This is a genomic window from Legionella sheltonii (assembly GCF_026191355.1).
GTDB classification, from domain to species: domain Bacteria; phylum Pseudomonadota; class Gammaproteobacteria; order Legionellales; family Legionellaceae; genus Legionella; species Legionella sheltonii.
In genome coordinates this window covers 230686-288356 of sequence record NZ_JAPHOQ010000003.1, presented here as the reverse complement: position 1 = coordinate 288356, position 57671 = coordinate 230686, and the positions used below count along the sequence as shown (strand labels likewise).

Here is a 57671-nt window from a genome sequence, read left to right as displayed (position 1 = left end):
TGAATGCGTGCAATTTACTCTTAATGACAAATAATTACCAGGAAAAATAAATTAAAAAACAATGAGTTGATACAAAAATGAATTGAAAGATCTTTTTTTAATCATAAACCAAAAATATTATCCAAATAGAGAAATGATATTATTCTACAATGCCAGGATTATTTGGTAATTCGATTGAATGTGGGTCAGGAGAGAACGATTCTCTATTATCCGCACTTCAGACTTCAGAAACAGGTATGCTTTATATAACAAATTCCTCCAACTTACGTGATTTTCAAGTAGTTTGCTTTTCCCTTTTATGATAAAATTGGCTTTATTTTTTTCAAGACAGTAAAATCGGGTATGCAAGACAACTACAGCCTATTTGAACAACGCAAACGAGGCATTATAAGAACTTGCGTTAATGCCGGCTATTCAAAGGAGAAAGCATGCCTTTAACTTCTAATACTGATGAGCTTTTTCGCGGATTTTCCAAACTTACACGAGAAGAACGTTTTAAACGCTTGTTAGCCTTAGGGGCAATAACATCTGAAGACATCGCATTTCTTAAAAATGGCGGCATCAAAGATTTGAATTTGGCAGATAAACTGATTGAAAACGTTATCGGTTATTTTCAACTTCCTCTAGGTGTAGCCACTAATTTCAATATCAATGGTCAAGACTATGTCATTCCTATGGCTGTTGAAGAAACATCAATCATCGCGGCTTTATCTAAATCCGCCAAATGGATTAGGCAATGTGGCGATATAAAAACCTGGGTTCATGGTGAATGCATTTTAGGCCAAATTCAATTGGCAAAAGTGAACGATTTTTCTAAATTCTCACAGATTTTTCATGAAAATCGCACGTACTTAATCAATAAAGCCAATAAAGATGTAGCAGAAAACATGGTGAAACGTGGCGGCGGTGTTATCGATCTTCAATTACGTCAGCTCAAAAGAGAAGATAATCAAGATATGGCGGTAATTCATTTAACTATGAATAGCTGTGACGCTATGGGAGCTAACATTATTAATCAAGTACTTGAGTACTTGAAAACACCTATAGAGCAGTTAACTGGTGAAGAAGTCACCATGTGTATTTTATCTAATTTGAATGATCAAAAGCTAACAACGGCTCAAGTAACTATCCACACCATCGAACCCATACTCGGTCAAAAACTGCAAGAAGCATCGCTTTTTGCTGAAATGGATCCTTATAGAGCAGCTACTCATAACAAAGGGGTAATGAATGGTATTGATCCCGTCTTAATTGCGACTGGTAATGACTGGCGCGCGGTTGAAGCCGGTGTTCACGCCTACGCAGCACGCGACGGACAATACCGAGCAATTACGCGTTGGCGCTATCACGATGGGATACTGACAGGTCAACTTACTGCACCAATTATTGTAGGGACCATTGGTGGTGTTACTTCGTTACATCCGACTGCAAAAATGTGTTTACGAATGATGAATATTTCTTCAGCAAATCAATTATCCCAAATCATTGCTGCAGTAGGTCTCGTACAAAATTTAGGGGCAATTAAAGCCTTATGCACCGAAGGGATTATTCAAGGCCACATGAAATTACATATTGATAACCTGCTCTTGGCTGCAGGAGCCAATGAAAATGAAATGCCCGTACTTAAAGAGCATTTGCAAAAATGGTTGGATTTACATAAAAGAATTAGCCTTAACAATGCTCATGATTTACTGGCTAAAATCAGACAAACACCAATTGCTGTATGAAATGGCTCATTCCTGCAAAAACCTTTTTATTAGGTGAATATGCTGCTTTAGCGGAAGCCTCTGCATTTCTTATAACGACTTCCCCTTGTTTTGAACTGATGCTTAGATCGCAAAAAGAGCTATCAGGAATCCACCCCGCATCTCCAGCTGGGCTTTGGTGGCAAAAACAAAATTTCAAGCCAGGTCTTTTATGGAATGATCCTTATGCAGGTCGAGGCGGTCTAGGTGCCTCCAGCGCCCAATTTTTGGCAAGCTATTTGGCGGGTTGTTTCTTGAATGAGTCAAAAGCTGATTTAAACCAGATGCTTCAAGCCTATTATGAATCCTCATGGGCCGGAAAAGGTTTAAAACCGAGTGGATATGATGTAATAGCACAATCACAACAAGGATGTGTTTACATTAATAAACAACGAAAAATATTGAAATCCTATGGTTGGCCCTTTCATGATCTGTCTTTTTTTCTCATTCACACCGGAGTGAAGCTGGCTACCCATCATCATTTGCAAGATACTACCCTGCCCGATCAGATTGATTATTTATCCTGTCTAGTAGATACAGCCCAGCAAGCATTCGAGCAAAAAAACTCCTCACAATTGATTAAGACTATAAATGATTACCATCAAAAATTAAGCGAATTAAATTTGGTAGCGGAACACAGCTTACAATTTATTAATGAATTTAAAAAATATCCTGAGATTCAAGCAATCAAAGGCTGCGGCGCCTTAGGTGCTGATGTTTTATTACTTGTAACCTCCATGGATAAGGCTTCGATTCTTGCTGAGAAGCTAAAATTACAGAACTGGACCATCCTGGCCACAGAAAAAAACATTTGTTTTCAAACCCCACAAATTAAAGATCCCTTTTTTTATTAAGCTATTTTTGCTTAAAAAATGTATTTGTGCCTCATAAAAACAACAAAATTATGAGAAACATCATAAAAAGACTTGAAATTCTGTGCTAATCCGGTATTATTCCAGCCTCTTTAGGGCCGTTAGCTCAGGTGGTAGAGCAGGAGGCTTTTAACCTCTGTGTCGTAGGTTCGAATCCTACACGGCCCACCAGTTTTAGAGTACAGTTTTAAAAAATATTTTGTTCTGCGGGCCGTTAGCTCAGGTGGTAGAGCAGGAGGCTTTTAACCTCTGTGTCGTAGGTTCGAATCCTACACGGCCCACCAATTCTGGTTACTAACCTTCACAATTAACCAGAAAGTAATATGACAAAATACATTAAATTCATGCCCGATTGCGCTCGTAGCTCAGCTGGATAGAGTACTTGGCTTCGAACCAAGGTGTCGGGGGTTCGAGTCCCTCCGAGCGCACCATTTAAAACCTTTAAAATCAGGTAGTTAACGGTTACCTGGATCGAAACGTGCCGTAAAAACCAAGTTACAGTGACGAAAACGTGCCAGAATTTTTTGTAATTCTTTCCGCTGCCACCTTTAAATGGTCACTTGAAAGATGCGCGTAACGTAACACCATTTCATATTCTGACCATCCACCTAATTGCTGTAATTCTTGCAATGAGGTACCATTTTGCACATGCCAACTTGCCCAAGTGTGACGCAAGTCATGCCAACGAAAATCTTTGATTCCTGCCCGAACCAACGCTTTTTGCCAAGCATGATTATTACATCGCGTAACAGGCTTACCAAAATAGGTAAATACAAATGAGGGGTGTAGGCCCTTTTGTTTTTCTATAATTGCAATTGCCTGAGAGTTTAAAGGAACAGGGATCGCCTTCTTTGTTTTAGATTGATCAGGGTGAATGAGTGCATGTTTTCTAATTAAATCGACTTCACTCCACTGCAACTTAGTAACATTAGATTGGCGTAAACCAGTTGCTAAAGTAAAAGCGGCCATATCTTTCAAATGATTTGGTAGCTCCTGAAGCAATTTACCAGCCTGTCCGCTGCTCAACCAACGTATACGCTTATTTTCAACTTTTCTCATTCTGAATAATGGCATGGTGTTTATCCACTGCCATTCCTTATGAGCTTTGTTTAAAATAGCACGTATAATTTCCAACATTCGGTTGACCGTCGTTGGAGTAACATTAGTCCGCTCTTTTTCTTGCGCAATAAATTCAATTAATTCGGCGTTAATTTCATCTAACGTTTTCTGGCCAAGATAAGGGTCCAGAAAGGCCAAATGAAATTTATCCGTAACTAAACTTCGTTTATGCGCTGATTCCTCTAACCATCGCACAACAGCATCTACCCACGATTTCTGTTGGGGTAATTTGGTATGCTTGTTACTCCATAGATCTTGTAGAAAATTATCATGGAATTGTTGCGCTTGTTGTTTTACTTTAGTCCTAGTGCTTCTGCGTATACGCTTGTCACCGAAGGTGACGTCGATCCACCAGAACCCATTTTTTTTCGTGAGTGCCATTTATTATCTCCTATATCGACACCCCACGATGCATCGCAAGTAGAGTACTTGTTTCGCATATACATCGCAAGATCTTGTTCTATAAAACGCCAACCTCGCCCTATCTTTACTCCAGGTAGTTCACCTGATGCAGCCATTCGTCGGATAGTTTCCCTGTGGGCGCCTAGAAACTTTGAAGCCTCTTCAATATTAAAAGTATTCATAAGCAACCCCATTTATAACCCTGGTGCACATATTGTTTATTAGTATTGAGTTCAAGAATTAAATGATAAAGCCTCACAAGATCCCGTTCGCAATATAGATTAGTTGGCATTAACTCATCGAAATAAATAGAACGTAATTGTCTTATTGAGCAATTTAGTAAAGCAGCAATGTCTTTTAGAGTATAGTTAGTTGACTCTAATAGATAATTAATGATGTTCTTACAGATTTGTAGCCTAAAGTTATTTTCCACAACGAATACTCCTTTTCAACTTATTCTGTAAATAGCTACAGAAAACGCCTAAGCATATTTTTTATCTAAATCGGTTTGTTTATTTGTTACTGTTCATTCAACTTATGTGTATAATAAACGCTAGGTAAACAATACACACAAATATAAACGATAACGTTTATAATAAACAATTATGTTTATTTTGCAAGGTTTTTATATGGATATAAAATTAAAAATAGGGTTAAGAATTAAAGAGTCGCGAAAAAACAAAAAATTCACTGCAGTGCAGTTGGCTGAAGTCACTGGTTTTTCAGCGCAACGAATTAGTAATTGGGAACGAGGAACAAGAACGCCCAGGTTTAAAGATGCAGAAATACTCGGTAGTGCATTGGGTGTTTCTCCAACATGGTTATTATTTTTAGATATTGACCACAAACCTATGAAGGATCATCCCTTCCAAACGATCCCTATAATCAATGCCTCATCTAAAATTGAAGGTTATCTCCCAATACCTTCATCAATTCAAGACAACATAACGCATGATGATTTTGCTTTTATTGTGCACGATAAAAGTATGTCTCCTATTTATAATGCAGGTGACCTAGTTACTTTCTGTAAAGAAAAACAGAACCACTGCGATTTAGTACTGATTCATATTAACGCTACAGAAGAGAACTTATTTAGAAAAATAAGCTCAGAAGACAATACGTTTATATGCTCACCTATCAATCCGGACTGGCCACAAATTCGATTTGAATCAGCATCAATGTTTCAAATAATAGGTTGGGTAAAGAATGGGGCTAAAGTATTTTATTAATTAATGAATAAAGAATTTCCTATCTTTACAATCATTAAGATCTCATCATTTGAAAACCCCTTTTTCAGAACAAGCTTATTTAAAGATATCCCAAATATATCGGATAATGTAACAAGATTGTGTTCTGTACTGCTTAAGATTGTATCAATAACCTGAGTCGCAATACGCTCTCCATTAATAACCTGTTCACTTACAATCTTCATGATTAAAATCCTTATTACGACAACAACAACGTACTTTACTTATTTGACAAGCTTGATTTGATTAGAGCATAATATGTTTGTCATTTATATCACTAAAATCTTTGGCAAATACGCATTTTAATTCAAAATAAAAAGCAACTTAATTAACAAAAAGACTAATATGGAATTTTGTAGGAATTTTACTAGAGTTTGTTGGGATGAAATTAGAGAGGAAGTAAAACGCTCTAATCCTGAGTTTTTTTTCTTAGTTGATGAAATTGCGCCAGGAAAAGATTTCCCACTATATGTTTTTAACTTTGGATATGGTGATTTAATTGGTGATTCTGAAACCTTTTATATTCCGCACCAAGGAAAGCTTCAAACTCTTAATAATTTTTCATCTCAAGAACCAATTACTAAAGACCTCTTTTATGGATTTCACAGTTGTCCATTAGGTCTTGTATTAGATAAGTGCTTTGAATGGTACTTAAGAGGTGATTCAGAAAATGAAACGCATCCTGTTTACATAGATAAGAAAGGGGATTTTTTTAACATTGGACATGTAACCCAGATAAAACCACTTAAACGATACTTGCCTAATGGCATACTGTCTGTAAAAGCTGGGGCACAAACCACTCTTGTAACACAAAACATTGGATGCAAAAGAAGCCATAATCGTCTTATTCGATCTGGAATTGATTGCACCATCCCCAATTCATACCATGATCACAGTGAATTCTTTAAACGAATTTACCAATCTTGCCCTTCTGAAAGTAAGTGGCGGGCCTCCATCGTTTACTTTTCTGAAAAATGGATAGAAAACATTGTTAATAATCCTGAGTGGATCAATATTAATAAATATTTCTTTAAATATTATCTACATTATTATGCTTACACCTACTATGGAGACTATTATCAACATATTTTTAGGGTTGCTTTTGATAAATCAAATTTAGAACGAGATTTTTTTATTCAAGATACCGCTAAATATATCTTTGAAATTCTCATAGGTGAAAAATATGGATTTTCGTTTACCAATACCGATGAGTTCTTGCCTGCATCATGGATAGCCTACGTTTTAAAAGACATTTATAAGCTAAAAACAGACCCCTCTATATTAATACCTAAAAAACATGTTGAAAAAAATCCGGTATATTTTTCCCTTCAACATCCTATTTTTAGACCATACCAAGGGTTGTCTAGAAAAAGAGCAACTCTAATTTCTGAGCTTGAAAATATAAAAATCGTTACAAATAAATATAAAGAATTATTTTCTTCTAGTCATGAAGAATGGGCTGATACAATTCTTGAAGAAAAGGCCAAAAAAGCTCAATTTCTTTATTACCATGGATTTGAGAATAAAAAAAATTGGCTTTCGGACATTGATAATTTATTCCAAAATGACTCTGGAGTGCATCATTTAAGTAATGACACTTTTTGTCAAGATGCGCCTTTTTTTAAAGGATGCATCTCAATAAACAGCTTCTAATCGCTGTGCTCTTTTAGAATTAAATACTAAGAAGGCACTCATGAAACACAGCAAAGAAGATATTGTCCAAGCACTTTGGGCATTGAAATAATACATTGCTACTCCTGATATGAGAGGGCCAATCATCATGCCTAATGCATATGCGCTGCGCCACGCCCCAATACCTAGGCCACTGTGGTTAGAGCTTCCATATTGATGACATAATGCAACGGAGTACGCCATAAACAACATTTCACCAAGAGTAAATACTAAAAGCGAACAAAACATTCCTAGTATTGTAGAAGACAGGCCCATAGCAAACGTTGACACCCCTAATAAAATACAGCCGATACAAGCAACTATATGTTTATTGAATCGCTCAATCCTTTTTGATAATTTTACTTGAAATAATGCGATTAAAATGGGATCAGTTGCGAAAAAAAATCCAATGATTAAAGAATTTCCTATTGTTTCGTTTAAGTGAATGCCTAGTACTGTTTTTTGTATCCCATAAGTTAAACCGATGCAAAATACTGAAAATAACATTGGAATAAGCGAGCTATAGACTGTCTCAATTTCTTCTTTATCACTGGGTTTTGCAGCCACATCCTGATTACTGATTTCTAATTTTAGAAAAATAACTATTGAAAACAATATCAAAGTAACGCCGACCAAAGTCATTGCTAATTTAAAATGATTTTGCGCTAAAAGCATTATCAAAACCATTGCCACAATACCACCAGTATTTTCCAGTGCATTTTTATAGGATTGGGCAATCGTTAAACTGTGATTGGTATTTTTTGAAATCTGCAAGAAAGATGAGTTACTGCAAGTGATGAACAAGTTGATCCCAAATCCCATTAACAATACAAAGACAACAGATAAATGAAAAGAACTTACTTTTGCTAGAATAACAAATGCAACGCCCATGAGTAAGAAACTTGCCCCAATTATACCCTTTGCTTGTGCTTTTCCCGTAACGTATCCACCACATATACTGCCCAAAATAGCTCCAATCCCCATTGAAAAGCCTAAGAAGCCTATATTTAATTTATTAAAATTGGTGCTTACACTAAAAAAATACGCAATATGGTAAGATAGGCCGCCTCCAATAGCCTCTATAAAAGAAAGAGCCAATAATAATTTACAAGTGACTGGTAAATCACTAAAAGAGAACCCTACTTTAGAAGAGCTGACTGTTGAGCTCATTGTAATCCCTCACATTAAATAAAAATTAGATACATCCACTAAACTATGCCACTTGATTTAATAACCTTAATGCATCAGAACTCGGCATTCGTTGTATTTTATCGGGAGGAATATACAAAGTAGACAGTGTTGTTAACTCTTGCCTATCAAGTTGCTCTAAATCAAATTCAGATATCTTTGGATGAGTACCAGGATAAAGAGCAGCTTCGTAAATAACCGCTTTTTTTTCTTTTTTATAGAGTTCGATTAATTTTTTTTTAATAAAATTAAGAGCCTCAAAATTGATTTTATTTGTTGGTAAACCCAGATTTCCAACCATACCAATCTGGTAAATTACTACATGAGAAGAAGGATCTACTACTTTATCATATAGAAGATATTCCGTAGCATCAAAGGATTGGATACCTCCAGATGCGGGATCAAACCTAAGATCGGCATATAAACAATCTTGAGTTGAAATACCAGGGCACACCACTGTTTTAATGCTATCACCAAGCATAGACAAAGCGAGCAAGCCAGGAGTAGCAAACACACATGGATGACCATATATAACAACACATAATGATCGTACATCTTCTATCGCGCTATGAATATATTGTGCAATATTATTATAAGCACTTTCTCTTGATTTAGAGTTAAAGTATATTTCATCCAGTGACTCTGATGATTTCGCTAATTTACGAATATAGCGCTCTAGCAAGGGTTCATTAACTAAGTAGATTACCTTATCACAAGTAGAAATATATCCTTTTGCTTCTTCTGTAATATGAGCTATTGTTTTAATTCCAGTACCAACTAACGCTACAACTTTCACTTAAATCCTTATTTGGTCACCGGAAAAACATGGCTCATATCCGGATACGGGATCACATGGCTCATATCCGAAAAATTCTTTTTATCAGTGATTAACTCCCTGATCTTATGTGTATCTGAGTTTTTATATGATTCAACCAAGCTTTTACTTAAAACCCAATCCTCTAAAACCACTGTATCAAGGAGTGGATTTTTCACCAATGCCTCAACTGCATCTAATAATTCCATAGTCCCTCCAAAATTTGGTAATCAAAATTTTGCACTATTTATTTTATAAAAATTTAAATCATTATCCTATCAAAAATCAACCATTATCAAGAAATCTTTTATTTCAAATAACATGTCAGTGCATACAATATCATTACGAATTGACTCACATTATTCCACAAATGTATGTTTTTTTGAACACAAATTATTTTGCGCTTGCCTCAATGTCTACGGTTTTTTTACTTCCTAAATTATTTAATGTTATCCTCTTCGATCATATGATAATAATCAATAAGGACTCTATTTGACGAGTTTACAGATAATATCCCATTTTTTTCCATTTTTTTGGCCGAAAAATAACTTTAAAAAAAAGTTTCGGGTCATATTTTCATTATTTTTGGTTTTCACAACACTCGCCTTAAATTTAATTGTACCCATTTTTTTTAAAGATATAGTAACTGCATTATCCGGTACGATAATGACATCGAACATGATGATTATCTCGCTGATCTGCTGTTATGGATTACTCTGGATGTTGGCAAGATGCAGTGAAAAAATTCGCGAGATGCTTTCTTTTGTAAACATAAGTACAACAATTGCGGATTATAGTACTCATGTCTTTGCACACCTTCATGCTTTAAATTACAAATTTCATCTGGATAAGGAAACCGGAAAAATAACCAGCGCTATCAGTCGCGCACAGCTTGCAATCGCGATGCTTATCTCGAACATATTGTTTCGGATTGTGCCTGTCTTTTTAGAAATTCTCTTCGCTTTTTTAATCATTTGGCACTTCTATGGCTTAAGCTATGGCCTCTATCTAATTATTATTTTGGGAATCTATCTTGTTTTTAATGGACTCACTCAAAAAAAATCCACAGTCCTGCAAAAAAATTGTAGCATTGCTGAATTAAATGTAAGTTCCGCAATTACCGACAGCCTACTCAACACAGAAACTGTAAAATACTACAACAGTCAAACCGTAGAACATAAAAAAATAGACCAATTTTTACAAGAAAGCGTTCATGCAAATACAGCATTATTTAGTGGAAACGGTACATTTTTGGTGATACAAACACTCATTATTGCGGGGGGTCTTGCCTTTTTGTCCTATAAAGTAGGGTACCAAATTTTAATTGGACAGTTAAAAATTGGTGACTTTGTCCTGATTAATGGCTATTTATTACAGTTATTTGAACCTTTAAGCGAAGCTAGTGTGCGTTGGCGAGATACCAAAAATGATTTATCCAAAATAGAATATTCAGCCTATTTATTAGATCAAACCGATGAAGTTGAACAAGACCATCCTGATGCAAAACCTTTATCCATTACCGGCCCGCATGTTCACTTTAAAAACGTCACTTTCGGTTACCAACCAGAACACCCCATTTTAAAAAATGTAAGCTTCGAAGTTCCACCCGCAAAGATGACAGCTATTGTGGGACCCAGCGGATCGGGTAAATCAACGATTGCACGATTATTGCTGGGATTATTTGAAGTCACTCAGGGACAAATACTCATAGATGACCAGGATATTACTGCTGTGAGCAAGCATTCATTACGCCAACAAATCGGAATTGTTCCACAAGAAGTTCTACTCTTCAACAATACGTTGAGGTTTAATCTCTGCTACGGTGCTCTAAATATCTCCGAGCGTGAAATCAATAACGTAATCCAACTGGCGCACTTGGAAGAGATGGTAAAAAACCTCCCCAAAGGAATTGAAACCAACATCGGTGAAGGGGGTTTTAAATTATCAGGAGGAGAACGCCAGAGGATTGGAATAGCAAGATGTTTATTACGCAACCCGAGTATTTTGTTATTTGATGAAGCAACCGCATCGCTCGACACGCAGACTGAAAAAAATATCCAGGAAAATATTGAGGAAGTTACAAAACATACCACCAGTATAGTCATTGCACATCGTTTGAGTACGATTATTCATGCTGACAACATTCTTGTTTTACAAGACGGAGAAATCGTAGAAGCTGGAACGCATCAAGAATTAATCGAGAAAAAGGGATTATATTACTCCATGTGGAATAGCCAGCAGCAAAAGAGTGCATCATGATGAATGAAAGTTTACCAAGCATTAAAGAAACTATCTACTATCTTTGGCCTTGCGTTTGGACAAAGAACAGCCTAAGAGGAAAAATTCACGTTGTCTTGGCTCTCTTATTTATATTGATTTCCATTGCACTAAATTTGTGTGTCCCCATTTTTTTAAAAGAAGCCATTAATGCACTCTCTGGACATGCCCTATTTTTAAACAGCACCCCTTTAGTCATCATTCTGACTTATGCATCGGTTTGGGGTGCATCCAAAGCTTGTATCACCCTCAGTCAAGTAATAGCTTTTCCTGTAGAATTAGAAGGGGCGAGAAAATTTTGTTTAGAACTTTTTGATCACGTACAAGCGCTTTCCACAAAATTTCATAGAGAACGTAAATCAGGCGAAATTCTTACAATCATAGAACGTTCACACTCGTCTGCTGTTGATCTTATTGGTCGACCTGTTGTGATGATATTGCCGGTTCTTATAGAAATAATTTTTGCTATGATTTTTTTGAGCTATTTTTATGATCTTTTTTTTGGATTGGTTCTATTGTTGATGCTGGTTTCTTATATCTTGCTAAGCTATTACACCGCTCAATGGATTGTAAAATGCAGAATGAAGCAAAACAATGAAGATGCATCTGCAAACGCCTATCTGGTGGAAAGCCTGTTGCATGCGGATACCGTGAAATATTTTAATACCCAACAGGATGAAATCAATACAGCTGCTCAAAAATTACAAGAAAAGGCCTGTGCAGATACTCGAGCATTAAATGCCGATGCAAAAATTCATCTTATGCAAAATGTCATTGTCGGTATGTGTGTTATTATTATGCTCTTACTTGCTGGCAGCCGAGTCATTGCAGGGAGCATGAATGTCGGAGATTTTGTACTGGTCCATGGCTATTTATTCATGTTCATGCTGCCATTATCCATGCTAGGCTATCGAATTCGTGTTACCCGAGATGATTTAGCTCGTTTTCAAACCGCGATTCAGTTGCTGAAAATTCCTATCGATATTCAAGACCAACCCAATGCCAGAATACTTAAGTACAAAGAAGGAAAAATCCAATTTGATCACGTCCATTTTACTTATAATGAACATCGAAAAATTCTTGATGACGTTAGCTTTATAGTTGAACCCGGTACCACTACTGCAATCGTTGGATCCTCAGGATCCGGCAAATCCACTCTCGCAAGATTAATCTTTCGGCTTTACGATTTGAATTCGGGGAGTATTCAGATTGATGGGCAAAATATTAGCAATATCCAACATGCATCACTCAGAGCAATACTCGGTATTGTTCCTCAGGAAACTGCTTTATTCAATGATACCTTAAGAAATAACCTGATATATGGAAATCCGCATGTCACTCATGATGAATTGGCGGATGCAATACAAGCAGTACATCTTGACAGGTTCGTGGCAAAACTGCCTGATGGGTTAGAAACCAGAGTTGGTGAGCGCGGATTAAAATTGTCTGGTGGCGAAAAACAGCGAGTGGCCATCGCTAGAATGCTGCTTAAAAAACCTAAAATTTTTATTTTTGATGAAGCAACATCTTCACTGGATATGAAAACAGAGAAAGACATTCAGACCTGTCTCAAACAGATATCGATCAACACAACAACACTTATTATTGCACATAGACTTTCTACAGTAACGCATGCAGATAATATTCTGGTACTCGCTAAAGGTGTGATTATTGAGCAAGGTACCCACAATGAACTACTAAATCAAAATGGTGCCTATGCTCAATTGTGGAAAGCTCAAAGTCAAAATAAAATTGACACAGGGTCTATTAATGGCTTTGTTCCTTAGCTCATTATCCTCCGAAAAATACCTCTATATTTTGAGGAGGATAATGCTTGGTTATGCTGTGACACCAATGGAGGCGGCATTATGAATATAAAAAAAAACGACACATCAACCACTCCCCCTATTTTATATGGTACAGCATGGAAAGAAGATGACACAAAACGTTTGGTGCTCCAGGCACTCAACTCAGGATTTCGAGGGATTGATACTGCCAATCAACGTAGGCATTATTTTGAAGAAGCCGTGGGTGATGCAATTGATCAATTTTTAACAACTAGTCAAAAAACACGCAGTGATTTATTTCTACAAACAAAATTTACCTCTGTACATGGCCAAGATCATAGAAAACCTTATGATGAATTTGATTCATTGACCAACCAGGTCAAGCAATCCTTTGCAAGCTCACTAGAACATTTACAGACAGACTACATTGACGCCTATATACTTCATGGCCCTTCACTATCTCATGGAATAATCGATGCAGATTTAGAAATTTGGCAGGCCATGGAAGAGCTGGTGTGTAGTAGAAAGGTACAGTTTCTCGGCATTTCTAACGTTAATATGGCACAAGTTGAAGAACTATATAGAAAAGTCTCTATAAAGCCGTCGTTTATACAAAATAGATGTTTCGCCATAACACAATGGGATCAAGACGTTAGGACATTTAGTCAAAAAAACAAGATTATCTATCAAGGATTTTCTTTGCTCACTGCGAATCAGCGGTATTTATTAAACCCTCACATGCAATCACTTGCTGTAAAATATGATAAAACCATCCCGCAAATTATATTTCGCTTTGCAAACCAAGTGGGGATATTGCCTTTAACCGGCACTACAAATCAACAACACATGGATAATGATTTAAACATATATGACTTTGAGCTTACACAAGAAGAAATTCAATATATAGAAAATATAGGATTATAAGTGAACCAATATGACCATTAAAATTGAAACACCAAGGATGCTTTTGCGTTTAATTAATGATGAGGACTTAGATCAAGTTGCTCAGCTTCATGCAGACCGAGAAGTTAGAAAATTCTTTCCTGATGGAACACAAGATCGCGAGCAGACTAAGCGAAGAATAAAACAGATTATGAACCTTTATGGAGATAAAGGATTGCCTGGTTTTGTTATATTCAATAAGGTGACTCATGAATTCATTGGACGATGTGGATTTGGGCCAATTGAAACAGGGGAAATTGAAGTTGGATACCTTATTGTAAGAAAATTTTGGGGTATGGGTTATGCATCTGAAGCACTAGAGGCACTTCTTGAATGGAGTAAAATAAATATCAATTCTGATTATATTATTGCTTTTGCGCCACTCAAACATAGTGCATCACATCGAGTAATGGAGAAGTGTGGTATGGAATATTATAAAGATGAACTTGGTCATGGTGTTGAGTGTAAATTTTATCGTTCCAAAAATAAATAATTTATAAAACAGGTCAATTAGCATGACAAAAATTACAACAGATGAAGCCGCGTTAAAATTAGCTGTACTTATTGATGCTGATAATGCTCGAGCAGTTATTATTGATGGTCTTTTAACTGAGATTGCTGGTTATGGAGATGCTATCGTAAGGAGAATTTATGGCGATTTCACCTTACCATCTAGCGCACAATGGAAAAAGGTATTGCATAAATACGCTATAAAACCAGTACAGCAGTTTGCTTTTACTTCTGGAAAAAATGCAACAGATAGTGCACTTATTATTGATGCTATGGATCTACTTTATACGCATCGTTTTGGTGGTTTTTGTATCGTGTCAAGTGATAGTGATTTTACAAGTCTTGCTAACCGTATTCGTGAAGAAGGGTTGCAAGTTTTTGGATTTGGAGAAAAAAAAACACCAGAGGCATTTCGTAATGCCTGCAATAAATTTATTTTCACTGAAGTACTACGCCCTGTAGCACCACCTGATCAATTAATTAGCCAGTCAAAAAAGAGAAAGCAGCCTGTTAAACAAGCAAAAGCTAATGAACCCTCAGCACAAGAATTTCCAAAAGAATTTATTCTAGAAGCATTAAATAACTCATACGATGATACTGGTTGGGCATACATAGGAACATTTGGTGGCTATTTAACTAAGTTAAAACCAGACTTTGATTCCAGGCTTTATGGTTTCAAAAAGCTGAGTGATTTGGTTAAGGGAAAACCGGAGATTTTTGAAACGGAAGAACGAGTCAATCCTGGATCGAACACAAAAGTTTTATATTTACGTGGTAGACAAGAATAACGTGGAAATAATTAATGAATCTATTAGAAAAAATTGCAGCATTAGAAAATGAAGCTACTGAATTTGGTTTTCAGTGGGAAACGACCGATCAGATTATGACTCAAATCCAAAGTGAGTGTATTGAAGTCGATGAGCATTTAAAAGCAGGAATTAATGATAACTCATCTGCTTTGCAGGAAGAAATAGGTGACCTATTGCATGCCGTGTTTTCACTGTGTGTATTTTGTAAATTAGATCCCAAAGATACACTACAACAAACCTTAGAAAAATTTGAGCGGCGGCTTCGCGCTGTCAAAATGATTGCTCATGAAAAGAAACTCATTAATTTGGAAGGACACACTTTTGATGAGTTGATGTCTATCTGGAAACAAGCAAAGAATAGAGTGGGTTAAACCGGGAGATCATGGTGTAAATTGATAGCTAAAATTTAGATTCGGCATTAAATCACAAACACGCAATTGATCCGCGCTTAATAAAAAATAGTCAGATTCACATAAAACTTGATCTGAGAATTAATGAACAAGACAACTCTAAAAAAGAAAACAGCACACCTTTCGCAACTGGTTGCAGTATGTGTAACTCATTGTATTTATTCAAGATAAAGTAATATTTGCAAGAATCTAATGCGAAATTCTAAATATTTGCTAATTAGCAATCAAAAACCAGTATGCAAATGTGCATCACTTTTAAATATTTTGTAAGTTGTATCTGATGCAGATCCGCATACTGGTACTCGTAACCAGTTGAAATATATAGCCTAATATGATCTAATTGTGATTAGGGGTGGCGTGCATGGATGCATCAGCCAGACAACCAACACAATCGCAAAAGAGGTTATATTATGGCTAGAATCACCGTGACCTTACCTGACAATCTTCATAAACAAATAATTAAAATAGCCGGTAAGGAGAATGATTCACTCTCTTATACGACAACACGGCTTGTTGAAATTGGACTGATGGTGATGAACAGTAAGTCTGATAATAAAGATGAGCAGAAGACTACAAACATTGAAGAGTATTGCCAAAAACTCATTATTCAAATTAATGGCATCATCAAAGAAATTGCCGTTGATAAATTTAATTTTGATGATGATAAAATCGTTCAAATAACTAAAGATACCTTAAACAAATTTAATAAATTAAAAGGTATTCAACAGGAATCACTATAGCCTTTATCTTGCCCTTAGACTTTTAACATATTCCTCATAATCCGTTGGTCCTAGGTTCAAATCCTAGTGGGCCCACCAACAAAATCAAGTAGTTACATGTAATTTGCCAAATTGAATACCTCTGAGGGGCACTGATGGGGCACTCAGAAATAACAAATCCCAACGCATAGCAACAAAAGATAGTGTTTTCAACAAATCATTAGCGCTCAATTTAATACATTTACCTTCCCCCTACTCATTAAAGAATTCTCCCAATTGTCCGATAGATTTAGTTACAGCTATTCCTTCAAGCTATTCAATATCATAAGGACGGGCATTGGAATGTATCTTGCAAAGCTTAGTATTAAAAATTTTCGTTCTATGTCCTCTTGCGAAATAAATTTTCGAATGGGTTTGAATATCATTGTAGGTGAAAATAATATCGGAAAAAGCACTGTAATAGATGCGTTACGTGCTCTATTACCCAGTATTGATCAGCAAAATCTAAATCTTACTGATCTAGATATCTGTACAGGCAATCCAGATAGTCCTATTGAGTTGGAATATATATTTGATGGACTAACCAGAGACGAAGAGGCTATTTTCATTGAAGCATTAATTCCATATGAAGAAAGATTTCAAGCACATTTCTTTGTGCGACTTTCACCGGGTAAATATGGAAGGCGTTTAATTTCCAAAAAATGGTGCGGAGCACATGAAAATCAAACTCTATCAAGCGAAATACTTGAAGAACTTGTTAGTGTATATCTTCCTCCTCTTCGAAATCCAACAGAAGGGTTAAAACCTGGCTACACAAGCCAGATTGCTAGACTCATTAAATGTTTTTCATCTAAAGATGATGAAGAAAGATTAATCAGCCTTGTAGAAAATGTTGATGAGGAACTAAAGGTACAACCCCCTGTTTCAAAAGCATCAGAAGCTATTAACCAAAAAATAAAGGATATAACCGGTGAGGATTTATATCGACAAATTGAATTGTCCTTCTCTGGAACAGAGTTTAATAAAATTCTTGGGCGACTTGCTCTTTTCATCGAGGGCATGGATGTTGAGCAAAATGGGCTTGGATATAATAATGTTATTTTTACAGCTGCGGTACTTGGCCAACTAACACGCGAACATAAAGCAACCTATCGAGCCCTTCTTATTGAAGAACCAGAAGCCCATCTCCACCCACAATTACAGGTTCTTTTATTGCAACATTTAAAAGAACAAGCAAACCCAATTAATGCACATAAATCTGATAATATAAATTCGGATGAACTACAGCCTGAATCTTTAGCTGTCCAAGTAATTGTTACATCTCATTCACCCATATTTGCTAGCCAAGCTCCGTTGGATAGTATTGTGAGCCTTTGTGGAATTGGAAAATGTTTTAGTATTGCGTCACTAAAAAATAATCAGTATAAGAAAAAATTAGAGCGCTATTTAGACGCAACTCGTGCTGAACTATTTTTTGCTAAAAAAATAATCATGGTTGAAGGAATTGCCGAGGCGATGCTTATATCTCTTTTTGCTAAAACCATGGATATTGAACTTAAAGAAAAATCGGTCTCAATAGTAAATGTGCAAGGGTTGAATTTTGATGCCTTCCTTTCTATTCTCTCCGAGAAAGGTATTCAAATACCATGCGCTGTTATTACAGACTCAGATCCGTCAAAAGATAACTATCCTACCGCTCAAGAGATAGTTATTTCTTCACCAACAGCAATAGCACTGAAAGCTAAAGAAACAGATTTAATAAAGGTTTTTTTGTCTCAGAAAACATTTGAGTATGATCTTGCACTTTACCCTGAAAATTTACCAGTACTCATAAAAGCTTTTAAAACCTGCCATCCTAGAGTTGGGGAGGATCTAGAGGCAAGATTACAGAGTGCTCCAAACAACTTGGAAAAAACTAAAATGTTTTTTTCTAGTTTTATACATTCGTGCAGATCAAAAGGCGAATTTGCGCAAGAGCTATCTAACTTACTGGAAGAAAATACAAGTTTTATTGTTCCAGATTATATTCTTAATGCAATAAATTTTATAACGGCTGAAAATATTATATCCCATTCGAGTGAAAATGATGGATTTTAATAATGTACTTTCAGGGGCAACCCTCGAACAACAAGATATTATTAAAAACGCATCAAGCTCTGCAGCGATTATATCTTGTCCCGGCAGTGGCAAAACATTTACGGTATCTCTACGAATGGCTGATCGTATTAGAAATTGGAAATCTCAATATTCAGGCATTGCTCTCCTATCACATACCAATATAGCCATTAAGAGCTTTGAAAAACAGTTCAAAGAATTAGGATATTCATCCTTGCCGCAATCTCCCCATTTCGTTGGTACTTTAGACGGGTTTATAACAAGATTTTTAATTTCTAATTTTGGCCATATCGTCATGGGATCTGAATGTCCGCCAACGTTAGTTAGTGGACACGAAAACTTTCTCAATAATCAGGATCAATTGAATGTATCTTTTCCAAAGAAACCTTACGGACATATCCCTATTAGTATAGCTAAGCTTAAAATAGGGATAAGTGAAGGAGACGCACCATTATTTTATTTTCACCAAAATGGTATTTCTTACCCTATAAATCAATCTCAAGCTCTACAAAAACTAATAATTTTGGGCAAACAAGGTTTATACACGCATGATCATGCGCGATATTGGGGTACCAAGGTCTTAGATGAGATCCCTAATCTAAGTAAGATTCTAGCTAGACGCTTCCCCGAGATCATTGTAGATGAGGCGCAAGATACTAATATATGGCAACAACGAATTTTATGTCACTTGGAGCAATTAGGCTCTAAGCTTATGTTGATAGGAGACCCAGACCAAGCTATTTTTAAATTTGATATTGGTAATGCCGATCATTTGAATCAGCACGCAAAACGGCATAACGTAGATAACAAGAAAATTTCTAAGAATATTCGATCAAATCAAGACATAGTTGCTGCAACCAAAATTTTTGGCAGTTCAGCTGATATGTTTTCCGAAAATGTATGTTCTGAAGCGTGGCAAGGAGTATTTTTAATTAAATATGATATAAATGAAGTTAACTCTGCCGTTCAAAAGTTTAATGAACACATAATTAGTTATAAATTAAACATAAATAATTGTGCAGTTGTAGCCAGATCTAGAGAAATGGTCAGAAAATTGCTTGGAGATAATAGTACTTATAAGGCTACGATTACTCATAGGTTTGCTAAAGCAGCCTTGCAAAGAGACTGTCATAAAGATTTACTCGGTGCTTATGAACAGTGTACAGAGCTTGTTTTATATTTGTGTAAAGCTAGTCAAAAGTGGAAAGAAATAGATAGGAATAACAGTCAAAGTGAATTCCGTAAGAAGTTCAGGAAAAAGTTATGGAATTTTGTAAAAGATCCTGAGAACGGCCTTCCCCACACCGCTTTAAAAGCTAAAAGTGAATGGCACCCTAAACTAAAAAATGCTCTTCAAATCCTATGTCAAGAATTGTCCTCCATTGAAGGATTCAATTGCCCTGAAAGACTGGGTAATTCTATAAACAATGCCGGTCTTACTGACGTCCCTATTTCCAATAATATAGTTCCAAGTAACCAGACTGGAATACATATAGACACTGTTCATGGGGTGAAGGGCGATACCTTTGACGCAATTCTTTATATAATGACAGAAAAACACTTAGCCCCTCTGTTAAATAAACTGAAAGGAAAGGATTACAACAGTGAACTTTTAAAAATTGGATATGTCGCTATGACCCGTCCTCGTCACCTACTCTGGCTAGCTATACCTGAAAAATCTTTTAGTAAACATCATCAAGTGCTTATTAATGCTGGCTTCAAACAGCTGCTAGATTAATAAACTAACCTCAAACTATTTTAAATTAACCGATCAATTATTTAACATAATCGTCTAATTTTTTTTTACTGCCACTATAGTGCTCCATATTGAATAAAGTAAAAATAAATACCCTATTTTTCATAATGTTACTTTATGTAATCATAGGATTATATATCAATGGCAGATATTTTCAGTGTGAGCATACGCTATGCTATGGTTGGAGTATCTAAAGCTCCATTTCTATTTCACTCCTTGTTTTTGTGGGCAGTGTTTTTTCAGGAGTGAAGGAGCCAGATTTTTCTAATGCTTGTTGACTTTTGTTGTAAGCTGCGACTAATTGATTTAAGTCTCTTTTATTGTCAATGTTTGCAGCATTGTCTCTAATTGAAATGATTTGGCTGCCGCTTAACTTCATGGACTTTATTTGTACAAAATCGGCAATTGTTTTTTGTAGTTCAATTGACTTATCAACGGTTGATGAAATGGCTCCTATATCCTTTTTCATTAGTTGTTTTTGGATTTCAGCAATCCCTTTACTTAAATGAATATCGTTCCAGTCCGTTTTTGCTTTCCCCTGCAATCCATCCGGAAATACTGTTCTGGCACTTAAATTATCTTGTTTAAAGGCACCGATTGTTTTTTCGATGGCTTGTTGTGATTTAGCGAACTCTCCATCATTATCTCCTGCAATAACGACTTCCTTTGGATTGAATTTCTTGATGATTGGGATTAAGTTCTTCATATTTGACACACCAAGGGAACATAATACTGTGGCTTTGCTGTCCGCAAGGGCTATAGATGCTCCCGTTTCAAAGCCTTCGGCAATATAAAGACTGGCTCCTTGCATTCCTTTTTGAATAATCCCGCAACTGCCTTCGATGATTCCTTTAGATAGCTTTGGATTGTCCATGAATTTATTTTTACTGGCGGTGTGCTTGTCGAGGTAAATTCGTTGAACACCTGTTAGCTCATTTTTTTCATTTCTTGCTGCAATGATTAATGCTGGGATTTTATTAACTTTATCTTCCAATAATCCTTGTTCATTACAGTTTTTCCATTGAGTTCCAGTTGGCCAGAAACGTATATCCATTTTATCAATTGTCTCTATGCCTCGGTGTTTTTTGAGATATTTTTCGGCCAGTGTTCCCTTTGCAGGAATAGAACCACCCCAAATACTTTTGGCTGAAATTACTTTGTTCTTCTTTTCAAGGTCACTTAATGTTTGTAATTCATTTTTACTAGGAATGGGTGCTTTTAGAAATTTGGAAAGTTCTTCTAATTGATTAATACCTGCCATAGACGCAGCTTGAGCAAGTGCTTCTTTAAAAGACAGCCTATCTCTTGCCATAATCGCTTGAATCGGCGCGCCTCCTATTCCGTCACTGAAATCATGCCATAAGCCTTTGTCCTTGCCTTTCAAGCTTACAATTAAGCCACCAGAATAACGTAACTCTCTGGAGTTTTGTGTTTTTGGCTCACCCCAGATTGTTTTATAGGTAGTTTCTGGGTCGGCCATCAGAGCTTCATTAATAATTCTGGCATCCAAAAATTGTGCAGATTTTTGGATTTTTTGTAAGACCGGATTGGTTGATTGCAATGATTTTTGGGTGATCGTTTCTGGCTTAAAATCGTAGTTATTTTCTAATTCCTTATTAATTGTATTTACAGATGACACATTCAATGGATATTCTTGCAAAGCTAATTGATAACCGATGCCCTTTTCAATTTGCTTCATATGACTGGAAAGAGATAACCAGTTCTTTTTCCAGGCTGATATTTCTTTTGCAGAATGAGAGTTTGTGACGCTAGGGAACTGCATTGATAGTGTGTGTACGACTTCATTTAGCTCCTTAATTTCACGCAATTTTATTTGGTGGTTGCTAGCCTGGGCTAACAGCTTTTCTTTGTTGCCTTTTTCATAGGATAAAATTGAATCAAGGTACTTTGAGCCTTTTAATTGATGAGCCAATGCATCACGTTTTGATGACTGACTGATTGCTGCTGATATCAGCTTGTTATTTTGTACATTGCCATCAGCTTTATTAAGGTGCGCCTGCTGCCAAAGCCTGTAAGTTTGCATACTGGCTTTTTTGTAAGTCAGGAAACATTGATAGTCTTTTTTCTCAGGTGAAGAAATATTAGATAATCGTTCCTTTCTGTCGGTAACTCGTAGATATTTACTAAGGGTTTTAGATTCAATATTTGCTTCTTTAATAAAGGGATAATGGCCAGTGATATCATTTTTAATCTCATTAATTACTGCAAGACGTGTTTTGAAATTAGACTTACTTGCCGTAAATTGCTTGATGTTTTCCCGATACTGCTGTTTTTCTGTTTGTACTGCTAATTTTGCCAAATCCAGCTTGAAATAAGAGGCTATTTCAGGCATGGCTTTGTTTTGCATCAATTCGTGAGCTAACTCATTGCGGCGGGTGAGTAACTCAATAGATTTTGGATTACTACTCTTCCCTTCACTGTTTCCCGCTTCTTTTAAATTTGCTGACCAATTTTCTCTAAGCTCAAGCTGTAATGCTTTATAGACTTTGATGTTATCGAACGCCAATCTTCCCTCAGCACTTAATCCATTTCGAAACAATTTATCGCTATGCAAACGCGCATCTTTATGTATGGATTGCCATAATGATTCAGGCTTTTGATTCAATTCTTTTGCATGGGTTAAAACAAAAGAATGTGATAACTTGGATTCTCTTTTAATTTGGACTGCAAGCCTTTCTTTCTCTTCGCCTTGTGCGTTTAAATAAAGCGAAATATTGGTACGTATTAAGTCCCTTGTTGCCTGCTTGCCAAGTGATTCCAGGCGCATTTGTGCTTTTTTAAATTCCTTGCCATATTCATGCTGTGGCAATCCAATTCGATTTAGTTCTCCGATGGAAAAATGCTGCAAATAAGGTTTATAACGCTCCAGATCCCTACTAATTACAAAAGCTACTGCATTGCGTTTAGCGGACTGTTGTTGCAGAGCTTGTTTATTCTGATTTGAAATTCCATTATCCAACGATTGGGCATTGATATGCTGACTTCGTTTAAGGATTTGTTGGTTTAAAAACACGTACTGCCTGACAGTAGAAAAATCCTGCCTTTCTGATTTGGGTAGTGAATGTAATAACTTCGAGGTTTGGAAACGCAGAGCTTCACGCCGATAGGTACTAACACCAAAACCCAAGCGTTCTTTGGCAAGGCGATACAATTTGGGATCATTCACAATGGCAAATGCTAATTTTGCCGCTTTTCGATCTTCCCCTTGTTGTTTGCATTGAACATAGGTTTCTACTGTCTGTTCCAAGCCCTTCCAGTCCTGTTCTTTCGATAATTTTTTTTCAATGGCATTTTGTAAGACTATGCTGTTTTTGTGCTCTTTAAAACGTGCTTCATGAGCTTTCAGAGTATCTGAATCAACCATATCCATTGAGGAGTACTTGTCACTGTTATTGGTGGTAATGGCTTTAACCAGATGATCTTTATCGTCCGTGACTACTATCATTTCCCAAATACCACGGGTTGTTTCCACGTAATAGTTTTGGATGGTTGATGCAAATCGGTTTTGGCTTTCAATAAGGCCAAGACCTCTTTTTTTATCTTTTCCCTGGGTAGCATAGGTCGTGAGTACATAGCCATGATCAAGATGGCGTAGTTCTTTTGCTCCGTGAGGTAAGTGTAGGGTTTGATTGTCTTCCGTTATGATTGTTATTCCCTCATTGTTGATTTGTCTGATGGTTGCCAATTCAGAGTTGCGAATACCGTTGTGTTCAGAATTACGTTTCCATTGAATTTGATCACCGGCCATTAGACTCAATTGTTCTCGCCGATATACTTCAACAGGCCGTTCCAAATCTTTGTTTTCAGTTCTAAATTCAGGTAGTGAGGACAATTTAAATTTTATGGCTTGACCATTTTCATGCTTAAGAATCAGTATATTATTATGCTTGTTTTTGTTAGTGACCTGCCCAACAGTTAAATAATCTCCTGCTTTGATGTTATACCGCTGAATAGTATGATTAAAACGAATGATATCGTTTTGACTATAATAAGCTGCATTTCTGAGCTTAATTCCGGTTAAATTGCGTTCTTTTAATATGGGTTGCAGATGCTCTTGTCCGGTTAGTGTCACTTCTTGAATTAAAGCGTTTCGTAAAATCTGAGTTATATCCTGGCGATTTCTGTGCGTTGGGGCAAAGCATAGTGTGTTTTGGCGTTCTTCTGGTGTTAATGACAACCATTTACTTGAAATATAATCAACCCGTTTTAAATAAGTATCAAGCGTTTCCACATGAGTTAACTTATCAACGGCATCATAGATTTCACCTCTACCAGCATGAATTGCTGATTCCCTTAATTCTGAGTCTTTCTGGCGAAGATTATCCGTCATGGCAACCGTTTTAATCCCATAATCTTGAATGACAGAGAATAATTTCCCGCTGGATGGGGAAGGAAGCTGGGCTTTATCGCCAATGATCTTTAACTGGGTATTAAACTGTTCTGCCAGTTTGATGATTTTATGTCCTTGTGGATTAGATAACATAGAGGCTTCGTCCACCACAAATATGGTTTTACTTAAGTCCTGTTTCTGATTTTGCAATCTCCCTAACTCTCTTGCAAAGGTAGAAGCATTTAACCCTCCTTTATGGCGCAGTTCATTGGCGGCTGCCGAGCCTGCAGTAATACCACGAATTTCATAGCCCTGAAGGGATGCTAATTCACGAGTCAAACGTAGCATCGTGGTTTTACCAGTTCCTGCATACCCTTGAATGGCAATAAATCGGTCTGTTGAAGTTAGGAAGGTTGTCATGGCTTTTTTCTGTGAAGGGGATAAAGCAAATGCCATCTCCTGTTCTTTTGCTTTTATAAACTCACTGACTTTTTGTTTCGAACAAATAGCAGAAACAGCACCTTTACCATTTTCAATACGCTGGATGGCCTCGCTCTCAAGTGTTAGTTGCCAGGGCGTTGTCAATAAAGGCTTTTGTGTGAAGGGGTGTCTTGCCGTATACAGGTTTTGATTTGCAATGTTTTCATCAATGGCTTTATTAATTAAGGTTTCATCGATTATCTTATTGCTGGCGATTACATATTTTAGCGCTTCTTTTTTAAGTTCCCTTTCCTCAAACACCGCATGCTGTTGACTGATTGATTCAATGGCCACATACACAGACTCTCTGGCATGATTCATTTCGATGTTGTCCTTGCCATAAAAGCGCTCAATAATGTTTTCCTTTAAAGTTTGAAACAGATTTTGCTGAGGCTTATACGATGAGGCCACTAATTGATGCGGATCAAAGCCCATCCCCTGGCATTCATTGATGATGTCTTCTTTCCATTGATCATAATCTATGATTTCCTTATCCAATTTTGTTTTTTGAGCCGCAATTGAGGATGCTTTGGCACCACTCCAGCCTTTTTCATCTAATAGTGCTTCGATGGATTCCCTTCGTTTTGAAAAATGGGTTAATACCTGCTCAGGTGCACCCTGGATTTCCCACAAACCATCACCATCAGAAACCAGCTGATAGCCAAGTTCTTTGGTTAAATTTGCTAATTTGTTGCGAAATTTAAGCCCACCATAAATATGGTGTTTCATGATTTGTTCAACCACTCCTTTTTGACTATCCATGTCACTGGCAAGTGAACGCCACTTACCATCTGGACAGTGGGTCATATTTTGAACTACCAGGTGTGTATGCGAATTAGGATCATTGGCGCGAGAGCTTGGTTGACGAAAAGCAGCAATTACTAAATTTTGGGTGTCGATGTATTCAATTTTTCCGTCAACAAGTTGCCTTGCTTGGGCAAACTCCTTTTCCATTTCTTCAACGAACCATTCAACAGCCTTATCAAACACCTCTCCAAGCCTTGGATCAGCACCACTCTCAAGTAAAATTGAAAAAGATTTTGGGGCAGTAAGGGTCATATCAAAACCAGGACGATGATGGATACCGTCCTTATCGATTCGACCAAGTTGAGTACCATCCGGCAATGTACCTTTAAGAAGGGCTAACATCTGTTCTTTTTCTACTGTTTGCCCGTGGATCCCAAGAATTTTCGCTCCATCCCCTAACCAGCGCACACTTTTAGAATCATTTTCATAATAATTGACGACATCCAGATAATACGATGCTGCTCCATCAGCACTGTCTAATGGCTGAAGACTTAACATGCTTACCCCTTATTTGTTCTTATAAAAACTCAACAAGCTCTTTTTCTTCTTCAATCTTTTTTTCTCTGGCAATTGGTTTCGTAAGGTTTTTATTTGTTGAAGTTGCAGTCTCTAAAGCATCATCATGGGATGCGGCAAGGATAGGATCGCTATAGGTATCCACCAATTGTTCCACTTTTTGACGTAGCGGATCAGGATCAATAGCTCGTGCAATAAACTCTTCGTGAATGAGAGGATAATCAACGTAATTAAGCTTTATTTTTGCTGCAGGAAATTCACCTTTTACTCGCAAATACCCTTGTAGATCATTGATTACCTGAATTTGAGTTGGTAAAACCAATTGCTTTTCCTTAGTTTGCCGAGATACTGAAATCCCATCACGCATGGTGTTAGCACCATAACTAATAGATTCATTGACCTCTTCAATTTCATAGGTACCAATATTGCGGGAAGCATGTTCTGCATCAGTATGTTCGGGTAAACGGAGGAACAAGCGAGTCGAACACAAATTTGAAAGGGACGCGGCACCATCGTTACCATAGATAGTGCGCAACTGGGATGCACCATGATGGCCCAATAAGAAGCAACCACCAAATTTGCGACTTTCTGACTTGACTGCGGCTAAAAAGGGTAAAGCATGTAGAGTTGCCAATTCATCTAAAATAAACCAAACACGGCGGTTATCATCTGGCGCTAAACTTAAGAGCTCTTTGGTAGCCGTATTAATCCAAGCTGAAATCAGCGGTCTAATGGTTGGGTGTTTGCGCCCATCAGAACTGACAAACAAACAAGAGTTGCTCTGATCATTCAAAATCCAGTCCCGAATCGAAAAGATATCCCCGTCATCCTTTAAATACAATAAGGATTTTAAATAAGTAGCCATTACGGTTTTTACATTTAATGCAGTCTTTTGTACTTTGTCTGATACCAGAGATTCTGATTCAGTATGACGCAGTAGATGATGAATCCGACCTAAATCTGCAGTGAGTAAGTATTGCAACAACATTAGATTGGAGCGTTTGGGATCATTTTTCAACTCATTGGCAGTGGAGACGAAAATCATACGCGCGGCTTTAATCCAAAAGGGATCCATGGTGTTATTGATAGGCATTGGCATGATGGCTTCAGCAAGTGCTTCAAGATCGGCTTTGTCTTCACATTCCGCCCAAACATTCCATGAATGGCCTCTTGTATCTAAGGGATTTAAAATTACATCCTGATGTTCACGATAAAAACGGGATAAATAAGTTCCCCCTTTATCATAAATAATTGCACGCTCACCTCTGTCTTGTATCGTCGTTAATAGATCACGAATAGCAACCGTTTTACCAGAGCCCGTGGTGCCTACTATTTGTATGTGCTGGGTTTCAGAACCATAGGGCAGTGACACCCCACCAATACGATAGGGAGAAACCCTACTGGTTTTTTTGATGCGCTTTTGTAATGTGCTTTCATCCACTAACTCACTGCCTCGAATGATCTTGGCTTTACTTTGATTTTCCCCTCTTTTTTGTAACCACTTAACCATGACAATTAACATCATGACAGAGGCAAATAGTGCCTCTATCATGCTCTTAAGTAGAGCTTGTTTTAATTGATTAACAATGCCGATGACCATGGGAGCTTTTACAATTTGCGCTGAATACACTGGATAAGATTCACCCGTTGGCATGCGAACCACTTGCTTGGTTTTGCTCTGTATTAAAGTCATTGCCTGGGCTTTAACCCATTGCTGGCCAATATAACGTTGATACGCACTGGTATTAAAATAAAAAGCCAGACTTAAGAAAATAAAAAAAACTATCAGCATAGCAAGGCTTACTTTCTTACCTACCTGTGTGAACATGCGGACATTGTGCAAAAAGATTTGACCGCCGCGAATAAATAATTTTGTAGGATTTACCGCCATCATTGACTCCGAATCGATATAAAAAAAGTGAAAAACAGGCTACAATGAATAAAAAGGAGAAAATCCAATGGAGAAGAACTATAAAGGGCAAGTGATGATTCGCTCACTTGATGACCTGTCCCCTGAACAAAGAAAAAAACTGCGTTTGGCATCAATGGGAATCGGTTCTCTTGTTCTTTTAATTGTGGTGTTACTATTTCTTTGTTTTGGTGATTTCCCAAGTAACAAAGGCTCCTTATTTTTTTATTGCACCGATTGGCTCTTATTCCTTGTGTCACCATTAGCGGCTTTTGGGCTTGGTGCCTCTTTTGGCTTTGATTTGATGCTCTCAGATTTAGGCTTTGCATTTTCTTTTGGATCCTACGGTGGTTCATCACTAAACCAGCCGTTTTCCTCACATGAGTCGCCCAATTACCATCGTTCAAATAACTACAGCTCTTCAGTGAGCATAAACCCAAGCTCAGGTCGGCCGATGTCAGGAAGCAGTGGTATGGATACCTCTGGAAACCCTTATGGAACTCGCTCCTGGTAGATATCATTTAACGTCCTTGTTTGCTTGGGCAACTATGACATCCTGCATGACTTGCGATCCATCTTGCACAATACCTTCAACATTCTTGGACATTTCTGACTTGGCGCGTGCAAAATCCTTATCAACGGCACTAACCGAATCTTTATTAACGCCTCCTGCATTGATGTTCTTTGCTCGCTCATTGAAGGTATTGGTATAATCACCAAGAGCATGATCAACCCCCGCACTACCAGAAACACGACTTTTAAAGGCATCATTTTTTTGGTGCACCTGACTTTCGTTAATAGGATGATTTTTTTGAAATTGGCTGATTGATTGCGCGGTTTTTTCACCAACAAATTGTCTTGCATAAGACTGAGCTAATTCAGGATCGTGACGAATTAGCCATTCTGCCTGTTGCAACCCAATGGTTCCCTGACTATTAGGTGCACGATGATGTGATAACCAATCAATAAATCCTGTTTGAGCATCAAGATTAATAGATGCTGTTTGCTCGCTGGAAGTAGTTGCTTGTCGGTGATAACTCTCTGATTCGGAAAAACTCGCCACAGCTTCATCTCGATACTGCATAGATTTATCAAAGCCTGCTGAAAAGTTATTAGCCAAGCGTCCACTAAAATCATCAGAAGTGCGGAAATGATCGTCCTTGGTGGCTTGTCTTGCCTCATTTACTACATCTGTAAAATGATGCTCCTCACTAAAGCGTCGCGCTTCATTCATCAAGCGTGCGTCTTGATGGGATTCTGATTTGTCTCGTTCATGACGCACATTTCCCCCAATCTCAATATTGCCCCTTGCGCCAGGTGTTGCAGAACCAGTTCCAAAACCAAACGATCCTCCTAAATTAATACTGGCAGCACTTAAAACTTTAGTCGCATCATCCCGAGAAATATTATGATCGTGAGCAAAGGTATCAATGAGATTGGATATTTTTGATGCCGCGGCATTAAAGCCTGCTGAAGTGGATATTTGATGTCCCTGCCCACTTTGTTCCCCATGTGATTGCGTTTCACCAAGCTCTGCCAGGCTTCTGAGTGATGCCGCATAGTGCTCTGATGAAGCAATTGATTTATTGAACCCAGCACTTTTAGCACTGTCGGATAATTCAGAAAATGCAGATCGCGTGCTTTCTCCTAATTGAATATTAAGCGGGGTATGCGAGGTCGCAGTTGCCATCGTCAGTGTTTCACTGCCATCACGCGATATTCGCGCAATTGAACCACTATCAAGGCTTGTTTCAATACCACCCAATGATATTCTGGCGTTTTGATCGTTATGAAAAGAACTGCTATTAAACCCATTATGATTAGCAAAACTGGTATTTCCGTAGCTGTAATTTCCCATTTGTGCTTCTTCTGCCGCAGAGGAGGCGGCATTTTGAACAATACCTGTTGGTTGTTGCGTGAGTGATACAAAACTACCCACGTGTCGACTGATTAACATATAACTCAATGTGGTTGTCGCCAAGACTAAGTAGCCTCCCAAGGCAGCCATATTTTCATAGACTTGATTCATGCCTGTTTGGTAGGCCAAAGTAGTCGCCCCTGTTGACACAAAGGACAATGAAAACTGCGCCAAAATAGTCATGATGTAGTTAATAACAGTAAACATCGGTGCCCATAGGGCAAGCCAGACATACAGTGTTGCGTAAAATTGAAAAAAAGAAATGCCGGAGGGAAAGGGGAAAAAAAACAAGACAAAAATAAAACACCCTATAACAATGCAAAATAAAAGACTTTGCAACATGGGCAACCAATAGGCGGACATTAGTCCAATATTGCTGAGTGCCGCGGGTATTTTATCCTGTGCTCGACTGGCTGAAAAACTGTCTATGGCCGCTTTTGAATTCACACGTGCGCCCATAGAAAACACGCCATCGCGAATGGCGTTGGCCATCATATTTTGCCGAATAAGTGCTGCGGCATCACCTGACATGGCGGTTAAATGATTATAAGCTTGAGGTAAGTATTTTTCGAAATTAGCTAGGGCATCTGAATGATTGCCAAAAGCAAAACCTGCATACTTAGATTTGGCATCTTCAATCACGCCACTCCAGGCACTGTCTAATAAACTAGCGGCTTCCATACACGATTTAAATGAACCATCGTAAATAAACCCACGAGCAACAGAGGCATTGGATTTAACCAATTCCCAAATATCTCTTGCTTGATTAATGTCTTTTAAGCCATATCGTCCATACATCACATCATAGAACACGCATTGCTGCATGAACTTTTGCATGTTTGCATTAAACAACGGATCGGTTATTTTTATATTACTTACTGATAAAAAGAGCTTCGCACCCATGATCATGCCTGTTTGGCTGTAATCCATATCGTTAGGTGAATGAAAGAAGAATTCAAAAAGCCGGGTTATTTTATCACTTAGCTGACTGCTTAATCCTCCTACAACACCCAAAACTAAGGGCACGTTATCAACCGTTAAATCTGGTCGCAGAGGATCAGTTCTATCGTGGATTTGCAAATTGCAGGTAGGTGTTAGAATAAATGAAATAACAAAAGCATATTTTAAAATAAAGAAGAACATACTGCGCACATCACGTTTTACAATAAATTGGCCAACAGTCCAAACCCCACCAATAATCAGTGCTGTTCTAAAAATCCCAAGTATTCCATCATAGTGAAACATAGCTGCGGTGGCGTTATAAAACGCCTTAAGTAACTCACCACCGGTAATCGTATAAATTTGCATCGTAACAGCCATTTCACTCACCTCATTTGATTAGCCCAACTCAAAGACTGAGTGAGCTCTGATGAAAATTCTCCTACAAGCATTTGCTCTATGGTTTGAGTTTCTTGAATCATCTGCATCGCCATGCTCATTCGCTGATGCGCGGTACCTTCCATTTGAACCAAGTCGCGACGAGCCTGAGTGAGATCAGTTTGAAACTCTTTCATAATGGCCTCTGGATATTGCAAAGCTCCTGCTGCTTGTTTAACGAGTTGTAAGTTTTCATTCAAATATTGAAATAAAATATCAATGGCAATGGCTTCTGAGTAACGGGTGGTGTCAATCACCGCACTGTCTTTCATAAAGGCCATTTGCACACTGACCATTTTCATTACCGGATATTGGGTGGATTCTATTAATCCTTTAGCGGCATCACTTTGCTCCACATTGTCTTTAATCTTGCTTGCCATATCCAAAATCAGATCACGAACTTTTGATTCAAGACCATGACTGATATCAATGTTTTTACTGGTTAAGGTGGGTTGTAAGCATTTGACCTTTTCATCACATTGATAGATTTTTACCTCGCCACCGCGTAAAAGAGCGCTGATTAAATTGTTATTACTTACTAAGGAAGACAGGCGTTGGACATGCACCCCTTCTGCATCGCGAGTCAGAATTAAGGTGCCCGATAAGGTCATCATGAGTTGAGCTAATTCGATATCATCTGCAAATAAGCCGTTTTTCTTTAACGCATTCCACGCCACATTGGTATTATCAACTACCTGCTCATTGCTGCTGTTTTCATTAATCACTCTGTCGTAATCATAATTACTGGAGCCTTTACCACAGCCTTGTCGTGCCTCTGCCCAGTCTGAAAAGAGATTTTTAGATTGACCGATGGATTGGCAGGCATGTTGCTGTGCAATACGGGTGCGTGGGGCTAAACCCAGTACGGCACTTTCAGCCGTTGCACACGAACTGATATTAGTTTGGTTCACCCAGGTAGCCACGTTTTGTAATTTGGTTGCCACATTACCTAACAGAGGTGTTGCTTGCTCTAGGGCTAATTGGAAGGCAAGTCCTTGTGAGTTGTTCAATATGTTTTTGGTAAAATCTACAAACTCTTTACCTTTGATGTGAGAAAAACCACCTAACGTGGCATCAATGCCACCACAGCCTGCAGACACCTTAGGCCAGCTCAAGCGCATAATTTGCAGATTACGCACGCTGCTTCTGGCGTATAAATTACCCCCCGTATAAAAACCGGCACGCTGTGCTTGATAGGCATGAGGCTCTGTGACATTCGCTCCCATATTAAGGGCTTTAAAATAGCCAGTTAAATCCTCACCTATTGATTTGCTGTACACTTGTCCGATGCCAAGTGCACCGATTAACCCACAAGACAGAAGAATTTTTTTCATAAAGGCACCTCTTTGTCATGTATCTGGCTAATTTTTAGTAACCGATTGGTTAGTTCGCCTTCATCAATAGTGCCTTCAGTAACAAGACTCGCCACTTGGCTCTTTGGGTTAACCAAAAAAAGAGAAGGATAAACACTGACTTGAAATACCTTCGTTTGTCCTTCATTCATCACCGCATCAGGAAAGGACGGTAAAAAGCCTCCATCAACAGAAATAGCAACTACGCTAAAGCCATAGTGTTGACTCAAGCGTTTGAGCGTGGGTGCAAAGCGTTGACAATGAGGACAACTCGAACTGAAAAAAAAGAAAAATCCTTGATGTTTGGCAAGGGCATGAAGCGGTGCATTATCAATATCGGCGTATAGGCTTGATGAAAATAACGTTCCTAATATTAGAAAAATAGCTAATTTATTGCGCATTGTAATCTCCCGATTGAAAAGCGTTGCTTGCCATTAAAATGTTTTCTTTCAATTCCGACTGGCTGACTAAGCCATAAGCAACTGGCATGGTTTTTTTTGATACCGGATTAAGAGCAAAAACCGCTGGAATGTGTTTAACACCCATCTGAGTTGCCTGACCGGAATCAACTCGTGAGTTAGGGAACATCGGGGAGATGCGATTGGTCATGGCAATTGGAATAACAGTCATGTGATAACTGTTTGCAAAATCACTCACCACTTGGGCCATACGCTCGCTAAATGGTTCACCACCCTCATAGAAATACAACAAACCAGATGTTTGACTAATTTGAATAATCGCCTTTTCCTTTTGCATGCTGTTTTGCTGGTTGTAAACATCACGTGCCGCACTACTGCTTGGATTAATAAGACTTTCATCTTGATCTGGATTGATTAGCAAATCGAGCATCCATTTCTCAGAAAATAGATTAGCCTGTGCCACAATCAATCGTTGTAATCGTCTTGCCCGAGCAATATTTTTAGGAGTTGGATTTAAAATAGCTTGTGCACGAGCCTGTTGCACCCTAGTACCAATCAATTTCCATGTTTTATCAGGATCGGCAGGTTTACTTACAGGTGAAGCTGCCACTGACTCAGTTTGTGGTTTATTCTTGACTTCCTCTTTGGGATCTTTATGCCAATACCAACCTTCCTCATGCTCATTAAGATAAGGCTGCTCGGCGTACAAAAAAGGACTCACGCTAACCAACAAAACAAAAAACCATCTAGCCATTGATGTCTCCTTGATTGTAAAATTGATTAAGGCGCTGGCTTATTCCATTGGCAGTTTGTTGGTAATCCGGTTGTTTTTGTTTATTTTTTACCTCTTCATAAAATTCTGAAAAATCAATGGATTCGAAGTGAATTAATTGCATTTGCTCAGGCGTAATACCTGAACAATTAGAGTATTTATTTTGGCCAAAACCAATATGTAACTGGTCACGTCTTCCTTGTACTTGAACCATACGGGCTAATTTAGATTGGAAGACACAGTAAGTCTGGTGGTGATCGACACAGACTGAGCCAATAGGGAGTTTTTTGCGTTTAAAACAATATTCACCTGTAGGTACTACCAGTTTGTTTTCTCGAGCTTTTCCCAGTTTTTTCTCAGCATCACTACACTGTGCCAGCTCAAGATCCAGACCCCACCCCTTATCACTGCAACAATTTTTAAAATGGAGCATTGTTGTTGAACATTCAAGCAATTGACCTTTGAAAATAAAATTGGCATTGCCATCAAAGTCTTTTGAGGCTTCCGAGGCGGCGGATAAGGTGGACATTGCTTTTTTAAAATCTTCTTCATTGGCTGGGGTTAGTTCATGTTTCGCACAATTACCATCCAAACAAAAAGCATCCTCACCACACAACAGTTGGTTGTCAGTACATTGGTTTATCGGGCATTGATACGTTTGCTGATGTGTTGTGCAACGTCCTGCTTCTTCTTTCACACAAGTCGAAGCAGTCTGCTCACATCCTTGATTCACCAAGTCATCGCAGGTATTTTGCTCCTGACTGCCACCACAGGTGTAGGAAGCTCTTTCTTTCCAGCAAGGGCGAGTAAATGAAACATCACCAATAACTCGTGTTTGATTACGCTCAGTGCATGTTAGAGGCTCAGTAATATGACACAACCCCTCTTTTTCTTTGTTTTGCAAATGTTGGCATTGGTCGTCCCAATACTCTTTGCTTTCATAAATTTCAACTGTCATCGAAACGGAGTGAAAATAGGGCACTGTGCAGCGACCAAATCGACAATTGCCCACAGAAATTGATAGGGTGGGATTGGTGCAAGTAGCCGTTTGCTCAACAACCACCATTCCTTTTTCATCGACAAAACTTACTTTCACCATGGCACAATTAGCAGGCAATATAATCGCAGGCGCTATCGCTAAATCTTTATAAATTGTATAGCAAGGCGTTTTACCCTGTTGACAGGTATCTGTTTGTGCCAGATTAACTAAGACTTTAAAAGGCGTCCTTCTCATACCTCCTTTTCGCAGGTACAGACTGTAACTTTCTGTTTTGTAGGGTGAGACATCCAACCGTAAGTGCCTTGCACAATGCAATACACCTAATACCTTGCTAGACAGGCATGTTTTTTCCTGCCATGAGTAATGGCATTCTTTGGGCTTTAAAGAGCAGGTGGTTTTATCGGTATTTTGGCCGTGCATAATCGCATCTCCATTTTCGGCGATTTGATTTAACCTTTGCATTGATTCCGAGGCAGGATTTACTTGATACAAGGGGCGATGATTAAAACTTTCGCCTACTGCCTTTCCTGCATCATTCTGAGCTACGGCAGTTTGCGAATCGGCTTCAAGACCTGAGCTTGCCTGCGTGACGCCACTATAATAATGTTCTTGCGGCAGATTGGCTTGATAGCCAGGAAACTGGCTCAGATCCAGTGCTTTTAATAAATCAATGGATTGATTGGTATGGCTTGTTCCGGTCTGAACGCCTTCTTGATACGCCTGATTCAAATCAAGTGCAAAAACCTGTGAACAAAGGATTAAAAAAACTAAAACGAAGCCTTTCATCAGATTAACCCCCCTCTTAACCGAAGAATCATTTGATCCAACACGGGGTCTTCTGACTGCTCATCGCCCCTCATTTTTTCTAAGGCGTAATCCAGCGACACATCACCATAAAGACTGTCGTAATTCACCGGTTTGCAATCCATATTGGCAGGACAAGCAGGGGTGTCTTTCACATAAACCACTGCAGGAACCATAGTGATATCAAAGGTTATAAAAAGAATAGGATCAAGCTGCATCCCAATTCCTGTTTTTTTACTGAGCGTTTGAATAGCCGTCATCGTTTCTTTAAACGAATTATGAATTAGTCCCCGAATCACAGGTGTTGCTCCACTTTGTTTACATTGTAAAAGCCAAGCTTGTAGACTTTTTTCTGGCATTGAAAACGATAAGAACACGAGTACCTGACTGACTTTTTTTAAGTGGGTTACAATGGGCTCCTGTGTTTTTATGACTTGATGCATCTCGCCGGTAAATTCTGCAATTTGACCCGATTTTTCTGAAGTCTCAAGAGACTTACTGATTTGTTTTATTTCATTTGTAAAAGCATTGGCGCGATTTTTTGTATTCGCCTCAATAGACGCAATATAGGTTTCATCTTCTGCAAGTGCAGGAAATGACAACAAAAATAATGCAACCAAGAAAGAAGTGTTCATTCGTATTGTTTTCATCACAACTCCTAATCGTTAAAAGGCACAACAATTGCGTTTGCGCCAGATCAGATACCCAAAATCCTCGCCCTTAAACGGATATTCGTGCCCTGCCTCCCATAGGGTCGTAGCACGCCCAAGGGGATAACAGGCATTAGTAGTCGGTAAAGGATTGACCATTTGATAGCGGTAGCGTGATTTGGGCAAAATAGGGGAATAATGAGTATGACAAATGGATTTTGCGCTGCTTGTCGAATCATCAAGTCCTACTGTGTCTTCCAATAATCCCTGGCGGTGCAGTTTAAAATTCATACGCTCAGACAGTAAGACTGATGCCTGAACCCCGCCAACATGTTCTTGCACATGCCCCGTTAAAGGGTACATGCTTCCCTGAGCTCCTGCGCACCAAAAGAGTTTGTCAATGGCACTGCCCAATAAAGCGGTACTTGAATCAGCAGCGCAAGCCGCTTGTGCGGGTAAACTACCAAACAATACCGCCTCAGGATTAATGATGAAACCCAGCTCATCGTCATTCCACATCACATCCAATTCACTCGGATAAGCAATGTCAAAGTCTCCTTTTTCAACACAAATCCCATCAGTTAACACATTCAACCAATACATCAATGGGAACTTGTACCAGTGCACGTGGTAAAATGATTGATTGGATAAATTACTGTCTGTTTCCACTGCACCTTTGCGATAATACTTGCCAAAATTTAAAGAAATCCCCCCTAAATTAACCAGACAAAAAGGAGTTCGGGTTACATCCACTAAATTCACAGGCTCCCAATAACCCATTGTTAATCCAAATCGTGGTATAGGATTTCCTGGACATTCACAAACAGGCAGTTTAGGGTTTTTAGTGTCTGGCAAATGATTGGAGGAAACGAGATTGGCTTGCCCTAAACTGAATGGAAACAAACACGACCAACAGACATCCGTAATGGGATTAACAAAACGACCATGACAAGAGCCTGCTTGTGTCAACCCAGAGGCTAAAAATGCAAGAAAAACAAAAAAGGCTTTCATACAGTCACCTCATTAATTTGTAACCGCTTCCCTGCTTGAAAAACCCTGACCGGCAAGTGCTTTATTTGAAATTTGGAAACCAAAAATCCATTCAAATCAAAATAAATAGCTTGCTTTAATTGATTCGCAACTTCCTTTACAGAGCCTGAAGTGAGGATTAATTTTACTTTTTGGTGCTGCGTTAATTCCTGGGTAACCCATGCAACCTGTGCCTCATCATCCCCGTCAAAAAACAGGAGAGTGCTACTCAAGCCCACTCTATCCAGGGGGTTAATTACAGTGCCTTGTTTAACAATCACTTGGCCGTGACTGTCCTTCACATCGTAAGGCACAGCAAGTGATGGATTAAAAAACCACGTTCTATTGTCTTCTGCTCTCGGCAAACGAATAGGTGTTGGGCGTGCCACATGTTCTTTTACCCGTTTTTTAAACTCAGATTGTACTGTCTTCCATTCCCCATTAGCCTGCATCCCCTTCATTTTTTGCTGGATGTAATCTAAAAAATCTATTTCAGCAATTTCAAAGGTTTTGCCAAAGACACCATAGTCTTTAGCCTCTGCAAAAGGGAGATAGAGCATGCAAATAATCAACAGAAGCTTCTTCACGATTTATGCTCCAATTTGATCATCGTCATGAGGGTGGCTGTATAATCAGTGCTGCCTTTAATTACTGCTTCCTTCGGCAATAACACCAACGATTTGGATTGGGACAAATCTTGTAACGCTGCTTCCAAATGATGCGAAAATGCTTTAATCGCTGCTTCTTTCTCAAGGTTTGAATGATTTTTTTGCGCTTCCTCTTTGATAAATTGGGAGGTGATTGACACGATATCAACGGTTGCAATATCTGGCCGTCTCAAAGCACTATAAAAAATCCCATTAACTAAGACGCTGGTAATGAGTGCGGTCAAAAGAGATACTTGAGTTGCCTTAAACATAGCCATACACCTCCAGGGCAACTTTGGAAATGGCATCAGCCAATGGCAAACCTGTTGCCATTAATCGTTTCAAGGCTTCTACTTCTGGGCCTCTTGTGGTGTTTAGGACGCGTGAAAATGGATCGACAATCAAACGATGCACTGTTGAATTCTCTTCACACATCATTAAAAACTCAGAGTATTCATTAGTTATTTTAAGGCTTCGGATTAAACGCTCGCCATAAGCATCCAACTGATTACTCGTTTTTAAAGTGTCAATCGTACTTTTGGAGGCACCTAAAAAGATTTTATAATAGGCGTTGTCGTAACACATTTTGGCAGTTGGATTGTTTTCATAATCATCTAAGCCATGAGTCACTGTAATAAAATTACCACCGTATTTAGGCGCACGCCTATAGCCCTCGTTAACAAAGTTAGCACTGCCACCCGTGCCATTGTCTGAAAGTAATTCGTAGGATTCATCAATCAAGCAGCTTTTGGGAATGTGCTTTGGCGTGTAATACATCGCATTGGTGATTTGATACATTAAGATTTTCAATACAATGCGCTGCAAATCCTTATTTCCATCAAGACCACCCAACTCTAAAATGACTAAATTTCTTTTAAAATCGAGCGAACAAGGCGGTTCAAAATAACTGCCATAACGACCGTTTTTAGTATAGCTATACAACAGGCGCCCAATATTTTGAGAAATAGGATCGTTACTACTTTCTAAGTGATGAGCAATAAGAGTAATAGTTGTAGCATTGTGATGTTGTCGCCACATCGCCTCAATGGCTTTCTCAATATGACTTCGTTCTTCATCACTGACGTTACCGGATGGTCTTGCCATCATACCTACAAGTTGTATTAGCTGATTGTGAACATCTTTAAATGCAGTATCATTTTTGGCTTGTGCATCAATTGTGGAAAAGAGGTTTAGGCTAATTTCGGTGTCATGATTAAAATCAATAAGCTGTCCGTTCAACATCTCACAAGATTTAGCGTATGAACCGCCCACATCAATGATATAAACAAAGCCCCCCTGGGATAACAGACTTTGAATGTAGTCATTCATTAAAAAGGATTTTCCTTTTCCAGGAGGAGCTACAATAGCGACATTATAGTTTCTGACTACGTTGTCAAAAAAATAAATAGCGGTAAATTGCCCCCGTCTTTGTGGATAGACCTGAGCAAATCGTCCTGCCCCTTTCCATTCCCCCTGGATAGGTAATAAGTTAACCGTATTAAAACTGGTTAAAGGTCTTATCCGTCCAAATGATTTGTAATCATCAAACATACCTTCAGCAGGTGCAAAGGGCATGGAGGCTAGAAGTGTTTGTAACTGCAAACCTGTTGGCGTGCGTAAATCAAATTGGTTACCCCGAAATACATCCTTGGCACGTCGTACATCGCGACGGACATTGGCAGGTGTTGTAAACAATAAAACGTTATAATAGGAATCAACCAAAGAATCATCGCCACTGAGCCGCTCTCTTAACTCCTCAATTTCTGCGTATTTTTTGTTAAAATTTTTGACCCATTTGGCAATAAAAGGTTGTTTGGCATTTTGACCTTCATCAGCATACTTGGCATCTAATGCCGCCATCACCTTATCTTTATCTTTAATTCGTATTGCAAAACTAAAAAGAAAGGGACAACTTATTTGCAAAGAGGTATTAAACATTTTTCCAAATAAATCACCCATTTGCCATTGCACAGGGGATTTAGGATATTGCCTGACGGACAAGCATTTAATCACCCTCGTATCTTCTTCTCGCTCAATCTCTATTTGATTGGATTTAACCCGCATACTCGCTTCAATGTCAGTCAGTTGAAAACGAATTTCAGTATTGGTATCGTAATTGGTTTTTTCTTCATACAAGCTGTCGGTTGGAAAGAGCCACTCCCGCTTTAAGCTAATCACTTCTTCAACAGACAGTTCTTTACAAACAATATTGACTGACTTTAGATTGTTGCTGATGTCTTCGCGCAAACTACCAAGCAACAAGCGATCGTCTTCTATAGATTTGCGCGGAATTGAAATACATAAAAATAAACGAAAATCACGCAAGACATAATTGCTTTCTTTAGTTAATGAGCTGTACACCCCTTTGCGGTAAAATTCAGCTCGTCGGTGTGCCAGGGCTTTTAAAACCTCACTGCCTTGATTGCGTTGATGTTCCATTTCATCAATCATGTGGCCAATTTTAGGCGATGCCCAAAACAAAGCATGAAAACAACTTTCCGGTGGTAAAATATCCGTTAATATACTGGTGAGAATAGTCATGGTTTCTTCACTGGCACCAATCAATGTGGAACATTCAAACATCATATGAGAGGCTTGTTTGTAGGGATAAATGTCGGCTTCCGAATCGTAGACCTCATCTGGCAAATAAGGTGCTAAGCAATATGTATCCAACAGTGCTTCTATTTGCTTTTTATGATGCGCATCAGTCATGCCTAGCTCTTCTCGCAATGTTTCCAGTAACGAGCCTGTTGCATGACTTAAAGTAGTGCTTGTGTTTCTAACTGCGCGACGCGCTTTTTTTAGTGTAGATAACATAGTGGCTCTCCTTATTTTGAAGCCAATTGGGACTGCTGCATCCACTGTCCTTCTTTAACAACGCTGTACACCCGATTGGCTTGATGATAATTGCCATCAGTGTCTTCATAAGGCGCTATCCAAAGAGGCATCACCCCTTCTCCATATCGCACAGGATGACCAGGTCGTCCATCCATCACTAAAGGATTTCGGTTGGGGGTTACTGCCAGGGATTTGCCCTTACCATTTACCATGTCATAAACCTCGTCCATGCGTTTGCACGATCCTCCGCTGGGGGCTGGGCAATCAAAGTCCTCATTCAGTTTGGCGCAGCCGGTCAAAACAACACAGGGCAACAGTAATAAAGTAATTAGAGTTTTCATGTTCGATATGTCCTTAGAAAGAGTGGTTTTTATAGAAAAATTGATTAGCAGCTTTTTCTTCAGAAGTCTCAGACTCGACAGGAGCTTCAAAAGCCACTTTGGAATCTTGTCTTTCTTCTGGTTGTTCAGGGGCATTAGTGTCCGTCCCTCCGTCAAGCCAAAATCCTTTAAGAAAAGTCACATCAACTGTAACCATTGGAGGCAATTGAATAATTGGGTGGTACATTTCAGCGCGCTTGATGTTGTACTGTGCATACATTTTGGCTGCACCCGATCCGCCGCTAGAAACAGCCGCTAGGGGAATTTTTCCTGCTTGAATGGTTGATACACTTCCTAGAGGCGAGGTGCTGTAATCAGTGGAATATTGCTGGCCAATATTGCCCATGCTTTCCCAGAAGTTCCCCCAAAAAGCTTTTTTCACCATCGGTTCATCACGCCATACTGCACGCCCACGAATTCCGTTTTTAGAATCTGCAATAATACCCGTGACCTGGATGTCGATACTGGTCCCATTGGAATGAATGCAACTTAATCGTTCGGTACGAAATTTCCCTCGCTCACTGGAAATATCACCAATTACAGAAGCACTTACCATACAGCCTTTAAGCGGTGCCCTGTATTTATTCGGCATCACTCCATCATCGACTATTTGAAATATCATAATGTCCGGGTTGGCCTGGCTTAAAACTCCCGCTGAAGCATCAGCCCCTTGTAAAACAACTGCTTTAGCAAAGGTATTAGAGAAGACATAATTATTGGGTGTTTTGATTCGTGGCTTGGATTTTTTATTTAACTTGGCTGTGTATTGAATAAATCCAGAATCTATCTCTATAGAGTTACTCGCTGCCGATTCATCTGCTCGGGGTAATAACCCATTTTGGGGCTCATTGGTTTTTAATGTCCCATTTATTGGGGTAGTACGCTCCATTTGCAGTTTAACTATTTGATGCTTCAGCTCAGAAAGTGTTGATTTCATTTCCGATAGTTCATCTTTTTGCGAAGTAATGAGCTTGCTTTGCTTGTCTTTTTCATCACCTAATGCTTTGAGGCTTTTATCAAAGAGCTCTGATTTTGCAAGCTCAGCTCGCCAGGCATTTTGTGTTTTCTCAATCCAATGGGATTCATTAGTGGCAGTAGATATCGGGCTGGCTAAGCTGTGTTTTTTATAAGCGGGTTTATCAACCTCTCTGGATTTAACTGTCTTGTTTCCCAATAAGGCAAAGCACGCAATCACCAACACTATAACGCCGATAACAATCCCTAAAAAGATCTGTTGTTGTTTTTTAAGTTGAATAGACATGTTAGCTAATCCTGTACAATCGAGTAGTTTCAAACGGCGCTAAATGGGTTTTAGCAAGCGCCACCCCTTTGGTTCCAGGCCAATTAAACCAAGATTCCTTGGCATCAATAGGCTGATTGGTTACGTTCTTTAACTCAAAAATTTCACCCCGCATACGGTTGCCTTTAACCGTCAACAAGCGTTTTAGCTGTGTTTTTTGCGCTTTATATACCGAAGGCTTTTTAGGTATTGTTTGAGTAAAACCTTCTGGCAAATACCCATTAACCAGTGCTCTTAAAAAACCAACCATTACCTTTTCATAACTTGAAGTACGTGGGTCACGGGCACGAATTACAGGGTTTTTATAGGATTTAAAAACGATTGTTTGTGAAGCAATGGGTTTTGGCTCTACACGCACGTTGTAAAAAAAGCCTTTTTCAGTCAGCAAATTGATAGTAAAAGCTCGCGTGTGGTAAAGAGGCGATGGCAAAAAAGTAAGAATACCCGTCGTATCATCAATTAATTTGCAATTCGCCTTCCCATTGCATGCATCAACCAGGGTGTTGCCAGGTGCTTTTATTTGCTGAATGCGATCATCCTCTAACATCAGATTATTGGGTTCTTTAATTGAGGCATTAATGAAAATATCTTCATAATTTCTGACTGTTTTTATTTGAGCACCTTCTGCTGTTGCTATTAATAAGCCTAAGCTGAATATCATTGCCATTTGTTTCATGATTACACCTTCTCAAGATTCGTTAGTTTCAACAGGCCATACTCATAGGAATACCTAATCAAAAAAGTCTCCCGTACATCAGACATCAAATCCGCGCCAACAAAACGCTTCATCTGTCCCATTACTTTTACGCTCAAGTGTTTGATATCAATTTCAAAGGTCGATGGATAAAACACGCTGGATAAATGTTCGTGATTAATTTGTTCGACTTCCTTAACCAATTGCGCCCTGATGTCCCCATACAGTGAGGGAGCTACATAGCCTAAGAGCGCATTAAATTGGTAAGTGGCTGAACTTGAAGTGATATTAAAACGAAGTTGCGTTAAGAAATTGGTCATGTCTCTTAAATAGCCTTCCGAAACACCTGTTCCAGAAAGTGTAAATTCTTGAGATATTTTAGGTGGGATGAAATGGGTTTCATGTTTGCTATGAGCATAATGCAATAAGGCCACAATGGTAATTGATTGCATGAATGTCATAGCTAGCAGCACACTACTAATACCTATGAATAAAACCCTAATCTTTTTTTCCTTCATTAATTCTGATTTTTTTTGTTCTATTTTCATCTGTTACCCCAAAAACGCTCTAATCCATGACGGTGGTGTTGCCCGTAACTTAGGTGATAGAGAAAAGAACCAATAAAAAAGGTGGATATAAAAATAGGGACCTTCATTCCCCTTCATGCGTTTCATCAGGAATAGAAACGCACAGGTTAGAATCAATGAGGTAACAAAAAAACCACAAACAGCCCCAAATACGTAGAGAGTTAATGCTGCTACCATGACCTCATCGAGTGTAAAAATAATCAATCGATAAGGCTCATTAAGATATTGGGGTGTTTTGTATTTTCTCGGATCTTCCATCTTAAACCCCTGCTAGCATTGCAACGACATTTAGAAAAATAGCCATCGCCCCAACGCCGCCAAGCGTTTTAATATTTCGAGTAAACATCAAGGTAACAACAGCCGCTACAGCTTCTCCGACATAAAGATAGGTTTTTATCGAACCATTGTAGGTATCCTTAACTACTTCTTCTGCAGCGGATAAAGCATCCGCTGCAAAGGTTCCTTGAGCCATTATTAGCAAGCAAATAAGTATGAAAATCTTTCCAATGTGAGCATTAATACTGCTTAACACGTTACTTCTGAACTGATTTAATAAAGACATGTTATCCCTCCTTTTTAATGGTGATTGAGGATTGATTGCTGCATTGATGGGCAAAATTTCTTTGTTGGATCAGCCAAACCATCGTGCTTTTCAGATTGAATTTTTTGATAAATTTCATAACGGTGGATTGCTACTGAATTGGGTGCATTAAACCCAATGCGTACCTGATTCCCTTTACAACATAGAACTGTGATAAATATATCTTCTCCAATAACAATGCTTTCACCGACTCTTCTAGTTAAACTCAACATCTTCTTCTCCTTTTTAGTTAACTTTCATATTTAAAATGTGTTTCATTTTCAGTAATTGGGTTTTAGCCACTTCAGGGTTATTGTTTTTGGGAGCTTCATCAGGTACAAAAAATGAACTTCTCTTGGAACAGTTTTTACAAAAATCAATAAATTGGGGTAAGGTTGGCGGTAGTTCCTTATTTTTTCGACATAAATCAATTGCCAGATCAAGAATGTTATCCGCATAGGCAAGTAGTCCTTGTTGCCATTCACCTTTAACAAAAACTAAAAACTCATCGCTTTTAAATTGACTACGCCAAACCTGTCCGTACATAGCTGCAAACCTCAAAAATAATCGATCAATGCGCTTGCGACTTTCCTCGGTAGGCGCTAAGGTCGATGATGTTGTCATCGGCTTCTTCTTCAATTCCTGATTTACATGACTCCCAGAAGCTGTCTCTAATGGGTTGTTTCTTATAATTTGTTTCATGGACTGCATTATTTGTCTCCTGACACGTATCACTTTGAATTTCATCTTTCCAACAATGTTGCGCTAACCAATTGGCAGGATATTTCCAAGCAGCAACCCATTGGCCTTGGCTATGCTGTTGTTGATAAAACTGGATTTGTTGTTGTAAAGCCGAATAAATTTGTATTGGCAACTCAGGTGTGAGATTAAGCGCTTGAAATGCTTCCCATGCTTTTTGCTTTGATTTTTTTAGCGGATACAAATCCCAAAATTTTTCGAATTGTGATAATAAAAAAATATAATAATTATCTTCTTTTAGAGGTGTGTCGGCTTTTGGAGATTTATCTATGCCGGCTTTTAGTGGGTCTGTCTTTGATAAGCCAGTGTTTATAAGGCGTTGCTGATTTTTAGCTGGGTCTAGTTGCTGTGTCGGGTTTAGGTCTAGTTTATTTTGGACGGAATAACCCATTGTAGCTAATTCGCATCTTAAAATTAATTTTAAACCTTCGGATTGTGGTGTAATAAGCCCTGCTCGCCCCAAAGCAGATAAGGCGCGGCGTATTTGCATGCGTGAATAGCTCTCGCTTTTAATGCCTTGATGCGGCTCAATATAAAGTTGCTCTGCTATCGATTGATAGCTGATTCCGCGCTTTATGCCGACTAATCCTGTTTTGATATCCATATATGGCCTTATCCCTCTTAGGTAAGCCAGTTGCTGAAGGTGTGGCATCCCACATAAAGCAGCAAGTTCTTTGTCATTAATTAAAAAATCCACTACTCACTCTCAATCCGTGTATAAATTCGTTATTATTTTTTTTCTATGGTATATTTACTATTAAATACTACTAGAATCGTACGATTCGTGTAAATAATTATTTTAATTTACCACCATTCGGTGCATTGTCAATATATATTTTCACAATATGGGATTAATTGGGTTGGTTAATATGAATATAAAAGAAAAAATTGGTCAAAGAATTCAAGAAGAACGGATAGCAAAAGGATTAACTAGAAAGGCCCTTGAGGAGTTAACTGATGATCTTAAACAATCAAGAATTAGCAATTGGGAGCGAGGTGATAGAACTCCAGGGCCTGAAGAAATAAAACAACTTGCTAGAGCACTAGATATTTCACCTGCTTATTTGATGTGCCTAACCGATGAGAAACGTCCAAAAAAAATTCCAGGATTAGGGTCATTGGTTCCAATGCTCGATCATCAACAAGCCTGCGATCCTAAAGAATTCATTCAAAGGGTTAGGAACGAACATAATTCAGATGAAATAAGCTTTATACCGATTTCTTCTGAGCTTAGTACTCGTCTTGGAGAAAATGCATTTGCTCTAAAAATGAAAGATGAGAGTATGCACCCTGAATTAAGAGTTAATGATATTTTGATTATTGATCCCAATTCTGAACTGCATCCAGGAAGTTTAGTTGCAGCACAGCTTAACGAAGAAAATGAGGTTATCGTGCGTAGATATAAACAACTAACCTTATCAAAAGAATTTAATCCATTTGAATTGCGGGCCGAAAATGATAATTGGGGGAATATAAAAATTGATAAAGTAACTGACGCTATAATTATCGGCGTTATTGTGTGTGTTGTGAGGTATACAGGGAGATACTAATACATTTAGCCTAATTAATTCGATTTACCAGTGAAATGTTAACGGATAGTTCTGAGATTTTTTATAAACCACTCATGTTACGCACGTGAACTTGCAGTTTGAATAAAAAGCATTAGAATTTTGCCCTTAATTTTAGGGAGTGAATTCAATGGATATGCTTGATCTTTATTGTGATTATTTAATTTTCCAAAACAAATATGCGACTGCTACCGGGTTATCTGATTTGGTTGATGGAGCATTTGCTCATAACAAAGTAACACGATTTCTTCGTTTTGAACATTTTGGTTCAAAATCACTTTGGCACTATGTCAAAAAGCCAGTTAGGTCACAAGAAACAGTAGGAGGAGTATTGATACTTGATGATTCCATCGAAGAGAAGCCCTACTCTGATGAGAATGAAGTGAATTGCTGGTATTACTCTCATGCTAAAGGGACTGTACTCAAAGGGATAAACATCTTGTCTTGCATGGTTCGTTACGCTGACTTCAGTGTATCCATAGGATATAAGGTGATTAAAAAAGATATCGCTTATTGTGATATTAAAACCAGACAAACCAGAAGAAAATCATCAGTGAACAAGAATCAATTATTTCAAAGCTTGATTGCACAGGCTATTACCAATAAGGTGATGTTTGATTATGTGCTAGCTGACAACTGGTTTGGCTCGAAGGCCAATATGGTTCACATCCATAAAGACCTTCAAAAGTCGTTTATCATTGGAATCAAGTCTAACCTAACATTAGCCTTATCTGAAAACGATGCCAAAAACGGGCGGTACCAACAAGTAAGAGCATTAGAACTTGAAGAGGATATACTGGCTTAAAGGCCTAGACCTCCCCGTGAGGCTCCTGAAAAAGGTTTTCAAAAACGAAAATGGCTCAACAGGAATTCTCTATCTTGTTTCAAATGACATGCAAAGTAGTGCCGAACGTCTTTATGAAGTTTACCCTGGCGGATTGAAGAGTATCACAAGTCAATTAAGCAAAATGCAAGCTTAACCAAGTCCCCAGCTCGAATCGTCATAACACAGTGCAATCATATTTATGCGTCTATTATTGCTTACTGCAAGCTCGAAATGCTGAAGATAAAAACCCAATTAAATCACTTTGCCATTAAGTACAAAACTAATTGTTAGAGCGAACCAAATTGCCTGGCAGGGGCTTAAAAATATTGCTGCTTAAAATTGATCGTGGGTAACATGAGTATTTGAGCTAAAACCTTAAAGTAATTTTCTGCTACACTTAAAATACAAACTGTCTTCCAAGGTTAGGTATGCGCTACCTCTTTATTTTGATAGCTCTTCTATCCCAACCACTTTTTGCTAAACCATCCGAAGCCATCTTTGCTGGTGGTTGTTTTTGGTGTGTTGAAGCCGATTTTGATAAAGTTCCTGGGGTTTTAGAGACTATTTCAGGCTATGATGGTGGTACTGAGCCTAAACCTGGTTATGCATTGGTCTCATCGGGTAAAACTGCTTATGTGGAGGTTGTGCGTGTTGTCTATGATAGTGACAAAGTGACCTATAAACAATTACTGGATTTTTATTGGCGTCATATCGACCCAACGGTACAAAACCAGCAATTTTGCGATGTTGGTAAGCAATATCGCAGTGTCCTTTTCTATTTAAATGACGATCAAAAAAAAGCAGCTTTAGCTAGTATTGATGGAATAAAAAAACGATTTCCTAAGGTATATACTGAGGTAATTCCCTCTACAACGTTTTATCCTGCAGAAGACTATCATCAAGATTATTATCAAAAAAATCCAATTCGTTACAAATATTATCGTTACAATTGTGGTCGTGATGCACGAATCAAGGAGTTATGGGATGAAAAGTCTCGTTAGTTTCATTGTAAGCTTGTTTATGCTAAGTACTGCCATGGCCTACACGCCTGAATTTAACAAACCCGAAAAACTAAAACAGCTTACGCCTTTGCAATACCAAGTGACTCAAAAGGCTGCTACAGAAAAACCTTTCGATAATCCCTATTGGAATAATGAACAAGCCGGAATTTATGTGGACATAGTTTCAGGAGAACCTCTGTTTAGTTCTCTGGATAAATATGACTCGGGAACCGGTTGGCCTAGTTTTACAAAACCCATAAATAAGGCAAATGTTATTTTAAAACCTGATAGACACTATTTGTTTTTTGTGCGAACTGAAGTGATTTCTAAAAATGCGCAATCTCATTTAGGGCATGTATTTAATGACGGCCCAAAACCTACCGGCGAACGATATTGCATGAATTCGGCAGCATTGCGATTTATCCCAAAAGATCAAATGAGCAACGAAGGCTATGAAGAGTATTTAACTCTGTTTAAATAGATTGCTTATGAAACTCATAAAGCCTGTGCATCGCTGTCCCTATCACTAACAAAGAAAAGATCATTGCTAAACTTAGGAAGTGGTTTGGCCAAAGCATCATGGCTATAAAAAAAACAAAGGCTTCAGCTCTTTCTATTAATCCTGGACTGTAATGAAAACTTTTTTCTGAATCATTAGTCTTAAAAATACCCACCACAAGAAAACTCGTGATACAAAGTAGTATACTCGCCATCATTAACAAAGACCCAAGACCTCGCTCATTAGGATTAATAGCCCATAAGGCAAACACAACACCCACCTCAACCACGCGATCAGTCATAATATCCAATACACTACCCCAGTCAGAGCAATGGTTAGTCAGACGAGCAATAGTACCATCGAGGGTATCACAATATCCAGACAGTAATAGTAAACTAATGGCCAGATAGGGTAGGTTTAGCCACAGTGCGGGTATTACTAAAAGACCCAATACGCCAGAAAAGAAGGTGACTTGATTTGGGGTCACTCGCTCTATCAACACAGGAGTGATTGGATTGACACAAAGGCGTTGATACAATGGCCTAAGGTATTGTTCTATCATAGATTTATCCTAATTTATTTAGCCAACGAACAAAAGTTCGAATTTTAGAAGAAAATATAAACGGCCTATAATACTCTCCCGCAACTCGCTTACTAATTTCACTAAAAGTGGGATACGCTGCAATCGCATCGGTAAAAGTTCGCAAATTTTTCCCTTCTTTAACGGCTATAACCCAAGGTAAAATTAATTCACCTGCATGAGCGCCCACTATGCTCACACCCAAAATTTTAGCTTTTTTACCGGTTATGATTTTAATTTTGCCATTTACTTTATTTTCCGCTTGGGCTCTGTCCACCTCGGCGAAGGCAAATTCTGTGATTTTTAAAGTGGGGTCTTTTAAAGCCTCACTCGCCAATAGGCCCACATGGGCTAATTCGGGCTCAGTATAAGTCACCCAAGGCACCGCTTTGTAATCTATTTTTGCAGGCCATTTAAAAGCAATATTTCTCAATGCAATACCCGCTTGATAACTAGCCATGTGCGTAAATTGATGAGGCCCTGTCACATCGCCTATGGCGTATATTTTTTTATTAGTGGTTTGAAGTCTGGCATTCGTGTTTATCCCTTTGGTGGTGTATTGAACGCCTGCTTTTTCCAAATCGAGCCCGTCCACATTAGCCACACGACCTGTTGATACCAACAAATGCGACCCAGTGATGGTAATTGGGTTGTCCTGGTTTTCCAAATGAACACTAATAGTCTTATCAACACTCTCTTCTATTTTGTCAATTTTAATGTGTTCATAAAGTGCTATCTGCATCGACTCAAGTTGACTTCGAATAATAGCCACGCAATCGGCATCATCCTTAGGAAGAATAGTAAAGGCTTCTAAAATGGTGATTTTAGACCCAAGCATTGCAAAAGCCTGAGCTAATTCACAGCCTATAGGACCTCCGCCGATAACAATCAAATGCTCAGGTTGTACTTTTAGGTTAAAGATGGTTTCATTAGTTAAGTAAGAGACCTTGTTTAAGTTCTGGATAGGAGGGATGGCCGGAGATGAGCCGGTAGCAATCACAAAATGTTTGGCCTGAATAATTTTCCTTTTTAATTTAAACTGTTTAGGCCCTATAAAACGTCCTGCTTCTTGAATAACCTGAACACCTAGAGAGGTAAAACGTTCCACCGAATCATTTTTGGCAATACACGCTATCACATTTTGCACCTGTTGCATCACTTGCAAAAAATCAATTTTCACCGATTTTGCCTGAATACCTAAAACAGTCGAATGTTTGGTTTGATAAAAGATTTTGGCAGTGTTCAATAGCGTTTTAGAAGGGACGCAACCGTAATTTAAACAATCACCTCCCATTTTGTTTGGTTCAACCAATACCACTTGTAATCCCAATTGAGAGCAACCTGCAGCGATACTTAAGCCTGCAGAACCCCCGCCAATAATGGCCAAATCACAAAATAAATCTTTATCTTTCATTTTTTCAGTACCCTGTTTACCCTTTTTTTTGTAAAAAACAGGAATCAAAGAAAGAGCGGCTAATCCTAATAAAGGTAGAATAAATTTGGGTTCAAAAATAATCCCCAGATTAGGCTGAAGGCTTGCTGCAAATAGTTCGCCCAATCCATTACCAACAGACACATAGACAATAGAGCCAGGAATAATTCCTATAAAAGTGGCTATGATAAAAGTATAGGCGCTCACACCCAGTAAGGCAGAAACGATATTAATCACCCAGAAAGGAAATAATGGGATAAGTCGCAAGGTGAGCAAATAAGAAAATGCATTGTCTTTAAACCCAGAACGCATCCGCTTAACCCAACCTGAAGCACGCTTGGAAAACACTTCGCCTAAGGACGATTGGACTGCAAAAAAAAGAATCGTTGCACCTAAAGTGGCACTTAGAACCACCAAAAAAGTTCCCCAAAGTATTCCAAATAAGAAGCCGCCTATTAAAGTCAAAAAGATAGCACCTGGAATAGAGAGAGCTACGGCCACTGTATAAATTAGTATAAAAACTAAAGAGGCTAGATAAAAATGTGATTTTGTCATGGCTATAAGCCATTCATGATTGTCTCGTAAATTGGCAAAACTTACGTATTTATTTAAGCCTAAACCAAAAAAAAGACCTAATAACACTATTATTATTAAAAGGGGAAGCCACGATTTTATTGCACTAACTTTCATTAGATGATGTCCTTTTCATTATTCACATAACTCTCCTATTTACTTATCAGGAGTTTTTGACTTTCGGCTAAAATGAAAATCCTTTTTTATTTGCCAATAGTGACGTTGAGCTTTAATTGGCATCAAAAGTAACCGTATAAGACTATTATCTGATGGCTTGGAATAGCCAGGCACACCAATTATGATAGCTTGTTGGGGAATATCTAATTTGATTGTTTGATGCAACCTATCCCAAAATGAAAATACAACCCCATAATTACTATTGGTTTCATCTAGATAATTGGAATGATGAATGCCATGCATTCTTGGAGTAACGATAATTTTATTAATTAGCCGTTCAAAGCGAAAAGGCAATTTGATATTGCTGTGTTGAAAAAAAGTATGTGCTTGAAAAAAAAATTCATAGCAAAAAAAGAGTAAAGGACTCACTCCAATCAACCCTAATTGCACCAACCTAAAGAGACTCGAATACATAATTTCCACACAATGAAAACGCATAGCGGTTGAAACATCTAAGTCAGGATCAGCGTGATGCACGACATGGAATCGCCACAATAACGGAAGTTTATGATTTAGAGTATGCCAGTAGTAAAAGCTTAAATCCATTAACAAAAACCCAAGTACAAACAGTACCCATTGATTAAAGGGAAGCATAGAGAGAAGACCCAAATCATGGCTAAAGGTGAAAAGGACTGTGACTTTTGCTAAGGGGCTAATTAACAGGCTTGCGATGACATAAACCAAGACGGTAAAGGTGAAATTAATCGCTAATCGCTGCAATAATGGGCGAGTTGCTTTTCTTAAAGGCCACTTTTTTTCTAAAACAAACAATGACAAATAAATAAGAGTAAGAATGAGTACTAAGTAATATTGTACTGTACTGTAATTGATCTCAGACATTAGTTTAAAAGGCTCGTGAATTGTTTCTATAAACTTGCCTATAAAAATGGCTCAAGTCAATCCAATTATAATTATCTTTATTCATAGTCATCATTTTTCTCTTAAATTAGTGGTAGTTGTTGGACTGAAAATATTTTTCTATTTTCAATGTGTCTCTGTAAGAGTAAATGGTGTTCTTGCTTACATTTTTTTGTTTGGGTAATTAAACAGTAAGAAATTCAGTAAGATATTCTGCAAAATCAGTTGGTTTCATCGTTATCGCCTTGCAAATCAGGGATTATTCCTGGGTACCTAGTCTCCATTTTCAACTTTATATCGGGAAACACATCGATCGTCATACGAAGGTAATAGTAACTGTTCGAGGAAATACACCTACCGCAGAATTTAAAATTTTCTAAACTAAGCCTCTCAAAAAGAGGAGCTAGAAATGAAATCAAAAGAAGAATACTGGGAGCGTCTATTTAAAGGATATGAGCGAAGTGGGTTATCGCAAGAAGAATTCTGCAGCGAACAAGGCATTCCTATTGCAAAATTCAAGTATCAATGGCGTAAAAAGTTTGGCGCAAGGAGCAATAAAACTACAGTGCAAAATAGTTCTGAGAAACCCGGTGATTTTGAACCAGTACTTATTAGTAAAAATGAGTCTGTTTCCCCAGAACCTGTAACGAGCCAATCTATTATTATCCAATTTCCCAATCAGATTTGCTGTGAAGTACAAATAGATATCAAGAGCCGAGATTTTTCCTCCTTACTGAATCAATTGAGGTTGCTATGCTGATTCCAGAAGAAGTACAGGTTCATTTATATTGCGGCATTACTGATATGAGGAAGTCGATTAATACGCTGGCGATTTTGGTCAAAGAAGTATTCGGCATGGAACTGGAGCCAGGGCATTTATTTTTATTTCGTAGTCGCTGTGGCTCCAAACTCAAAGCCCTGTACTATGAGGCGTGTAGTTTTACTTTATGGTACCGTAGGCTAGAGAAAGGACAATTCATTTTCCCTCGTAGCCATATTGAGTTAACAAAAGACCATTTAAATTGGCTGATAGCTTCTAATAAATACACGTTTCATCAAGGAGAAGAGCCTGTAATTTATCGCGATTTTCATTAAAAAAAGCTCAGAACATCATGGTGGATATGGTATAATTCCACCATGAAAATGACTCCTGACCACTCTATTTTTTCTTCAGAATTTCAAGCGATTCTCGTCCCACTTCAAGATGAAAATCAAGTCTTAAAGCAAGAAGCCCAGGAATGGAAAGAGAAATACCATCATCTTCTTGAGCAATTGCGCCTGGCCAAACAGCAACCCTTTGGTCGCTCATCAGAAGCCCATATAGGGCAAGGCGAATTGCAATTTGATGAAGCGGATTCGGTTGAGAGCACTGAGCTTCCAGAAGAGGAAAATACCATTACGGTAACCTACACCCGGAAGAAGCCAGTCAGACGCCCAATACCTGCGCATTTACCTCGTGAAGTAATCGAGCACGATATTACAGAAGAAGAAAAATTCTGCGTCTGTGGGTGTATGAAGCAACGTATTGGGGAAGCAGTTACCGAGCAGTTAGAGTATGTTCCAGCGCGTCTTTCTGTCATTGCCCATGTTCGCCTTAAATATGCCTGCAATCGTTGTGATGAGGCAGTCACTATTGCCCCTATGCCTTCGTTATTCCTTCCTAAAAGCATGGCTACTCCAAGTCTTGTAGCTCATGCCATCGTTAGTAAATACGAAGACCATTTACCTTTGTATCGCCAGGAGAAAATATGGGCTCGATTAGGGATTGAGATGCCAAGAAACACCGTATGTGGCTGGATAATGGCGGCATACGAGGTGTGTGAACCCATGGGACAAGCGCTTCATGGGGAACTTATTACATCGAACTATCTACAAGCAGATGAAACCACTATGCACGTCATGGATGAGCCGAATCGAAAGAATACCAGCACCAGTTATATGTGGGTCTATCGTAACCACCGGCCCGATAAAAAAGTAGTTCTTTTTGATTACCAGCAAACAAGGCAAGCGCAGTGGCCCAAACAAATACTTAAGGATTTTAAGGGCTATCTGCAAACTGATGGGTATAAGGGCTATGATTGGGTGGATGACCACCCGGATATTATCCATTTGGGGTGTTTGGCTCACGCCAGGAGGCCTTTTGCTAAGCTTGTAAAACTGGCTAAAACCACGGGGAAGTCGTATCAGGCTGTAGCCTACATTAAGAAACTCTACCTTATTGAGCAGAATGCCCGTAACAATCACTATTCTCATCAGCAACGATATGAGCTTCGCTTGCAGCAGGCAAAGCCGATTCTTGACGAACTGAAAAGCTGGTTGGATAAAACCATCAAAACAACAGCCCCCCAATCGGAACTGGGCAAAGCTCTCGATTATATGTATGGCAGATGGGGTGAGCTCACCGCTTATCTTTTGGATGGTTCCCTTGAGATTGATAATAATCTCATAGAAAACCTCATCAGGCCCTTTGCTTTGGGCAGAAAAAATTGGATGATGTCGGGTAGTCCAAGAGGTGCCCATGCCAGTGCATTATTCTATAGCCTCATTGCAACGGGTAAAGCTAATGGGCTCAATCCCTTCCATTACTTGAAAATTCTTTTTGAAAATATCAGCTCTTGTAGAACAGCGGAGGACTATAAGGCTCTCTTGCCTTTTAACCTGACAGGATTAAACTAATTGTTCCTTTCCATGCAACCCGTATTTCCACGAACGTTTACGTTCTATCTAAAATTTTTTTGAAGATTGAGGCATCTCAATAACCAATTTTAAACATGAGTTATTGACACTTAGATATTTAGATGAATTTTTAAAATAGTCATTCTGGTGAGCTTGTGCTGCTCTCTTGAAAAGCGATAGTTTGATGATCCTTCCAAGCATATTTTATTTTTTAGTACTTTTAGTAATTAAAGACAGGCATGCGCTTTGTCCTTGGGATTACTCCTCGATTTGCAAGTGTAAACCCACCCTTTTTAGTGCCAAGCTAAACTAGAGGTTTCCGGGTGTTTGCTTAATCGGTATTGAACAGGCGTCATGCTGTTTAAAGCCTTATGCGGCCGTTCCTCGTTGTACTCCTTTATCCATGTTTGTGTGATTTCTTTTACCTCCGTTAAATTTCTGAATGCGTACATATTCAAGACTTCCGTTCGGTAAGTCCGGTTGAACCGTTCTATATAAGAATTTTGCGTAGGCTTTCCCGGCTGGATGAACTCAAGTTTGATACCATGTTGCTCCGCCCATTCAGCCATCGCGGTTGAAATAAATTCAGGACCGTTATCCAGTCGCAATTTCTTGGGGTAACCTCTTAACCCAGCAATTTGATCCAGTTCACGAATGACTCGCTTTGATGGGATATTTAAATCGATGGCGATCCCCAGCAATTCCCGATTAAAATCGTCAACAACGTTGAATGTTCGAAAGCGTCTGCCTGTCATCAATGAATCAGACATGAAATCAGCTGACCATGTCTGGTTTAATGTATCTGGAACAGCTAATCTTTCTGGATTGCGGCTCGGTAGCCTTTTTTTACCCTTGCGACGCAAATTCAGTTTTAAGCTCCGGTAAATTCGATAAACGCGTTTATGATTCCAGGCCAAACCTTCCTGCCTTAATTTGTCAAACATCATCTGAAATCCGTAGGAAGGATAGTCTTCAGCCAACCGCTGCAGAGCTGCAATGACAACCTGATCACGAGTGAGATCAGGCTCATATTTATAAGAACTTCGGCTAAGACCAACTACATTGCAGGCTGTGCGTAAACTTGCCTGATGGTATGTTATTGCATAATCCACGAGCTCTCGCTTTTCGGCTGGCTTTAAAGCTTTTTTTCGATAATATCTTTGAGAATCGTATGCTCTAAACTGAGGTTGGCAAACATCTGTTTCAGGCGCCGATTTTCTTCTTCCAAATCCTTCATTCGTTTGATGTCTGAAGCTTCCATTCCACCGTACTTTGCCTTCCAATTGTAATACGTTGCATCGGAAATACCGTATTCCCGGCAAACATCCTTTACTAGTCTGCCTGTCTCTACCGCTTTCAAAATACTGATTATCTGGCTTTCGTTATATCTCGATTTCTTCATCTAATTCTCCTCGGGTCATCATTATACCCGGAGAACTTTAATTTTGACTGGTCCAATTATAAGGGAGGATTACACAAGGCTTCGAAATCTATGCATAATAACATTACATTAAAAATACGGAAGAGCCGTGAAAACATATGGACAACAAATTTCTATGGACGATCTAAACCAATATAAAGCAAAACTTTTAGACTCAACAAGTGACGTTGTTCTAATTACAGATAACAATATAGACAACCCTATAATTCAGTATGTAAATAAAGCTTTTGAGAATCTAACTGGCTTTACTAAAGAAGAAGCGATTGGTCAAACGCCTCGCATACTGCAGGGCTCAAATACTGATAAAAATACGCTAAGACGCATAAAAAGATCACTGGTTCTTAAAAAGCCTGTTCGTGTTGAACTTCTTAACTATACTAAAGATGGCCGAGAATATTGGTTGGATTTTTCAGTAGTTCCACTATTCGATGATAAGGGCGAAGTTTCCTATTTTGGTGCGATAGAGAGAGATATTACCCAACAAAAAA

General features: G+C 38.6%; 52 protein-coding genes, 3 tRNA genes and 1 pseudogene (1 of these 56 running past the window's edge). 25 read left to right on the top strand and 31 right to left on the bottom strand.

All coding sequences use genetic code 11. The annotated features are described in order from the left end of the window. The first annotated feature begins 428 nt into the window (after nt 1-428). The 5 genes from OQJ26_RS05105 to OQJ26_RS05085 all read left to right on the top strand — a co-directional run bounded on the left by OQJ26_RS05105 (nt 429) and on the right by OQJ26_RS05085 (nt 3048). Nucleotides 429-1727: a hydroxymethylglutaryl-CoA reductase, degradative gene (locus tag OQJ26_RS05105; RefSeq protein WP_265702822.1), complete on the top strand. Its 1299-nt coding sequence runs from the start codon at nt 429-431 to the stop codon at nt 1725-1727. After that, complete coding sequence (locus OQJ26_RS05100; RefSeq protein WP_265702821.1) at nt 1724-2599, top strand: hypothetical protein; 876 nt, start codon at nt 1724-1726, stop codon at nt 2597-2599. Before OQJ26_RS05105 ends, OQJ26_RS05100 begins: the two co-directional genes overlap by 4 nt. A gap of 113 nt (nt 2600-2712) precedes the next feature. Further along, nucleotides 2713-2788, top strand: a tRNA-Lys gene (locus tag OQJ26_RS05095). A 37-nt stretch (nt 2789-2825) separates the two neighbouring features. Beyond that, nucleotides 2826-2901: transfer RNA gene (locus OQJ26_RS05090), tRNA-Lys, on the top strand. Between the two features lie 70 nt (nt 2902-2971). Beyond that, nucleotides 2972-3048: transfer RNA gene (locus OQJ26_RS05085), tRNA-Arg, on the top strand. 64 nt (nt 3049-3112) lie between these two features. On the opposite strand, the gene OQJ26_RS05080 is transcribed toward OQJ26_RS05085, so the two are convergent. After that, nucleotides 3113-4117: a tyrosine-type recombinase/integrase gene (locus tag OQJ26_RS05080; protein WP_045096107.1), complete on the bottom strand. Its 1005-nt coding sequence runs from the start codon at nt 4115-4117 to the stop codon at nt 3113-3115. Beyond that, a complete protein-coding gene (locus tag OQJ26_RS05075; RefSeq protein WP_231865834.1) occupies nt 4030-4320 on the bottom strand; it encodes a helix-turn-helix domain-containing protein in 291 nt (96 codons plus the stop codon). The genes OQJ26_RS05080 and OQJ26_RS05075 overlap by 88 nt, the downstream gene beginning before the upstream one ends. A 447-nt stretch (nt 4321-4767) precedes the next feature. On the opposite strand from OQJ26_RS05075, the gene OQJ26_RS05070 reads away from it, so the two are divergent. Next, on the top strand, nt 4768-5367 hold the full coding sequence (locus tag OQJ26_RS05070) for a helix-turn-helix domain-containing protein (RefSeq protein ID WP_015444252.1): 600 nt from the start codon (nt 4768-4770) through the stop codon (nt 5365-5367). On the opposite strand, the gene OQJ26_RS05065 is transcribed toward OQJ26_RS05070, so the two are convergent. Further along, nucleotides 5364-5570, bottom strand: coding sequence for a hypothetical protein (locus OQJ26_RS05065; RefSeq protein ID WP_021436844.1), 207 nt, complete (start codon nt 5568-5570; stop codon nt 5364-5366). The genes OQJ26_RS05070 and OQJ26_RS05065 overlap by 4 nt on opposite strands. Before the next feature lie 160 nt (nt 5571-5730). Here OQJ26_RS05065 and OQJ26_RS05060 point away from each other — a divergent pair, with 160 nt between their 5' ends. Continuing rightward, nucleotides 5731-7038: a hypothetical protein gene (locus tag OQJ26_RS05060; RefSeq protein ID WP_131775087.1), complete on the top strand. Its 1308-nt coding sequence runs from the start codon at nt 5731-5733 to the stop codon at nt 7036-7038. Here the strand turns inward: OQJ26_RS05060 and OQJ26_RS05055 are convergent. Genes OQJ26_RS05055 through OQJ26_RS05045 form a run of 3 tightly spaced genes read right to left on the bottom strand, consistent with a single transcriptional unit; the run spans nt 7021 to nt 9267 of the window. After that, on the bottom strand, nt 7021-8226 hold the full coding sequence (locus tag OQJ26_RS05055; protein WP_131775088.1) for an MFS transporter: 1206 nt from the start codon (nt 8224-8226) through the stop codon (nt 7021-7023). The genes OQJ26_RS05060 and OQJ26_RS05055 overlap by 18 nt on opposite strands. A 43-nt stretch (nt 8227-8269) precedes the next feature. Continuing rightward, nucleotides 8270-9040, bottom strand: a complete 771-nt coding sequence (locus tag OQJ26_RS05050; RefSeq protein WP_052673936.1) for an SAM-dependent methyltransferase — start codon at nt 9038-9040, stop codon at nt 8270-8272. Between the two features lie 8 nt (nt 9041-9048). Then, complete coding sequence (locus OQJ26_RS05045) at nt 9049-9267, bottom strand: hypothetical protein (protein ID WP_058492587.1); 219 nt, start codon at nt 9265-9267, stop codon at nt 9049-9051. Between the two features lie 283 nt (nt 9268-9550). Between OQJ26_RS05045 and OQJ26_RS05040 the strand changes: the two genes are divergently transcribed. The 9 genes from OQJ26_RS05040 (at nt 9551) to OQJ26_RS05000 (ending at nt 20365) form a co-directional block, all read left to right on the top strand. Next, entirely contained in the window at nt 9551-11317 is a 1767-nt protein-coding gene (locus OQJ26_RS05040) for an ABCB family ABC transporter ATP-binding protein/permease (RefSeq protein ID WP_131775089.1), read from the top strand. Then, on the top strand, nt 11314-13122 hold the full coding sequence (locus OQJ26_RS05035) for an ABCB family ABC transporter ATP-binding protein/permease (protein WP_131775090.1): 1809 nt from the start codon (nt 11314-11316) through the stop codon (nt 13120-13122). Before OQJ26_RS05040 ends, OQJ26_RS05035 begins: the two co-directional genes overlap by 4 nt. Nucleotides 13123-13203: 81 nt before the next feature. Beyond that, nucleotides 13204-14046 carry an aldo/keto reductase family protein gene (locus tag OQJ26_RS05030; protein ID WP_131775091.1) on the top strand — a complete coding sequence of 281 codons (843 nt, stop codon included), beginning with the start codon at nt 13204-13206 and terminating at the stop codon, nt 14044-14046. Nucleotides 14047-14056: 10 nt separating this feature from the next. Beyond that, nucleotides 14057-14557, top strand: coding sequence for a GNAT family N-acetyltransferase (locus tag OQJ26_RS05025; protein ID WP_131775092.1), 501 nt, complete (start codon nt 14057-14059; stop codon nt 14555-14557). A gap of 22 nt (nt 14558-14579) precedes the next feature. Then, complete coding sequence (locus OQJ26_RS05020; protein ID WP_010947780.1) at nt 14580-15362, top strand: NYN domain-containing protein; 783 nt, start codon at nt 14580-14582, stop codon at nt 15360-15362. A 14-nt stretch (nt 15363-15376) separates the two neighbouring features. Next, entirely contained in the window at nt 15377-15754 is a 378-nt protein-coding gene (locus OQJ26_RS05015) for a MazG nucleotide pyrophosphohydrolase domain-containing protein (RefSeq protein ID WP_045096113.1), read from the top strand. Nucleotides 15755-16203: 449 nt separating this feature from the next. Further along, complete coding sequence (locus tag OQJ26_RS05010; RefSeq protein WP_223499473.1) at nt 16204-16533, top strand: hypothetical protein; 330 nt, start codon at nt 16204-16206, stop codon at nt 16531-16533. Nucleotides 16534-16854: 321 nt separating this feature from the next. Further along, nucleotides 16855-18609 carry an ATP-dependent nuclease gene (locus tag OQJ26_RS05005; RefSeq protein WP_131774921.1) on the top strand — a complete coding sequence of 585 codons (1755 nt, stop codon included), beginning with the start codon at nt 16855-16857 and terminating at the stop codon, nt 18607-18609. Next, complete coding sequence (locus OQJ26_RS05000) at nt 18596-20365, top strand: UvrD-helicase domain-containing protein (RefSeq protein WP_131774922.1); 1770 nt, start codon at nt 18596-18598, stop codon at nt 20363-20365. Before OQJ26_RS05005 ends, OQJ26_RS05000 begins: the two co-directional genes overlap by 14 nt. Before the next feature lie 208 nt (nt 20366-20573). Here OQJ26_RS05000 and traI read toward each other — a convergent pair whose 3' ends face one another. Together traI and traD are read right to left on the bottom strand one after the other, a co-directional pair. Further along, complete coding sequence (traI, locus tag OQJ26_RS04995; protein ID WP_131774923.1) at nt 20574-26519, bottom strand: conjugative transfer relaxase/helicase TraI; 5946 nt, start codon at nt 26517-26519, stop codon at nt 20574-20576. 19 nt (nt 26520-26538) lie between these two features. After that, nucleotides 26539-28431 (bottom strand): type IV conjugative transfer system coupling protein TraD, encoded by a 1893-nt coding sequence (gene traD / locus OQJ26_RS04990; protein WP_131774924.1) that lies wholly within the window; start codon nt 28429-28431, stop codon nt 26539-26541. Between the two features lie 64 nt (nt 28432-28495). On the opposite strand from traD, the gene OQJ26_RS04985 reads away from it, so the two are divergent. Next, nucleotides 28496-28960, top strand: a complete 465-nt coding sequence (locus OQJ26_RS04985) for a hypothetical protein (RefSeq protein WP_165482896.1) — start codon at nt 28496-28498, stop codon at nt 28958-28960. A 3-nt stretch (nt 28961-28963) separates the two neighbouring features. On the opposite strand, the gene OQJ26_RS04980 is transcribed toward OQJ26_RS04985, so the two are convergent. Genes OQJ26_RS04980 through OQJ26_RS04890 form a run of 19 tightly spaced genes read right to left on the bottom strand, consistent with a single transcriptional unit; the run spans nt 28964 to nt 46249 of the window. Then, the gene (locus OQJ26_RS04980; protein WP_165482897.1) at nt 28964-31684 is read right to left on the bottom strand and encodes a conjugal transfer protein TraG N-terminal domain-containing protein; all 2721 of its coding nucleotides are present in this window, start codon (nt 31682-31684) and stop codon (nt 28964-28966) included. A 5-nt stretch (nt 31685-31689) separates the two neighbouring features. Beyond that, entirely contained in the window at nt 31690-33075 is a 1386-nt protein-coding gene (locus OQJ26_RS04975; RefSeq protein ID WP_131774927.1) for a conjugal transfer protein TraH, read from the bottom strand. Beyond that, entirely contained in the window at nt 33072-33494 is a 423-nt protein-coding gene (gene trbB, locus OQJ26_RS04970; RefSeq protein WP_131774928.1) for a type-F conjugative transfer system pilin assembly thiol-disulfide isomerase TrbB, read from the bottom strand. Before trbB ends, OQJ26_RS04975 begins: the two co-directional genes overlap by 4 nt. Further along, entirely contained in the window at nt 33484-34266 is a 783-nt protein-coding gene (gene traF, locus OQJ26_RS04965; protein ID WP_131774929.1) for a type-F conjugative transfer system pilin assembly protein TraF, read from the bottom strand. The genes trbB and traF overlap by 11 nt, the downstream gene beginning before the upstream one ends. Next, nucleotides 34259-36070, bottom strand: a complete 1812-nt coding sequence (gene traN / locus OQJ26_RS04960; RefSeq protein ID WP_131774930.1) for a type-F conjugative transfer system mating-pair stabilization protein TraN — start codon at nt 36068-36070, stop codon at nt 34259-34261. Before traN ends, traF begins: the two co-directional genes overlap by 8 nt. Then, nucleotides 36070-36738: a type-F conjugative transfer system pilin assembly protein TrbC gene (trbC, locus tag OQJ26_RS04955; RefSeq protein WP_165482898.1), complete on the bottom strand. Its 669-nt coding sequence runs from the start codon at nt 36736-36738 to the stop codon at nt 36070-36072. The genes traN and trbC overlap by 1 nt, the downstream gene beginning before the upstream one ends. Nucleotides 36739-36753: 15 nt before the next feature. Continuing rightward, nucleotides 36754-37749 carry a conjugal transfer pilus assembly protein TraU gene (gene traU / locus OQJ26_RS04950; RefSeq protein ID WP_131774932.1) on the bottom strand — a complete coding sequence of 332 codons (996 nt, stop codon included), beginning with the start codon at nt 37747-37749 and terminating at the stop codon, nt 36754-36756. Further along, nucleotides 37746-38354 (bottom strand): type-F conjugative transfer system protein TraW, encoded by a 609-nt coding sequence (gene traW / locus OQJ26_RS04945; protein WP_131774933.1) that lies wholly within the window; start codon nt 38352-38354, stop codon nt 37746-37748. Before traW ends, traU begins: the two co-directional genes overlap by 4 nt. Then, entirely contained in the window at nt 38351-38692 is a 342-nt protein-coding gene (locus OQJ26_RS04940; RefSeq protein WP_162262290.1) for a TrbI F-type domain-containing protein, read from the bottom strand. Before OQJ26_RS04940 ends, traW begins: the two co-directional genes overlap by 4 nt. Beyond that, nucleotides 38679-41231 (bottom strand): type IV secretion system protein TraC, encoded by a 2553-nt coding sequence (traC, locus tag OQJ26_RS04935; protein ID WP_165482899.1) that lies wholly within the window; start codon nt 41229-41231, stop codon nt 38679-38681. Before traC ends, OQJ26_RS04940 begins: the two co-directional genes overlap by 14 nt. 11 nt (nt 41232-41242) lie before the next feature. Next, the gene (traV, locus tag OQJ26_RS04930; protein ID WP_058491836.1) at nt 41243-41593 is read right to left on the bottom strand and encodes a type IV conjugative transfer system lipoprotein TraV; all 351 of its coding nucleotides are present in this window, start codon (nt 41591-41593) and stop codon (nt 41243-41245) included. A 13-nt stretch (nt 41594-41606) separates the two neighbouring features. After that, complete coding sequence (locus OQJ26_RS04925; RefSeq protein ID WP_165482900.1) at nt 41607-42893, bottom strand: TraB/VirB10 family protein; 1287 nt, start codon at nt 42891-42893, stop codon at nt 41607-41609. A 1-nt stretch (nt 42894) separates the two neighbouring features. Then, nucleotides 42895-43608, bottom strand: a complete 714-nt coding sequence (traK, locus tag OQJ26_RS04920) for a type-F conjugative transfer system secretin TraK (RefSeq protein ID WP_131774936.1) — start codon at nt 43606-43608, stop codon at nt 42895-42897. Nucleotides 43609-43610: 2 nt separating this feature from the next. Continuing rightward, the gene (gene traE, locus OQJ26_RS04915) at nt 43611-44174 is read right to left on the bottom strand and encodes a type IV conjugative transfer system protein TraE (RefSeq protein ID WP_058491830.1); all 564 of its coding nucleotides are present in this window, start codon (nt 44172-44174) and stop codon (nt 43611-43613) included. A gap of 3 nt (nt 44175-44177) precedes the next feature. Next, nucleotides 44178-44471: a type IV conjugative transfer system protein TraL gene (gene traL / locus OQJ26_RS04910; RefSeq protein ID WP_058491829.1), complete on the bottom strand. Its 294-nt coding sequence runs from the start codon at nt 44469-44471 to the stop codon at nt 44178-44180. A gap of 1 nt (nt 44472) precedes the next feature. Further along, entirely contained in the window at nt 44473-44775 is a 303-nt protein-coding gene (locus OQJ26_RS04905) for a fimbrial protein (RefSeq protein WP_010947806.1), read from the bottom strand. Between the two features lie 14 nt (nt 44776-44789). Further along, nucleotides 44790-45026, bottom strand: coding sequence for a carbon storage regulator CsrA (csrA, locus tag OQJ26_RS04900; RefSeq protein ID WP_010947807.1), 237 nt, complete (start codon nt 45024-45026; stop codon nt 44790-44792). A gap of 13 nt (nt 45027-45039) precedes the next feature. Next, complete coding sequence (locus tag OQJ26_RS04895) at nt 45040-45417, bottom strand: hypothetical protein (protein WP_065235825.1); 378 nt, start codon at nt 45415-45417, stop codon at nt 45040-45042. Further along, the gene (locus OQJ26_RS04890; RefSeq protein WP_131774937.1) at nt 45365-46249 is read right to left on the bottom strand and encodes a hypothetical protein; all 885 of its coding nucleotides are present in this window, start codon (nt 46247-46249) and stop codon (nt 45365-45367) included. The genes OQJ26_RS04895 and OQJ26_RS04890 overlap by 53 nt, the downstream gene beginning before the upstream one ends. Nucleotides 46250-46421: 172 nt before the next feature. Here OQJ26_RS04890 and OQJ26_RS04885 point away from each other — a divergent pair, with 172 nt between their 5' ends. The 4 genes and pseudogenes from OQJ26_RS04885 (at nt 46422) to msrB (ending at nt 49428) form a co-directional block, all read left to right on the top strand. Next, on the top strand, nt 46422-47102 hold the full coding sequence (locus OQJ26_RS04885; protein WP_207385675.1) for a helix-turn-helix domain-containing protein: 681 nt from the start codon (nt 46422-46424) through the stop codon (nt 47100-47102). A gap of 148 nt (nt 47103-47250) precedes the next feature. Continuing rightward, nucleotides 47251-48283 (top strand): annotated as a pseudogene (locus tag OQJ26_RS04880) (IS701 family transposase). A gap of 91 nt (nt 48284-48374) precedes the next feature. Continuing rightward, entirely contained in the window at nt 48375-48947 is a 573-nt protein-coding gene (gene msrA, locus OQJ26_RS04875; protein ID WP_131774940.1) for a peptide-methionine (S)-S-oxide reductase MsrA, read from the top strand. Then, nucleotides 48931-49428, top strand: a complete 498-nt coding sequence (msrB, locus tag OQJ26_RS04870; RefSeq protein WP_165482901.1) for a peptide-methionine (R)-S-oxide reductase MsrB — start codon at nt 48931-48933, stop codon at nt 49426-49428. Before msrA ends, msrB begins: the two co-directional genes overlap by 17 nt. Here msrB and OQJ26_RS04865 read toward each other — a convergent pair. From OQJ26_RS04865 to OQJ26_RS04855, 3 genes are read right to left on the bottom strand one after another with little or no spacing between them, the layout of a single operon-like run. Continuing rightward, nucleotides 49421-50008: a CDP-alcohol phosphatidyltransferase family protein gene (locus tag OQJ26_RS04865; RefSeq protein WP_131774942.1), complete on the bottom strand. Its 588-nt coding sequence runs from the start codon at nt 50006-50008 to the stop codon at nt 49421-49423. The genes msrB and OQJ26_RS04865 overlap by 8 nt on opposite strands. A 4-nt stretch (nt 50009-50012) precedes the next feature. Beyond that, nucleotides 50013-52148, bottom strand: coding sequence for an FAD-dependent oxidoreductase (locus OQJ26_RS04860; RefSeq protein WP_131774943.1), 2136 nt, complete (start codon nt 52146-52148; stop codon nt 50013-50015). Between the two features lie 39 nt (nt 52149-52187). Then, a complete protein-coding gene (locus OQJ26_RS04855) occupies nt 52188-53048 on the bottom strand; it encodes a sterol desaturase family protein (protein ID WP_131774944.1) in 861 nt (286 codons plus the stop codon). 427 nt (nt 53049-53475) lie between these two features. On the opposite strand from OQJ26_RS04855, the gene tnpA reads away from it, so the two are divergent. The 3 genes from tnpA to tnpC are packed head-to-tail and all read left to right on the top strand — an operon-like array spanning nt 53476 to nt 55742. Then, the gene (tnpA, locus tag OQJ26_RS04850) at nt 53476-53826 is read left to right on the top strand and encodes an IS66 family insertion sequence element accessory protein TnpA (protein WP_131774945.1); all 351 of its coding nucleotides are present in this window, start codon (nt 53476-53478) and stop codon (nt 53824-53826) included. Beyond that, the gene (gene tnpB / locus OQJ26_RS04845; protein WP_131774946.1) at nt 53820-54161 is read left to right on the top strand and encodes an IS66 family insertion sequence element accessory protein TnpB; all 342 of its coding nucleotides are present in this window, start codon (nt 53820-53822) and stop codon (nt 54159-54161) included. The genes tnpA and tnpB overlap by 7 nt, the downstream gene beginning before the upstream one ends. Before the next feature lie 42 nt (nt 54162-54203). Further along, on the top strand, nt 54204-55742 hold the full coding sequence (gene tnpC, locus OQJ26_RS04840) for an IS66 family transposase (RefSeq protein ID WP_131774947.1): 1539 nt from the start codon (nt 54204-54206) through the stop codon (nt 55740-55742). Nucleotides 55743-56035: 293 nt separating this feature from the next. On the opposite strand, the gene OQJ26_RS04835 is transcribed toward tnpC, so the two are convergent. Next, nucleotides 56036-57144, bottom strand: a protein-coding gene (locus OQJ26_RS04835) for an IS3 family transposase (RefSeq protein WP_131774948.1) whose coding sequence is annotated in 2 segments (ribosomal slippage) — nt 56036-56892 and nt 56892-57144 — 1110 coding nt in all. Because the reading frame shifts where the segments join, the coding sequence is not laid out codon by codon here. Between the two features lie 127 nt (nt 57145-57271). Between OQJ26_RS04835 and OQJ26_RS04830 the strand changes: the two genes are divergently transcribed. After that, nucleotides 57272-57671, top strand: the start of a protein-coding gene (locus OQJ26_RS04830; RefSeq protein WP_131774949.1) for a sensor domain-containing diguanylate cyclase. 512 nt of this gene lie beyond the right edge of the window; 400 of the gene's 912 nt are visible here — the first part of the coding sequence; the start codon lies at nt 57272-57274; its stop codon lies off the right edge, out of view.

What these genes read in the sequence shown, in the direction of transcription:
- OQJ26_RS05105 (WP_265702822.1), top strand. Translation starts at nt 429, where the DNA reads ATGCCTTTAACTTCTAATACTGATGAGCTTTTTCGCGGATTTTCCAAA.
- OQJ26_RS05100 (WP_265702821.1), top strand. Translation starts at nt 1,724, where the DNA reads ATGAAATGGCTCATTCCTGCAAAAACCTTTTTATTAGGTGAATATGCT.
- OQJ26_RS05080 (WP_045096107.1), bottom strand. Translation starts at nt 4,117, where the DNA reads ATGGCACTCACGAAAAAAAATGGGTTCTGGTGGATCGACGTCACCTTC.
- OQJ26_RS05075 (WP_231865834.1), bottom strand. Translation starts at nt 4,320, where the DNA reads ATGAATACTTTTAATATTGAAGAGGCTTCAAAGTTTCTAGGCGCCCAC.
- OQJ26_RS05070 (WP_015444252.1), top strand. Translation starts at nt 4,768, where the DNA reads ATGGATATAAAATTAAAAATAGGGTTAAGAATTAAAGAGTCGCGAAAA.
- OQJ26_RS05065 (WP_021436844.1), bottom strand. Translation starts at nt 5,570, where the DNA reads ATGAAGATTGTAAGTGAACAGGTTATTAATGGAGAGCGTATTGCGACT.
- OQJ26_RS05060 (WP_131775087.1), top strand. Translation starts at nt 5,731, where the DNA reads ATGGAATTTTGTAGGAATTTTACTAGAGTTTGTTGGGATGAAATTAGA.
- OQJ26_RS05055 (WP_131775088.1), bottom strand. Translation starts at nt 8,226, where the DNA reads ATGAGCTCAACAGTCAGCTCTTCTAAAGTAGGGTTCTCTTTTAGTGAT.
- OQJ26_RS05045 (WP_058492587.1), bottom strand. Translation starts at nt 9,267, where the DNA reads ATGGAATTATTAGATGCAGTTGAGGCATTGGTGAAAAATCCACTCCTT.
- OQJ26_RS05035 (WP_131775090.1), top strand. Translation starts at nt 11,314, where the DNA reads ATGATGAATGAAAGTTTACCAAGCATTAAAGAAACTATCTACTATCTT.
- OQJ26_RS05030 (WP_131775091.1), top strand. Translation starts at nt 13,204, where the DNA reads ATGAATATAAAAAAAAACGACACATCAACCACTCCCCCTATTTTATAT.
- OQJ26_RS05025 (WP_131775092.1), top strand. Translation starts at nt 14,057, where the DNA reads ATGACCATTAAAATTGAAACACCAAGGATGCTTTTGCGTTTAATTAAT.
- OQJ26_RS05020 (WP_010947780.1), top strand. Translation starts at nt 14,580, where the DNA reads ATGACAAAAATTACAACAGATGAAGCCGCGTTAAAATTAGCTGTACTT.
- OQJ26_RS05015 (WP_045096113.1), top strand. Translation starts at nt 15,377, where the DNA reads ATGAATCTATTAGAAAAAATTGCAGCATTAGAAAATGAAGCTACTGAA.
- OQJ26_RS05010 (WP_223499473.1), top strand. Translation starts at nt 16,204, where the DNA reads ATGGCTAGAATCACCGTGACCTTACCTGACAATCTTCATAAACAAATA.
- OQJ26_RS05005 (WP_131774921.1), top strand. Translation starts at nt 16,855, where the DNA reads ATGTATCTTGCAAAGCTTAGTATTAAAAATTTTCGTTCTATGTCCTCT.
- OQJ26_RS05000 (WP_131774922.1), top strand. Translation starts at nt 18,596, where the DNA reads ATGATGGATTTTAATAATGTACTTTCAGGGGCAACCCTCGAACAACAA.
- traI (WP_131774923.1), bottom strand. Translation starts at nt 26,519, where the DNA reads ATGTTAAGTCTTCAGCCATTAGACAGTGCTGATGGAGCAGCATCGTAT.
- traD (WP_131774924.1), bottom strand. Translation starts at nt 28,431, where the DNA reads ATGATGGCGGTAAATCCTACAAAATTATTTATTCGCGGCGGTCAAATC.
- OQJ26_RS04985 (WP_165482896.1), top strand. Translation starts at nt 28,496, where the DNA reads ATGGAGAAGAACTATAAAGGGCAAGTGATGATTCGCTCACTTGATGAC.
- OQJ26_RS04980 (WP_165482897.1), bottom strand. Translation starts at nt 31,684, where the DNA reads ATGGCTGTTACGATGCAAATTTATACGATTACCGGTGGTGAGTTACTT.
- OQJ26_RS04975 (WP_131774927.1), bottom strand. Translation starts at nt 33,075, where the DNA reads ATGAAAAAAATTCTTCTGTCTTGTGGGTTAATCGGTGCACTTGGCATC.
- trbB (WP_131774928.1), bottom strand. Translation starts at nt 33,494, where the DNA reads ATGCGCAATAAATTAGCTATTTTTCTAATATTAGGAACGTTATTTTCA.
- traF (WP_131774929.1), bottom strand. Translation starts at nt 34,266, where the DNA reads ATGGCTAGATGGTTTTTTGTTTTGTTGGTTAGCGTGAGTCCTTTTTTG.
- traN (WP_131774930.1), bottom strand. Translation starts at nt 36,070, where the DNA reads ATGAAAGGCTTCGTTTTAGTTTTTTTAATCCTTTGTTCACAGGTTTTT.
- trbC (WP_165482898.1), bottom strand. Translation starts at nt 36,738, where the DNA reads ATGAAAACAATACGAATGAACACTTCTTTCTTGGTTGCATTATTTTTG.
- traU (WP_131774932.1), bottom strand. Translation starts at nt 37,749, where the DNA reads ATGAAAGCCTTTTTTGTTTTTCTTGCATTTTTAGCCTCTGGGTTGACA.
- OQJ26_RS04940 (WP_162262290.1), bottom strand. Translation starts at nt 38,692, where the DNA reads ATGGCTATGTTTAAGGCAACTCAAGTATCTCTTTTGACCGCACTCATT.
- traC (WP_165482899.1), bottom strand. Translation starts at nt 41,231, where the DNA reads ATGTTATCTACACTAAAAAAAGCGCGTCGCGCAGTTAGAAACACAAGC.
- traV (WP_058491836.1), bottom strand. Translation starts at nt 41,593, where the DNA reads ATGAAAACTCTAATTACTTTATTACTGTTGCCCTGTGTTGTTTTGACC.
- OQJ26_RS04925 (WP_165482900.1), bottom strand. Translation starts at nt 42,893, where the DNA reads ATGTCTATTCAACTTAAAAAACAACAACAGATCTTTTTAGGGATTGTT.
- traK (WP_131774936.1), bottom strand. Translation starts at nt 43,608, where the DNA reads ATGAAACAAATGGCAATGATATTCAGCTTAGGCTTATTAATAGCAACA.
- traE (WP_058491830.1), bottom strand. Translation starts at nt 44,174, where the DNA reads ATGAAAATAGAACAAAAAAAATCAGAATTAATGAAGGAAAAAAAGATT.
- traL (WP_058491829.1), bottom strand. Translation starts at nt 44,471, where the DNA reads ATGGAAGATCCGAGAAAATACAAAACACCCCAATATCTTAATGAGCCT.
- OQJ26_RS04905 (WP_010947806.1), bottom strand. Translation starts at nt 44,775, where the DNA reads ATGTCTTTATTAAATCAGTTCAGAAGTAACGTGTTAAGCAGTATTAAT.
- csrA (WP_010947807.1), bottom strand. Translation starts at nt 45,026, where the DNA reads ATGTTGAGTTTAACTAGAAGAGTCGGTGAAAGCATTGTTATTGGAGAA.
- OQJ26_RS04895 (WP_065235825.1), bottom strand. Translation starts at nt 45,417, where the DNA reads ATGACAACATCATCGACCTTAGCGCCTACCGAGGAAAGTCGCAAGCGC.
- OQJ26_RS04885 (WP_207385675.1), top strand. Translation starts at nt 46,422, where the DNA reads ATGAATATAAAAGAAAAAATTGGTCAAAGAATTCAAGAAGAACGGATA.
- msrA (WP_131774940.1), top strand. Translation starts at nt 48,375, where the DNA reads ATGCGCTACCTCTTTATTTTGATAGCTCTTCTATCCCAACCACTTTTT.
- msrB (WP_165482901.1), top strand. Translation starts at nt 48,931, where the DNA reads ATGAAAAGTCTCGTTAGTTTCATTGTAAGCTTGTTTATGCTAAGTACT.
- OQJ26_RS04865 (WP_131774942.1), bottom strand. Translation starts at nt 50,008, where the DNA reads ATGATAGAACAATACCTTAGGCCATTGTATCAACGCCTTTGTGTCAAT.
- OQJ26_RS04860 (WP_131774943.1), bottom strand. Translation starts at nt 52,148, where the DNA reads ATGAAAGTTAGTGCAATAAAATCGTGGCTTCCCCTTTTAATAATAATA.
- OQJ26_RS04855 (WP_131774944.1), bottom strand. Translation starts at nt 53,048, where the DNA reads ATGTCTGAGATCAATTACAGTACAGTACAATATTACTTAGTACTCATT.
- tnpA (WP_131774945.1), top strand. Translation starts at nt 53,476, where the DNA reads ATGAAATCAAAAGAAGAATACTGGGAGCGTCTATTTAAAGGATATGAG.
- tnpB (WP_131774946.1), top strand. Translation starts at nt 53,820, where the DNA reads ATGCTGATTCCAGAAGAAGTACAGGTTCATTTATATTGCGGCATTACT.
- tnpC (WP_131774947.1), top strand. Translation starts at nt 54,204, where the DNA reads ATGAAAATGACTCCTGACCACTCTATTTTTTCTTCAGAATTTCAAGCG.